Origin of the sequence: Colwellia sp. BRX9-1 (assembly GCF_014077195.1) — a bacterium.
Taxonomy (GTDB): Bacteria; Pseudomonadota; Gammaproteobacteria; order Enterobacterales; family Alteromonadaceae; genus Colwellia_A.
The window spans coordinates 1-56,395 of record NZ_JACGVM010000025.1 but is presented as its reverse complement, the minus strand read 5'-3'; the positions used below and the strand labels follow the sequence as shown (position 1 = coordinate 56,395).

The 56,395-nt window shown below is 37.3% G+C and carries 50 protein-coding genes, 1 tRNA gene and 1 pseudogene; 28 read left to right on the top strand and 24 right to left on the bottom strand.

Annotated features, from left to right (window positions below):
* Nucleotides 1-260 precede the first annotated feature (260 nt).
* Nucleotides 261-1,565 carry a DUF3667 domain-containing protein gene (locus H4J76_RS17670; RefSeq protein ID WP_182217565.1) on the bottom strand — a complete coding sequence of 435 codons (1,305 nt, stop codon included), beginning with the start codon at nt 1,563-1,565 and terminating at the stop codon, nt 261-263.
* Between the two features lie 243 nt (nt 1,566-1,808).
* Between H4J76_RS17670 and H4J76_RS17665 the strand changes: the two genes are divergently transcribed.
* Nucleotides 1,809-2,357: a YkvA family protein gene (locus H4J76_RS17665; RefSeq protein ID WP_182217566.1), complete on the top strand. Its 549-nt coding sequence runs from the start codon at nt 1,809-1,811 to the stop codon at nt 2,355-2,357.
* 758 nt (nt 2,358-3,115) lie between these two features.
* Here the strand turns inward: H4J76_RS17665 and H4J76_RS17660 are convergent.
* The 6 genes from H4J76_RS17660 to H4J76_RS17635 form a co-directional block, all read right to left on the bottom strand.
* Nucleotides 3,116-3,289, bottom strand: a complete 174-nt coding sequence (locus H4J76_RS17660) for a hypothetical protein (RefSeq protein WP_170246384.1) — start codon at nt 3,287-3,289, stop codon at nt 3,116-3,118.
* Entirely contained in the window at nt 3,286-4,560 is a 1,275-nt protein-coding gene (locus H4J76_RS17655; protein WP_182217568.1) for an AmpG family muropeptide MFS transporter, read from the bottom strand. Before H4J76_RS17655 ends, H4J76_RS17660 begins: the two co-directional genes overlap by 4 nt.
* A 110-nt stretch (nt 4,561-4,670) precedes the next feature.
* Nucleotides 4,671-5,000: a hypothetical protein gene (locus tag H4J76_RS17650; protein ID WP_182217569.1), complete on the bottom strand. Its 330-nt coding sequence runs from the start codon at nt 4,998-5,000 to the stop codon at nt 4,671-4,673.
* A 260-nt stretch (nt 5,001-5,260) separates the two neighbouring features.
* The gene (locus H4J76_RS17645) at nt 5,261-5,842 is read right to left on the bottom strand and encodes a peptidylprolyl isomerase (protein ID WP_182217571.1); all 582 of its coding nucleotides are present in this window, start codon (nt 5,840-5,842) and stop codon (nt 5,261-5,263) included.
* Between the two features lie 33 nt (nt 5,843-5,875).
* Nucleotides 5,876-6,472 (bottom strand): YajG family lipoprotein, encoded by a 597-nt coding sequence (locus H4J76_RS17640; protein ID WP_182217573.1) that lies wholly within the window; start codon nt 6,470-6,472, stop codon nt 5,876-5,878.
* Between the two features lie 16 nt (nt 6,473-6,488).
* Nucleotides 6,489-7,640 (bottom strand): methyltransferase, encoded by a 1,152-nt coding sequence (locus H4J76_RS17635; protein ID WP_182217575.1) that lies wholly within the window; start codon nt 7,638-7,640, stop codon nt 6,489-6,491.
* A gap of 253 nt (nt 7,641-7,893) precedes the next feature.
* On the opposite strand from H4J76_RS17635, the gene H4J76_RS17630 reads away from it, so the two are divergent.
* The 12 genes from H4J76_RS17630 (at nt 7,894) to H4J76_RS17575 (ending at nt 21,305) form a co-directional block, all read left to right on the top strand.
* Nucleotides 7,894-8,217 carry a BolA/IbaG family iron-sulfur metabolism protein gene (locus tag H4J76_RS17630; RefSeq protein WP_182217577.1) on the top strand — a complete coding sequence of 108 codons (324 nt, stop codon included), beginning with the start codon at nt 7,894-7,896 and terminating at the stop codon, nt 8,215-8,217.
* A 587-nt stretch (nt 8,218-8,804) separates the two neighbouring features.
* A complete protein-coding gene (fabV, locus tag H4J76_RS17625; RefSeq protein ID WP_182217578.1) occupies nt 8,805-9,995 on the top strand; it encodes an enoyl-ACP reductase FabV in 1,191 nt (396 codons plus the stop codon).
* Between the two features lie 387 nt (nt 9,996-10,382).
* The gene (locus H4J76_RS17620; protein WP_182217580.1) at nt 10,383-11,720 is read left to right on the top strand and encodes a Na(+)-translocating NADH-quinone reductase subunit A; all 1,338 of its coding nucleotides are present in this window, start codon (nt 10,383-10,385) and stop codon (nt 11,718-11,720) included.
* A gap of 2 nt (nt 11,721-11,722) precedes the next feature.
* The gene (locus H4J76_RS17615) at nt 11,723-12,934 is read left to right on the top strand and encodes an NADH:ubiquinone reductase (Na(+)-transporting) subunit B (protein ID WP_182217581.1); all 1,212 of its coding nucleotides are present in this window, start codon (nt 11,723-11,725) and stop codon (nt 12,932-12,934) included.
* A complete protein-coding gene (locus tag H4J76_RS17610; protein WP_182217583.1) occupies nt 12,927-13,709 on the top strand; it encodes a Na(+)-translocating NADH-quinone reductase subunit C in 783 nt (260 codons plus the stop codon). The genes H4J76_RS17615 and H4J76_RS17610 overlap by 8 nt, the downstream gene beginning before the upstream one ends.
* Nucleotides 13,709-14,332 carry an NADH:ubiquinone reductase (Na(+)-transporting) subunit D gene (locus H4J76_RS17605; RefSeq protein ID WP_146800034.1) on the top strand — a complete coding sequence of 208 codons (624 nt, stop codon included), beginning with the start codon at nt 13,709-13,711 and terminating at the stop codon, nt 14,330-14,332. Before H4J76_RS17610 ends, H4J76_RS17605 begins: the two co-directional genes overlap by 1 nt.
* A 4-nt stretch (nt 14,333-14,336) precedes the next feature.
* Nucleotides 14,337-14,960, top strand: a complete 624-nt coding sequence (gene nqrE / locus H4J76_RS17600) for an NADH:ubiquinone reductase (Na(+)-transporting) subunit E (RefSeq protein ID WP_182175777.1) — start codon at nt 14,337-14,339, stop codon at nt 14,958-14,960.
* Between the two features lie 72 nt (nt 14,961-15,032).
* Nucleotides 15,033-16,256: an NADH:ubiquinone reductase (Na(+)-transporting) subunit F gene (nqrF, locus tag H4J76_RS17595; RefSeq protein WP_070376018.1), complete on the top strand. Its 1,224-nt coding sequence runs from the start codon at nt 15,033-15,035 to the stop codon at nt 16,254-16,256.
* A gap of 231 nt (nt 16,257-16,487) precedes the next feature.
* The gene (locus H4J76_RS17590; RefSeq protein ID WP_182231029.1) at nt 16,488-17,522 is read left to right on the top strand and encodes an FAD:protein FMN transferase; all 1,035 of its coding nucleotides are present in this window, start codon (nt 16,488-16,490) and stop codon (nt 17,520-17,522) included.
* Between the two features lie 62 nt (nt 17,523-17,584).
* Nucleotides 17,585-17,806, top strand: a complete 222-nt coding sequence (gene nqrM, locus H4J76_RS17585) for a (Na+)-NQR maturation NqrM (RefSeq protein ID WP_070376020.1) — start codon at nt 17,585-17,587, stop codon at nt 17,804-17,806.
* A gap of 395 nt (nt 17,807-18,201) precedes the next feature.
* Complete coding sequence (locus H4J76_RS17580; protein ID WP_182222705.1) at nt 18,202-18,360, top strand: hypothetical protein; 159 nt, start codon at nt 18,202-18,204, stop codon at nt 18,358-18,360.
* Between the two features lie 476 nt (nt 18,361-18,836).
* Complete coding sequence (locus H4J76_RS17575) at nt 18,837-21,305, top strand: PilZ domain-containing protein (RefSeq protein WP_182231028.1); 2,469 nt, start codon at nt 18,837-18,839, stop codon at nt 21,303-21,305.
* A gap of 6 nt (nt 21,306-21,311) precedes the next feature.
* Here the strand turns inward: H4J76_RS17575 and serB are convergent, their stop codons facing one another.
* Nucleotides 21,312-22,370, bottom strand: a complete 1,059-nt coding sequence (gene serB, locus H4J76_RS17570; RefSeq protein WP_310734080.1) for a phosphoserine phosphatase SerB — start codon at nt 22,368-22,370, stop codon at nt 21,312-21,314.
* Nucleotides 22,371-22,475: 105 nt separating this feature from the next.
* On the opposite strand from serB, the gene H4J76_RS17565 reads away from it, so the two are divergent.
* On the top strand, nt 22,476-23,108 hold the full coding sequence (locus tag H4J76_RS17565) for an AhpA/YtjB family protein (RefSeq protein WP_182217587.1): 633 nt from the start codon (nt 22,476-22,478) through the stop codon (nt 23,106-23,108).
* 33 nt (nt 23,109-23,141) lie between these two features.
* On the opposite strand, the gene H4J76_RS17560 is transcribed toward H4J76_RS17565, so the two are convergent.
* The 4 genes from H4J76_RS17560 to prfC all read right to left on the bottom strand — a co-directional run bounded on the left by H4J76_RS17560 (nt 23,142) and on the right by prfC (nt 28,787).
* A complete protein-coding gene (locus tag H4J76_RS17560) occupies nt 23,142-23,960 on the bottom strand; it encodes a TatD family hydrolase (RefSeq protein WP_182231027.1) in 819 nt (272 codons plus the stop codon).
* A gap of 75 nt (nt 23,961-24,035) precedes the next feature.
* A complete protein-coding gene (locus H4J76_RS17555; protein WP_182231026.1) occupies nt 24,036-25,175 on the bottom strand; it encodes an HDOD domain-containing protein in 1,140 nt (379 codons plus the stop codon).
* 109 nt (nt 25,176-25,284) lie between these two features.
* A complete protein-coding gene (gene argS, locus H4J76_RS17550; RefSeq protein WP_182231025.1) occupies nt 25,285-27,039 on the bottom strand; it encodes an arginine--tRNA ligase in 1,755 nt (584 codons plus the stop codon).
* A 164-nt stretch (nt 27,040-27,203) separates the two neighbouring features.
* A complete protein-coding gene (gene prfC, locus H4J76_RS17545) occupies nt 27,204-28,787 on the bottom strand; it encodes a peptide chain release factor 3 (RefSeq protein ID WP_070376025.1) in 1,584 nt (527 codons plus the stop codon).
* 421 nt (nt 28,788-29,208) lie between these two features.
* Between prfC and napF the strand changes: the two genes are divergently transcribed.
* The 6 genes from napF to H4J76_RS17515 are packed head-to-tail and all read left to right on the top strand — an operon-like array spanning nt 29,209 to nt 33,812.
* Complete coding sequence (gene napF, locus H4J76_RS17540) at nt 29,209-29,748, top strand: ferredoxin-type protein NapF (protein ID WP_182217593.1); 540 nt, start codon at nt 29,209-29,211, stop codon at nt 29,746-29,748.
* Complete coding sequence (locus H4J76_RS17535) at nt 29,745-29,885, top strand: TIGR02808 family protein (protein WP_070376027.1); 141 nt, start codon at nt 29,745-29,747, stop codon at nt 29,883-29,885. Before napF ends, H4J76_RS17535 begins: the two co-directional genes overlap by 4 nt.
* A gap of 2 nt (nt 29,886-29,887) precedes the next feature.
* Nucleotides 29,888-30,193: a chaperone NapD gene (locus H4J76_RS17530; RefSeq protein WP_182217595.1), complete on the top strand. Its 306-nt coding sequence runs from the start codon at nt 29,888-29,890 to the stop codon at nt 30,191-30,193.
* Nucleotides 30,190-32,685: a nitrate reductase catalytic subunit NapA gene (gene napA / locus H4J76_RS17525; protein ID WP_182217597.1), complete on the top strand. Its 2,496-nt coding sequence runs from the start codon at nt 30,190-30,192 to the stop codon at nt 32,683-32,685. Before H4J76_RS17530 ends, napA begins: the two co-directional genes overlap by 4 nt.
* A gap of 41 nt (nt 32,686-32,726) precedes the next feature.
* Entirely contained in the window at nt 32,727-33,185 is a 459-nt protein-coding gene (locus H4J76_RS17520; RefSeq protein WP_182231024.1) for a nitrate reductase cytochrome c-type subunit, read from the top strand.
* A gap of 36 nt (nt 33,186-33,221) precedes the next feature.
* Nucleotides 33,222-33,812 (top strand): NapC/NirT family cytochrome c, encoded by a 591-nt coding sequence (locus tag H4J76_RS17515; RefSeq protein ID WP_182217601.1) that lies wholly within the window; start codon nt 33,222-33,224, stop codon nt 33,810-33,812.
* Nucleotides 33,813-34,010: 198 nt separating this feature from the next.
* Here the strand turns inward: H4J76_RS17515 and rimI are convergent, their stop codons facing one another.
* The 5 genes from rimI to aceK form a co-directional block, all read right to left on the bottom strand.
* Entirely contained in the window at nt 34,011-34,460 is a 450-nt protein-coding gene (gene rimI / locus H4J76_RS17510) for a ribosomal protein S18-alanine N-acetyltransferase (protein WP_182217602.1), read from the bottom strand.
* 1 nt (nt 34,461) lies between these two features.
* Nucleotides 34,462-34,812: a DNA polymerase III subunit psi gene (locus H4J76_RS17505; protein ID WP_182231023.1), complete on the bottom strand. Its 351-nt coding sequence runs from the start codon at nt 34,810-34,812 to the stop codon at nt 34,462-34,464.
* Between the two features lie 152 nt (nt 34,813-34,964).
* Nucleotides 34,965-38,129: an EAL domain-containing protein gene (locus tag H4J76_RS17500; RefSeq protein WP_182217606.1), complete on the bottom strand. Its 3,165-nt coding sequence runs from the start codon at nt 38,127-38,129 to the stop codon at nt 34,965-34,967.
* A 196-nt stretch (nt 38,130-38,325) separates the two neighbouring features.
* Nucleotides 38,326-38,402 (bottom strand) — tRNA-Trp (locus H4J76_RS17495).
* Between the two features lie 152 nt (nt 38,403-38,554).
* Nucleotides 38,555-40,288 carry a bifunctional isocitrate dehydrogenase kinase/phosphatase gene (gene aceK / locus H4J76_RS17490; RefSeq protein ID WP_182231022.1) on the bottom strand — a complete coding sequence of 578 codons (1,734 nt, stop codon included), beginning with the start codon at nt 40,286-40,288 and terminating at the stop codon, nt 38,555-38,557.
* Nucleotides 40,289-40,526: 238 nt separating this feature from the next.
* Here aceK and queA point away from each other — a divergent pair, with 238 nt between their 5' ends.
* The 5 genes from queA (at nt 40,527) to secF (ending at nt 46,126) form a co-directional block, all read left to right on the top strand.
* Nucleotides 40,527-41,579, top strand: coding sequence for a tRNA preQ1(34) S-adenosylmethionine ribosyltransferase-isomerase QueA (queA, locus tag H4J76_RS17485; protein WP_182218313.1), 1,053 nt, complete (start codon nt 40,527-40,529; stop codon nt 41,577-41,579).
* Nucleotides 41,580-41,705: 126 nt separating this feature from the next.
* Nucleotides 41,706-42,821: a tRNA guanosine(34) transglycosylase Tgt gene (gene tgt, locus H4J76_RS17480; protein ID WP_182171367.1), complete on the top strand. Its 1,116-nt coding sequence runs from the start codon at nt 41,706-41,708 to the stop codon at nt 42,819-42,821.
* A gap of 58 nt (nt 42,822-42,879) precedes the next feature.
* Nucleotides 42,880-43,215, top strand: coding sequence for a preprotein translocase subunit YajC (gene yajC, locus H4J76_RS17475; RefSeq protein WP_182171028.1), 336 nt, complete (start codon nt 42,880-42,882; stop codon nt 43,213-43,215).
* Nucleotides 43,216-43,317: 102 nt separating this feature from the next.
* Nucleotides 43,318-45,165, top strand: a complete 1,848-nt coding sequence (gene secD / locus H4J76_RS17470) for a protein translocase subunit SecD (protein ID WP_182231021.1) — start codon at nt 43,318-43,320, stop codon at nt 45,163-45,165.
* Between the two features lie 13 nt (nt 45,166-45,178).
* Nucleotides 45,179-46,126, top strand: a complete 948-nt coding sequence (gene secF / locus H4J76_RS17465; RefSeq protein ID WP_070376037.1) for a protein translocase subunit SecF — start codon at nt 45,179-45,181, stop codon at nt 46,124-46,126.
* Nucleotides 46,127-46,447: 321 nt separating this feature from the next.
* On the opposite strand, the gene H4J76_RS17460 is transcribed toward secF, so the two are convergent.
* Complete coding sequence (locus tag H4J76_RS17460; RefSeq protein WP_182231020.1) at nt 46,448-47,647, bottom strand: HD-GYP domain-containing protein; 1,200 nt, start codon at nt 47,645-47,647, stop codon at nt 46,448-46,450.
* Nucleotides 47,648-47,786: 139 nt separating this feature from the next.
* On the opposite strand from H4J76_RS17460, the gene H4J76_RS17455 reads away from it, so the two are divergent.
* Nucleotides 47,787-48,158, top strand: a complete 372-nt coding sequence (locus tag H4J76_RS17455; protein WP_070376038.1) for a DUF2750 domain-containing protein — start codon at nt 47,787-47,789, stop codon at nt 48,156-48,158.
* A gap of 52 nt (nt 48,159-48,210) precedes the next feature.
* Here H4J76_RS17455 and H4J76_RS17450 read toward each other — a convergent pair whose 3' ends face one another.
* The 5 genes from H4J76_RS17450 to can form a co-directional block, all read right to left on the bottom strand.
* Complete coding sequence (locus tag H4J76_RS17450; RefSeq protein ID WP_182218318.1) at nt 48,211-48,861, bottom strand: sulfotransferase; 651 nt, start codon at nt 48,859-48,861, stop codon at nt 48,211-48,213.
* A 7-nt stretch (nt 48,862-48,868) separates the two neighbouring features.
* Entirely contained in the window at nt 48,869-50,467 is a 1,599-nt protein-coding gene (locus tag H4J76_RS17445; protein ID WP_259364945.1) for a PH domain-containing protein, read from the bottom strand.
* Nucleotides 50,460-51,023, bottom strand: a complete 564-nt coding sequence (locus H4J76_RS17440) for a PH domain-containing protein (protein WP_182231019.1) — start codon at nt 51,021-51,023, stop codon at nt 50,460-50,462. The genes H4J76_RS17445 and H4J76_RS17440 overlap by 8 nt, the downstream gene beginning before the upstream one ends.
* A 138-nt stretch (nt 51,024-51,161) precedes the next feature.
* Complete coding sequence (gene cobA / locus H4J76_RS17435; RefSeq protein ID WP_182231018.1) at nt 51,162-51,968, bottom strand: uroporphyrinogen-III C-methyltransferase; 807 nt, start codon at nt 51,966-51,968, stop codon at nt 51,162-51,164.
* Nucleotides 51,969-51,971: 3 nt separating this feature from the next.
* Nucleotides 51,972-52,571 carry a carbonate dehydratase gene (gene can / locus H4J76_RS17430; protein ID WP_070376043.1) on the bottom strand — a complete coding sequence of 200 codons (600 nt, stop codon included), beginning with the start codon at nt 52,569-52,571 and terminating at the stop codon, nt 51,972-51,974.
* A gap of 662 nt (nt 52,572-53,233) precedes the next feature.
* Between can and H4J76_RS17425 the strand changes: the two genes are divergently transcribed.
* Nucleotides 53,234-54,400, top strand: coding sequence for a methyl-accepting chemotaxis protein (locus H4J76_RS17425; RefSeq protein ID WP_182218333.1), 1,167 nt, complete (start codon nt 53,234-53,236; stop codon nt 54,398-54,400).
* Between the two features lie 435 nt (nt 54,401-54,835).
* Here H4J76_RS17425 and H4J76_RS17420 read toward each other — a convergent pair whose 3' ends face one another.
* On the bottom strand, nt 54,836-55,612 hold the full coding sequence (locus H4J76_RS17420; protein WP_182231017.1) for a hypothetical protein: 777 nt from the start codon (nt 55,610-55,612) through the stop codon (nt 54,836-54,838).
* Between the two features lie 303 nt (nt 55,613-55,915).
* Here H4J76_RS17420 and H4J76_RS17415 point away from each other — a divergent pair.
* Nucleotides 55,916-56,395, top strand: a pseudogene (locus H4J76_RS17415) (transposase); the annotation flags it as partial.

Here is a 56,395-nt window from a genome sequence, read left to right as displayed (position 1 = left end):
CAGGATGACGGATGTGGTATCAGGATGACGGATGTGGTATCAGGATGACTGAGGCTTATCCCTTTACCGTCATGCTGAATTTATTTCAGTATCTGCTTTTGTGTTGTTAACGACGAGATCCTGAAACAAGTTCAGGATGACGGGTGAGTTATCAGGATGACGTAGGTGGTATCAGGATGACGACGGATACGGTATCTGGTTGACGGAATCCAGATCAGCATAACGGGCTTGTATCAGGGCAGGGTAACTGAAACTGTTAGTTAAATATCTGTTAAGCCCCAAACGAAGGCAATTACACCTGTGAAGCCAATAAGTATCATATAGGCGGTGCCGATAAACGAATATTTGATAAAGGTCAAAAAATAACCCTGTTTATAGACGCGCTTTTGCATGATAAATAAATATATCGGGATCCAAATTAATAAGGCTTTACTGGCAAATTCAATCGAGCCAGTAAGTAAAGGGAGGACTGTTTCACTATAGCCAGCAAACACATCTAGTAACTCTACCAACAATATAGTAAAGAAAATAAAACTATGGCTGTGCAAGGCAACCGTTAAATGTTCCATATACAGTCGTTTGGAAAATATAAACATTATTTTTAATAAAACAGCAAAAAGAGGTAGTAAAACAAACATTAATTGCGGTAATTTTCCAATAACTTCTTGCACTAATGGCGTTGCATCAGAGCGGAAGGCATTTTCTGCTTTCTTGATCAAAGACTTTGTAAACACATTAAGGCTTTTATTATTCTCGTCACTCAAGAAATCAAAAGACAAGGTACCATCGGCATTATTGCCTATGGTCGTAGAAGTTTTTTCTACATTATCTAGTTCCTCACCATTTTTAAATTTTGCAATATTTGAGGTTAATAAATCATAACGTTCTTTTTTATTCCCGCTAAGTGCTTGTCCATCTTTAAATTGTCTTAATTCTAAATCGACAAGTGTTTTGGTCATATCAATTAACCGTTTATTTTTTTCAATACTGTAATCTTTATTAATATCGGTTAAATAGGTCTCAAATTTTGCGATACTTTTTGTTGTTTCTGACAAATCAACGGTATTATCTGGTGAGCCATCAATGGCTTTAAGCTTGTTTTTTTCAAGTAAAACAAGCTGATCTTTGATTTGAGTGATTGATGTCTGATTGTCGCTTACCGCGAGAAGAGTATTACTGTCTGAGAGCACAAAAAATTTTAAGGTAATAAAAAAGACAATACTCACAAAAAGGTATAAACGTAGCGGAGGCACGTAATGCACGCGTTTTCCGGCAATATACTCATTAGTTAAAAAACCAGGACGAGCAACTAATGGCAATATAGTTCGGGCGGCACGAGAATCAAAACTAAAAATATCATCAAGAAGGTGTAATATCACCACCCAAAAATATTTCAATGTTGATTCTGCTTGTTGACCACACTGACCACAAAAAGGACCGTTGAGTGGCTGATGACAATTATCACAATTGTTATTTGCTGAACTTCTCATGGTATCAGGCTGTTCAGAGACTGATGGCGTGATATCAAGATCACTATTTTTTTTAACTAACTCGGTATTTTGCATAAAAGTTTCAGAATAAATACAAACAATAGAACAAAATCATAGCATTATGTTTATAAAAGTGTGAATGAAAAGTTATAAATATTTACAAATTAATTGAGTTAACTGCGTGCTGTTTGTATAACTATCTGCTAAATTTACTCTAATAAGAAAAATAGGGTTGAATGTACTATGTTTACTATTATGCAAAAAAGTAAATAATAAACAAAGTGTAGTAATAGAAAAGCCAAATACAGGAGAATTATAATGGCGTTTGAAGTTAAATTTGAATTAACAGAGTCAGACTTAGACCACTTCCGTGATGTAATGCGTAAAGCACAATCAGGAGCTGCAAAACTTAGTGAAGCAGTTATTTTAAGTAACGCTAAGAGTATTAGCCAAGATATTAAAGGAAGTGTTCCAGAATTTGTCAGCGAGCGCATTAAAAAACTAGAAACTTTAGTGGCGATGATAGAAGACTCTGAATGGAAAATTCCAGCAGAAGAGCGCAGTGATGTGCTAAGTGCATTGGCCTATTTTAGTGATCCAGAAGATTTAGTACCTGACCATATTCCTGTATTAGGCTTTTTAGACGACGCCATCATGATTGAATTAGTTGCCGAAGAACTGAAAGACGATATTGAAGCGTTTCTAGAGTTTTGTGCTTATCGTAGCCGAGAAGAAGGTCGTAGTGGTGATGCTACAGTGACTCGTGAAGAGTGGCTAGATTCTAAACGTCGCGAACTTCATAGTCGTATGAGAAACCGACGCTCTACTCGTCGTAGCGGTCGCTCATCATTTCGTTCAGTTTTTTAAACACTACTTTAAAAACATTGAATTCTAAAAGCTTACTCATTTTTTGAGTAAGCTTTTTTTATGTGTTGTTAACGAGGAGATCCTGAAACAAGTTCAGGATGACGGGTGTGGTATCAGGATGAAGGAGGGGGTATCAGAATGACTGAGGCTTATCCCTTTGCCGTCATGCTGAATTTATTTCAGTATCTGCTTTTGTGTTGTTAACGACGAGATCCTGAAACAAGTTCAGGATGACGGAGTTGTTATCAGGATGACGGAGGTGTTATCAAAAGGACTGAGGCTTATCCCTTTACCGTCATGCTGAATTTATTTCAGTATCTGCTTTTGTGTTGTCAACGATGAGATCCTGAAACAAGTTCAGGATGACGGAGGTGGTATTAGGATGACGGAGTTGTTATCAGGATGATGGGTGTGTTATTAGGATGACGAAGGTGTTATCCGAATGACTGAGGTTTATCCCTTTGCCGTCATGCTGAATTTATTTCAGTATCTGCTTTTGTGTTGTTAACGACGAGATCCTGAAACAAGTTCAGGATGACGGAGGTGGTATCAGGATGACGGAGGTGTTATCAGGATGACTGAGGCTTATCCCTTTTCCGTCATACTGAATTCATTTCAGTATCTGCTTTTGTGTTGTTAACGACGAGTCCTGAAACAAATTCAGGTTGATGGATGAGTTATCAGAATGACTGAGGCGGTATCTGGTTGACTGAGGTGGTCTCATAACGATGGATTTGGTATCAGGATATCAGCAGTCGTCATCCGTGAGTAACGTATATCATTACCACTAAAAATCCAATGAGTACGGTATTTAAAGCAATAATATAAGCAAAACCTTTCACACCTTCTTTTACACTAAAGCCTTTAGCATCTAGATATCGCCACCAAAAAAGGCACATGATAATAGGGAGTAGAAAGAACAGTTTAATCATATTAATTCCTCGGTTTTATTTTTTGTTTCGAAAGGGACTTTTTCGCTCCAAGGAGCAACTTTAAATAACATAAGCATTCCTGGGATCGCGAGGAAAGTACAAAGAAAGTAGAACGATGTCCAACCTATTTGCTCTACAATAAGGCCAGTTGTTGCATTGGCAAAGGTTCTAGGCAAAGCGGTTAGCGCCGTAAAGAGTGCAAATTGCGTTGCAGCAAAAGCGGGGTTGGTTGTTCTTGCTATAAAGGCAGTAAATGCAGCTGTACCTAAACCAACACCTAAGTATTCAAAGCCCATCGCAAAAGCTAGAGCGTAAGTATTATGACCTATTTCTGCTAAAGCGGCAAAGCCTAATATGCTGATGATTTGCACAAAGCCAAACAACCATAATGCCTTATTTATACTGAGCTTTATCATTACAATGCCGCCAACAGCAAGCCCGATAGTCATCGCAATAAGCGACGCTGTTTTAGCAACCACACCAATTTCTGTTTTAGTAAAGCCTAAGTCTATAAAAAAGGGAGTTTGCAGGGCTGTAGCCATACTGTCGCCTAATTTGTATAAAAATAAAAAAATGAGAATTTGTAAGGCACTTTTAAAACCTTTTCGTGAAATAAAATCTCTAAAAGGCAATACAACAGCATCATGTAATGTTTTAGGAGCAAGATGTTCGCTTTTACTCTCTTTAATACATAAGGTCAGTAAAATACCGATGAGCATAAACGCAGCAACAATAAGAAAAACTGATTGCCAGCTGATATGGTCAGCCAATATAAAAGCTAACGAGCCCGGCACTAAGCCAGATAGACGATAAGCCTGTACATGGATAGAATTACCTAAGCCCAGTTCGTGTTCTTGCAATAACTCCCTGCGATAAGCATCAAGAACAATATCTTGGCTTGCACTAAAAAAAGCAACAGCAGCGGCAAGATAAGCGACAGACCAAATATTTATAGTAGGGTCTATAAAACCAAAACCAGCGATAGAGAAGAGTAATAAAACTTGCGTAGCGAACATCCAACTTCGACGTCGACCTAACATCGGAAAAGAATACCTGTCCATCAATGGCGACCAAATAAACTTCCAAACATAAGGAATGCCAATTAATGAGAATAAACCTATCTCAACTAGACTTACTCCTTCTGATCTTAACCAACCAGGTACCAGTTGATATAAAATAAATAACGGCAAGCCCGAAGTGAATCCGGTGAAGATACAAATCAACATTCTTTTATTGAGAATAGCTTCTTTGAATGTTTGTTGAGTGGTCATGCAATTGCCTACAAAAATCTTAGTAGGCATAGGCTATCAAAATGTTATTGAAAACAGAAGTTTATTCTTGAGTTCTGTGACCAAGTGTCGAGGATTTTACTAACGTTAGCCTAAGGTAACGGACGCCAGCCAATACAGTCAATAGGATAACTGCCAGTACCTGTGAAGAAATCTAAACAGGTCGTTATTTCACTTTTAAAATACAAATCATGGCTCAGTGATTGTGCTCCATGTAAACTCATCTCATGGACTAAGTGCCAAAAAACGCGCTCTTTTGCACTACTCGGCATTTCATCATTTACCTTGAGCAATGTCCATTCCTCCATGGTATCAAGGATGAATGTGTCGAGTTCGGTATAATGCAATGATTGGTTAATCACAGCTTTAATATAGTAAGCTATTTGTTGTGTTTTTTCGTTGATAAACGGCTCAATTATCATGGCATCCTCAGTTCACTTTCGTATTTAAATCATTCAAGTAGGAAAGTAGCTACCACTTTATTGAAATGGTGAAAATAGTTGTTATTGTTTATTTACTACCTTATATATCGTAGATTAAAAACAGTTTGTCAAAGGTGTAGGCAATTTAATTTTCATTTAATTGTAAGAACGTACAAAAAAGAATGTTTATTATGGCATTATTATAGTCAGAAATATTGACTCCTGACTATAATTTACAGCTGAAATTTTATTGGATAAATTTATTCTTCTGGTAATAAAGTGGCTTTAATTAAGGTAATAGGTTCTACGGGCACATCGTCCCAGCCCATCGCATCGCTATAGTGTGTTTTAGCTAAATTCATAGCATCAACAACTGCCTGACCTTCAATAATGGCGCCGAATACGGTATATCCCCAGCGACGGCCTGGATCTAAACTTTTATTGTCAGCCATATTAAAAAAGAATTGACGATTTGCGGTGTGTGGGCGATTTTCTTTTGCCATAGCAATAGTGCCACGTTCATTTTTTAAACCATTACCTGATTCATTAACAATATTTCCAGTGACTTTTTTAAAATTGAAGTCCTCATCATAGCCACCGCCTTGTACGATAAAGTCTGAGACAATACGATGAAAAATCGTATTGTTGTATTCACCTTTAACCACATACATTAAAAAATTATCAACAGTTAATGGCGCACGAATGCGGTCTAATTCAACAATGATGACTCCTTTTGATGTTTCTAATTTCACTTTTGGAAATAAGTTATTAGGATCAATGGCAATATTATTCGCTGATAGAGTGCCAGATAAAAATATAAGTAAAAAAAATAAACCTTTCATTATCATTTCTTCTTTTAAAGGAGCTGTTAAAAATTACTTTATAAAACGCTGAATTTCAATGTTATTAATAACTTGAGATAATAACTGAGTAAGTTGTTGACTAAAGTCTCGCTCTAATACCGCAATATCTGCGCCCAATGGGCCTTCACTAGTTCCGCGAACTTTAAAGGTGTTGCTCAACGTTTGTGAGCCATTGTTTACAGTTACGCGGATCACAAGTTCATTGTTAACTTGATATTTCATCATTTCTTGTTGCACGCTGCTCAAGCCATTATCAATAATTATTTCAATTGCATTACCCGCTTGAGCGTTAATGTCTAAGCCCTGTTTTTTAAATTCAGCGGCTAACGCTTCCTCAACAATACGGTTTAATGGTTGCTGACTAGAATAAACCTCTGCTGCTTCATCTTTTCTTAATACTTGCACAACATGCTGGGCACTTCGCAAATCAGTGACCGTTAAACTCGCTTGTTTATTTTGATAAGCACTTTGGCTAGATGCACCATTATTTATGCTTAAATCTGGAGCAATAACCACGTAAGTGGGTTTGTTGGCACAAGCCGTCAGTACAAGCAGTAAAGTTGTTGCGGCTAATGTTTTAATTTTATTGTTAATGAATATATTTTTCATGATCTGATTAACTCCATTATTTTATTGATGAAAGCGTGACAAATTTATCATTGCTGGCAATGAGTTTTTCATTACCAAAAAGTCGTTTAAGTTTAATATGGTATCCGAGTTGCCGATTACCAATAATGCGTAACTCACCACCGTTCTTTAATGCTCTATGGCTATCGCGAAACATCTGCCAAGCGATATGGTCTGTGGTTGCATTTTGCTGGTGAAAAGGAGGGTTACACAAAATCAAATCAACACTATTAGGCTCCATATCGGCTAAGCAGTCATTTATCATGAACTGACACTGTTCGAGTTGCTCTGGTAAGTTTTTACTGATATTAGTCTTAGCAGAATCAACAGCCATATAAGATTCATCAACAAAAGTAACTAATGCCTGGGGTTGCTCTGCCAGTACGGCTAAACCAATCACACCATTGCCGCAGCCTAAGTCAATAACACGACTACCTGCTTTGACTTCAGGAAGGTGCTTAATAAAGTGGCGAGCACCAATATCAAGTTTTTCACGAGCATAAACCCCTGAATGATTACTGATAATAAAAGCGCTATCTTCTAACGGCCAAACTGTTGGAAAAGGTGAAGATAAAACTTGCTTGTTATCAAGTTGAGAGAATACTAAACGTGCTTTCTTTACCGCTAAAGACGTTTTTGTTGTCCCTAAATATTTTTCAAATAATTTTAACGTCGAGCTATGGATATCTTTGGCTTTATCGCTAGCAATAAAAATAAGCTCTTGATTATATTTAGCTTTAATCGATAAAAGTTGATCGATCATTAATGACTTACTTTTAGGTATCTTGTACAACACCACGGTAATATTATCGGGTAGGTCATCCAAACTCGTTATTTGGCTAATATTGTCAAGCGACAAACCGTTTTGCTCAATATTATATTTTAACCCTTGGTGGCTTATCCAAGAATCGGAAACCGTAGTCACATTTGACTGAGTAAAGTTAGCGGTAATAGCGCCAAAGCTATCATTGAAAATTAGTAAGTTGTGCTGGCTATCCGCTAAACTTTGCTCATTAACATAATTAATTAAATACTCGTCGGCTGAATCCCAAGCAACTAGTGCACGGTTAACTTGACCAACGGGGTAGCGATCTAAAAAAAGGTTCTTGTCATAAACGCCATCTGCGTTAACAATAAAAGGGCTGATCATAATAAAGAGGTTCGATTTTCACCTAGAAGAATGTCAGCTATTGTGACAAAATATAGGGAATTGAGCCAGTGATAGTTGCCTCGAGCGCTTAAAAACTATTTTATAAATAAATGAATTTTTTTTTATCAATAATGGCAACTGTTTACTCGCCATTAATGCCAATGAAACGACTATAGCCATCCAGACTGATGGCATATTGTCTGTAACAAACTAAAATTACTCCACTACAGAAAAACACATCAGGGATTTAATAATGACCATTGAAGCTGTAATAGAACAAAAACTTCTTTCCGCATTTTCTCCAATACATCTCGATGTTATTAATGAAAGCCATCAGCATAATGTTGCACCGGGCAGTGAATCTCATTTTAAAGTGATTATTGTTACCGACGACTTTATCGGAGAGCGCTTAATTAAACGTCACCGAGCCATTAATTCGTTGCTTTCAACAGAGCTTGCCGAAAAAATACATGCGTTAGCGCTTCATACTTATACTAAAGATGAGTGGGACAAGTATTATGCAGATAATACACCTTTGTCGCCTAAATGCTTAGGCGGTGGTAAAAAAACAGCGTAACTTTTGCAAATAAATGGGGTAAAACGCTAGCTAACCATGATTCGCGATTTTACCCCTAATTTATTCTACCCTCATAATTGTATTCACTTTTCGTGAAATACCTGTTATTTACTCTTATCATTATCTATGTAAAATGAATAATATTTGGCAACAGCTATGTTACTTAATGGGTTAATTTAGCTAACAAGGTTATTGATGGGTCACCGATAACCCGAAACAATCATTTCAGGATTATTATGACTGATGGTGTGATTTACTTTGCTCATTGTGGTGTTGCGATTTAACTTTAATGTTGGTGGGATGCGGTACAATATTTTGCATTGTACTTCCATGCTAGGGTCATTATGTTAGGCGCTGTTTATACGTTAAAAGCTGATGGCCGGGTTTAGGCAGATGTTTTTTATTAAAATAGCTAGCGGCTTTAATCCTTTATTTTGAGGTAAATGTTTACTGGTCATACCTCGTATTCTTTTTAGTAGCGTAAACTATGCGACAATTTTTAAATTTATGTCGCAATAAATATTGAATAATTACTAAATTGCCGAGTCGTTTGGCGATAAAAATAGTATTAATTAAAAGGTCTTCTTATGGTTATTAAACCTAAAATTCGTGGTTTTATTTGTACAAATGCACACCCAGCGGGCTGTGAAGCTCATGTCAATGAGCAGATTTCTTATGTAAAATCTCATCAACAGGCTAATGCCAAGCCAAAAAATGTTTTGGTTATTGGTTCATCTACTGGTTATGGCTTATCGTCACGTATAACCGCCGCATTTGGTAATAATGCTAAAACATTAGGTATTTTCTTTGAGAAACCGCCCACTGAAAAGAAAACAGCCAGTGCAGGTTGGTACAATACTTCGGCGTTTCAAAAGGCTGCTGAACAAGAGGGGCTTTGGTCTAAAAATATTAATGGTGATGCGTTTTCACATGAAATTAAAGCAAAGGCTATTGAAACAATTAAAGCTGAATTAGGTGAAATTGATCTAATCGTTTACTCACTTGCTTCGCCTCGTCGAACTGATCCAGATACCGGTGAAGTTTATTCATCGACGCTTAAACCTATTGGTCAAAGTGTAACCACTAAAAACCTAAATACCTCAAAGCGTGTTATTGATGAAATTTCTGTTGAAGCAGCAAATGAAGCTGAGATACAAGGTACCATTGATGTAATGGGAGGCGCTGACTGGGAACTATGGATTAAGGCATTGAATGAGGCTGGCGTTCTTTCAGAAGGATTTAAATCAGTAGCTTATACCTATATTGGTAAAGAATTAACTTGGCCAATATACGGAAAAGCGACCATAGGTAAAGCGAAAGAAGATTTAGACCGTGCTGCATCGGCAATTAACAAAGCTACTGCTAACCTTAAGGGCGAAGCCCATGTTACCTCATTAAATGCGGTCGTTACGCAGGCGAGTTCAGCAATACCTATCATGCCACTTTATATTTCAGCAATGTTTAAGGTGATGAAGGCAGATGGCACTTATGAAGGGTGTATCGAACAAATTCAGAACCTATTTGTTGATAACATCTACAGTGAAACACCTCGCTTAGATGATAAAAATCGTTACCGTCAAAATCATAAAGAGCTTGAAGATAGCGTTCAAAAGCGCGTGACAGACATTTGGAATACCGTTGATTCTGATAATATTGATGAGTTAACTGACTATGTTGGCTATCATCAAGAGTTTTTAAAGTTATTTGGCTTTAGTGTTGCAGGTGTTGATTACGAAGCTGATGTCGATACAATGGCAGAAATTAAGCATCTTTTATAACGATTAACTTTCATTATTTACGATTAGCATCAATAATAAAAAGCCGACATAAAATGTCGGTTTTTTTAGGTCTGACAAAATTTTTGGCTGATAAATGAGCGAAATCAATAATATTCAACTAATTTGTAATTTAAGTAACTGAGATCGTAGATAGCCTTAGAGTTTTTGTGTTAAAATCGCGCTAGAAATTTTAACTTAGAGCCAGTGGGTCTTTTTTATTCTTAAGCAACTTCCTTTGTTGCCAAGAAAGAAGTACTTACTGAAATACACTGAAATCGATAATTTGCTTTACCTAAATAATATTGATTACAAGTCATCGTAAAATAGTTTGTTTAGGTAAGTAGATGATTGGTTTTGATACTCCCATCAAAAGTAGTGCATGTGTTTATGATTACAATAAAAAAAGGTCTGGATGTTCCTGTCGTTGGTTCTCCCCAGCAGGTAATCCATGATGGCAACGCCATCAAAACCGTTGCAGCATTAGGTGAAGAGTTTGTGGGTATGCGACCAACCATGTTTGTTAAAGTGGATGATCGTGTTAAAAAAGGTCAGATTCTTTTTGAAGATAAAAAGAACCCTGGCGTTAAATTCACAGCTCATGCTGCCGGTGTTGTTAAAGAAATCAACCGTGGTGAAAAACGTGTTTTGCAATCAGTCGTTATTAAAATTGACGGCGATGAGCAAATTACATTTCCTTCATACACAGCGAATGAACTTAACTCAATAAAACGTCAAGATGTTGTTGATAACCTTGTTAATTCAGGTTTGTGGACAGCATTGCGTACACGTCCATTTAGTAAAGTTCCTGCCGTTGATTCAACGCCAACCGCCATTTTTGTTAGTGCAATGGATACTAATCCGCTAGCCGCTAACCCTGAAGTGATTATTAATGAACAAAGTGAAGCCTTTAAAAATGGCTTAACAATACTTACTCGTTTAACGAGTGGTGAAGTGTTTGTTAGTAAAGCGCCGGGTGCTAATATTCCCGTCGAAGCTAATGTGCAAGTTAACGAATTTGCAGGAAAACATCCTGCTGGTTTAGTTGGCACACACATGCACTTTTTAAAGCCGGTTAGTGCAGAGAAGTCTTCATGGAACTTAGGCTATCAAGACGTGATTGCTTTTGGACAGTTATTTACTACTGGTGAATTAAATAACACCCGTATTATTTCACTTGCTGGTCCTGCTGCTAAGAACCCTCGTTTAGTGCGTACTATTTTAGGTGCAAATACTGACGAATTAATCGCTGGTGAATTTGCCGACGGTGAATTACGTATTATATCGGGCTCTTTACTTTCAGGAGCAAAAGCAAAAGGTGTTCACGCTTATTTAGGTCGTTACCATGTGCAAATTTCGTTGATTTTAGAAGGTCGCGAGAAAGAGTTTATTGGTTACATGTATCCTGGACCTAATAAATTCTCGGTAACACGTGCATATATGTCTCATTTCTTCCCAAAGAAATTATTCAATATGACCACAACAACTAACGGTAGTCCTCGTGCCATGGTGCCAATTGGTAACTTTGAACGTGTGATGCCATTAGATATTCTCCCAACAATGTTATTGCGTGATTTATGTGCCGGTGATACCGACAGCGCGCAGCAACTTGGTGCTTTAGAGCTTGATGAAGAAGATTTAGCCTTGTGTACATTTGTTTGCCCTGGCAAAACAGATTACGGCGTTATTCTTCGTGAATGCCTAACCACAATAGAGAAGGAAGGTTAGACATGGGCTTGAAAAAGTTTATTGAAGATATTGAACCGCAATTTGAAAAAGGCGGTAAGCTAGAAACGTGGTACGCTTTGTATGAAGCTGTAGCCACCGGTTTATTTACTCCTGGTCAAGTGAACAAAGGTGCTACTCACGTTCGTGACAGTATTGACTTAAAACGCATCATGATAACGGTATGGTTAGCTGTTTTTCCTGCTATGTTTTTTGGTATGTACAACATTGGTTTTCAAGCAGCTGATGCCTTAGCTGCTGGTTATGCTTTACCTGATACTTGGCAAGTAGGCTTGTTCGAATTCCTTGGAGGTAGCTTATCTGCTGACTCGAGTGTCTTCGGTATGATGCTTTATGGAGCAATGTTCTTCTTACCTATTTATGCGACTACCTTTATTGTTGGTGGCTTTTGGGAAGTTCTCTTTGCTTCAGTACGCAAGCATGAAGTTAACGAAGGTTTCTTTGTTAGTTCAATCTTGTTTGCCTTGATCTTACCTGCAACAATTCCATTATGGCAAGTTGCTATTGGTATTACTTTCGGTATTGTTATTGCTAAAGAAATCTTTGGTGGTACAGGTAAAAACTTCTTGAACCCTGCGCTAGCGGGTCGTGCATTTCTGTTTTTTGCTTATCCAGGTGAATTATCAGGTGATGCTGTTTGGGTTGCTATTGATGGTTACTCAGGTGCGACACCATTAAGTGCAGCAGCAGCAGCCATTCCAGGATCGGTTGATTTTGCAATCAATACTAACTGGTGGAATGCATTCTTGGGCTTTATCCCAGGTTCTATGGGTGAAGTATCAACAGCTGCTATTTTCCTAGGTGGTGCATACATTCTGTATAAAGGTATTGCTTCGTGGCGTATTGTTTTAAGTGTTTTCGCCGGAATGGTGTTCACTTCATTACTGTTTAACAGTATTGGTAGCGATACTAACGCAATGTTTGCTATGCCATGGTACTGGCATTTAGTCACAGGTGGTTTTGCTTTTGGTATGATGTTTATGGCTACTGACCCTGTCACTATGTCTTTTACTAATACGGGTAAATACTGGTTTGGTGCATTAGTTGGTGTAATGGTTGTACTCATACGTGTAGTTAACCCGGCATACCCTGAAGGAATTATGTTAGCTATTTTATTCGCTAATTTATTCGCCCCTCTTTTCGACTATTTTGTTGTTCAAGGGAATATCAAACGGAGGCTCGCTCGTAATGTCTAGTAATAAAGAAACTCCAATTAAAACAATCGGCTTTGTGTTTTTAGTTTGTCTGGTTTGTGCTGCGTTAGTCTCTGTTGCTGCGATTAGCTTAAAACCGTTACAACAAGCTAATAAACTACTTGATAAGCAAACTAAAATTCTTGAAGCTTCCGGCTTATTAGAAAAAGCAGGTACTGATATTGTTGGTACTTACAACAAGTATGTTGTTGCTAAAATGATTGACCTAGATTCAGGGAAAATTATTGAAGGTAACACCGATATATTTGACGAACGTGCAGACGCTCGTGATGCTGCTAAAAGCTCAAAGCTTACTAACGATACCGCAGGTATTAATCGCCGTGCTAACCGCGCTGTTGTTTACTTAGTTAATAACGAGCAAGGTCAGCTAAATACTTTAGTTTTACCTATTGTTGGTTCAGGGCTGTGGGACTTAATGTACGGTTATATTGGTTTAGCGCCAGATTTAAATACCGTTCGTAGTCTTATTTATTCTGACTTAAAGGAAACTCCGGGTTTAGGCGCTGAAGTACTTAACCCTAAGTGGAAAGCTTTATGGCCAGGTAAGAAAATTTACAATGATAGCGATGAAGTGGCTATTAAAGTGATTAAAGGTGGTGCTAAAGCCGGTGATGTTCACGGCGTTGACGCATTGTCAGGCGCTACATTAACCAGTAATGGCGTGCAAAACACCTTACATTTTTGGTTAGGTGAGCAAGGTTATGGACCTTTTATTACTAAATACCGCAGTGTTGCTAGCGAAGGAGAGATGAACTAATGTCTTCAGATACTAAAAAAGTACTATTTGGACCTATTGTAGATAACAACCCTATCGCTTTACAGGTACTAGGTGTTTGTTCTGCTCTAGCGGTAACCAGTTCAATGGCAAACGCTTTGGTTATGACCATAGCGGTAATGCTAGTTACTGGCTTTTCTAACTTTTTTATCTCACTTGTGCGTAATCATATTCCATCAAGTGTGCGTATTATTGTGCAAATGGCGATTATAGCGTCATTAGTAATTGTGGTTGACCAAGTATTAAAAGCCTTCTCTTATCAGTTGTCGAAAGAGTTGTCAGTTTTCATTGGTTTGATCATTACTAACTGTATTGTAATGGGCCGTGCAGAAGCCTTTGCTATGAAAGAAAAGCCGGGTGTTAGCTTTTTAGATGGTATTGGTAACGGTTTAGGTTACGGCGCAGTTTTGATGATTGTTGCTTTTTTCCGTGAATTATTTGGTTTTGGTGAGATCTTTGGTATTGAAGTGTTTAAATTAGTTCAAAACGATGGTTGGTACCAAGGTAATGGCTTATTAGTCTTACCATTTAGTTCATTCTTCATTATTGGTTTAATCATCTGGGCTGTACGCCAGTGGAAACCAGAACAAGTAGAGAAGGATTAGCCCCATGGAACATTATTTAAGTATTTTTATTAAAACCATATTTATTGAGAATATGGCGTTAAGCTTCTTCTTGGGTATGTGTACTTTCTTAGCTGTGTCTAAGAAAGTAAGTACAGCCATTGGTCTAGGTGTTGCGGTTGTGGTGGTATTAGGTTTAGCTGTTCCAGCTAACCAAATTATTTATCAAGCTATTTTAGCGCCAGGTGCTTTAGACAGCATGATGGGAATTACTGAACAGAAAGATTCAATTGATTTAAGCTTTTTATCATTTATTACCTTTATCGGTGTTATTGCTGCTTTAGTACAAATTTTGGAAATGATTTTAGATAAATATTTTCCTGCTTTGTATCAAGCCTTAGGTATATTTTTACCTTTAATCACTGTTAACTGTGCAATTTTTGGTGCGGTTTCTTTCATGGTAGCGAAAAACTTAACTTTGGGTGAAAGTGTTGTTTACGGCATTGGCTCTGGTGTTGGTTGGATGTTAGCTATTGTGCTATTGGCTGCCATACGTGAAAAGATGAAATATTCTGACGTACCAGACGGTTTGAAAGGTTTAGGTATCACGTTTATCTCCGCTGGATTGATGGCTTTTGGCTTTCTTTCTTTTGGTGGTATTTCACTTTAAAAAATATCGGTCTAAGTCACTTATTACCAAAATAATTTGAACTTAGGCCCTAGATAATTTAAGGAAAAGTCGATGGAAATCATTCTCGGCATATCGATGTTTACCGCGATAGTGCTAGCATTAGTTTTAGTTATTTTGTTTGCTAAATCTAAGTTAGTCTCTTCAGGTGACGTAACAATTAGTATAAATGGTGACCCAAATAAATCAGTAGTAACCGCTGCTGGTGGCAAGCTTCTTGGCGCTTTAGCAGATCAAGGGATTTTTATTCCTTCTGCTTGTGGTGGTGGTGGTACTTGTGGTCAATGTCGTGTTGACGTGCATTCAGGTGGTGGCGATATTTTACCAACTGAAACGGGTCATATCACTAAGCGTGAAGCTAAAACAGGTTGTCGTTTAGCCTGTCAGGTTGCTGTTAAGCAAGACATGGTTATTGAAGTAGAAGATGAAATCTTCGGTGTTCAACAATGGGAATGTGAAGTTATCTCTAATGATAACCAAGCAACTTTCATTAAAGAACTTAAACTTCAAATACCCAATGGGGAATCTGTTCCGTTTAAAGCCGGTGGTTATATACAGATAGAAGCTCCAGCTCATCATGTGAAATATAGTGATTTTGATATTGATGATCAGTACAAAGGCGATTGGAACCATTTTGGCTTTTTTGATGTTGAATCAAAAGTTAATGAACCAACGTTACGTGCTTACTCAATGGCTAATTATCCAGAGGAAGAAGGCATTATTATGCTTAACGTGCGTATTGCTACGCCTCCTCCAGGACGTTTACATTTACCAGCAGGTAAAATGTCATCATATATCTTTAGCCTTAAGCCTGGCGATAAAGTCACTATTTCTGGTCCGTTTGGTGAGTTTTTTGCTAAAGAAACAGATAATGAAATGGTGTTTATCGGTGGTGGTGCTGGTATGGCGCCAATGCGTTCGCACATCTTTGATCAACTTAAACGTTTACAGTCTAAACGTAAAATGTCGTTCTGGTATGGCGCTCGCTCTAAACGTGAAATGTTCTATGAAGATGATTACAATGGTTTAGCCGCTGATAATGATAACTTCAAATGGCATGTTGCGTTATCAGACCCACAAGCTGAAGATAACTGGGAAGGCATGACAGGTTTTATTCATAATGTACTTTATGAAAACTACTTAAAAGATCATGAAGCACCAGAAGATTGTGAGTACTACATGTGTGGTCCTCCAATGATGAATGCTGCCGTTATTCATATGCTTAAAGATTTAGGCGTAGAAGACGAGAACATCATGCTAGATGACTTCGGCGGCTAATCGTTTATTTTAACTTGCCTATTGGCTTTATTTCGTCGTCGGCTGTGCTCATTGACTAACATCAACTCCGCGCAGCCTTCTCGAACTAAAGGCAATATACAGCGTTTAAATTAACCATTTACTCAATGAATGAAAGCTTCAAATAAAAGACGACTTTGGTCGTCTTTTATTATTTATATAAGACGTTTTCGCTAGACGTTTTACCTAAATAATAAATTTATAGGTATCAAAATGATTAAAGTAAAAGTATTGATGATCAGTTTTATGCTGGTGTTTTTTGCCGGTTGCTTTCCAAGTAGTGATTTAAATAAGCAAGAAGTCTTGTTGCAAGGTCGTACTATGGGGACTACGTATAATATTAAAGTGGTCATCGAGAATAATGCGATTGATACTAAACAAGTCCACACAGGCATTGATGCACTATTGGTGCAATTAAATCAAGAAATGTCGACCTATATCGTTGACTCTGAATTATCACGATTTAACACATCGACATCACTTACGCCTGTTGCAATATCTGTTGGGTTACAACGCGTTATTAAAGAAGCGATTCGCTTGGGGCAATTAAGTGAAGGCAATCTTGATATTACTGTCGGGCCTTTAGTCAACCTTTGGGGATTTGGCCCAGAATATCGGCCAAATACTATACCAACGGCGGAGGATTTACTGTTAGCGCGCCAACAAATAGGTTTGTCAAAGCTGGTGTTAGACGGGAATAAACTTTCTAAAAAAACGGCTAGCCTTTATGTTGATTTATCAACCATTGCCAAAGGTTATGGGGTCGATTTAGTCGCAGAATATTTAGAAGAAAAAGGCATTGATAATTACCTAATAGAAATTGGTGGAGAAATGCGTTTAAAAGGTTTTAAACACACCGGTGAACTTTGGCATGTCGCGATAGAGAAGCCTATTCAGGATGCAAGTGGTGAGCATCGCTCTGTTTATCAAGTGATCATTCCAAAAGACAATGCAGTGGCAACATCAGGCGATTACCGTAATTATCACCAAGCCAAAGATGGTCAACGTTTTTCACATATTATTGATCCAGCGACGGGCAAACCCATCAATCATAAGTTAGTCTCAGTAACGGTCATTCATCCGTCTTCTATGACCGCAGACGGTCTGTCTACCGCGATGATGGTTATGGGTGAAGTAAAAGCCATCGACTTTGCAGAGAAAAATGGTATAGCTGCTTACATTATTGCTAAGACAGAGCATGGCTTTGTTGAGCAAAGCACGGTAAAATTCATGCAGTATTTAAAGTAACTGGTTAAAGCGAGTTACTGTTTATTCATCTTAATAGATAAAGAAAATAAGTAGGTTAGTTTATGATGATATTTATGATCACTTTAGGTTTTTTCCTTGTAGTTGTTGTTGCTATGTCGGTTGGCTATATCTTTCAACAAAAGTCGTTAGCAGGCAGTTGCGGCGGATTAGCAACAGTGGGTATTGATAAGTCGTGTAATTGCGATAACCCTTGTGAGAAACGCCAAGAGCGCGAACGTATTGCTGCGGCTAAAGAGCAGATGATTGATATTAAAATTATCTAGCTGAGTAACACTTTTATTTTAGCTTGAGAAACATAATCAGTATCTGCTAACTGTGGATACTGTTTAACACTAATGATTTTAATAAAATTGGTTATTAATTTACAACACCAATAACTTGCTAAGCCACACTTAACTTATTCATAATAAGAATTACCATCCCCTCCAATGCTACATTTCGCCTACGATTAAAAATTATATGATTAACAAGCTCGATAGCATACTTGCAGGTATGCGCAGTTAATAAACGACTACAAGTATCGACAAAGCTTACCTGAATATTCATCTTCTAAGTCATTGTTACCCAGGTGATGAGCGCTTTTGCAGTACTCAACTATAAACTTAGATAAGCATTACTATATAGGTTAAATCACTGCGTAATTTAGGTGATAGCTAGCATGTGTAAACGTCTTAAAGAAGTGCTTAGTTATTACTTAGTCGCGATTATGATGGGTGTAACACTAAGTGCAAGATTGTTGAAAAGTGGTAAATCATTGAAGTCCGCAGATGTGTCTATGCGCGTTATTGTTATTAGAAATTTACAGCGAACTGTTTAATACCATCGCTTAATCATCATAGGATAGAATTAGGCGACTTAGATAAAAATCGTCTTCTCTTACTAGGCGCGATAGTGTCAAATGTTTGTACTTTTTAATTCTTGCCGATTTTTTTTGATAAATACGGAAAATTGTTATTGTGTTCGGCTTACCTAGCCAAATTAAATTCACCTCTATTCTTGTATCCTACATCGTTGATTTACTGTTCAAGCCCGCGTATACACTGGATCCTACTAACTATACTTATAGATGTTAGTTTATTTTTTCATCACCACTTCCCTTACTGGGCATAATTTTTGCTTTATTATTTTTATATAAGCTATTATCTAGATAACACATTATTTTTAATGATATTTCTTACTGATGTTATTTCATTACAAATTAATTTATAGTAGATTTACTACATAGAAAGTAAATGATTATTTCTTTCAATTCATTGCATATCACAAGTGTTACTAAAAGAAATTAAAGCAGATATGACTACAGATTTTTTAAAGTACCAAAAGATAATTGAACAGTTTCGTGGGAAGGTTTTAAAGAACGATTTTGAAACAAATTTTTCTGCGATGACTCAACATATCCCCAAAACAGAGCGCTTTTTGCTTAAAATGGAGCTCAAGCGTTTAGCTGTTGCATGTACGCGTCTAATCGATTTGCGTGGTCATGTTGATGGTGAATGTCGATCTTTTGAGCATGATGGACGCGTTCACTATCTTGATGATATTGCGATTAAAGTTTATCAAGAAAATATAGGTTTTTATCAGGGATATACTTTTGGTGTTTACGAAGCAGTAATGAACACTGAAAATAACTTTCGGGTTATATATCAAAAAGAAAAAAGTAACATGGGTAAACCGGTACAAGTTGAGACGACTAAAGCCAGTAAGACCTTTGAAAAAACGCAGTACCCAGCAAGTTTGTTTACTTTTGGTCCGTATCATAATCGTAGTGAAGAGCGAATGAATTTCGCTATTACCTTAGACATACTGCTTGAAAACGATAAAAATGAATACGAGTGTACGAGTTCAGATATCAGTGTTGAAGGGTGTAAGTTTCGCTTTAATTTCAAAAATACAATTACGGTTGGACAACATATAAGTATTCGGTTTCGAGGTCTCGAAGACGAATTTCAATTTGGTAAAGAAAAAAGTTTTAATTTTGAAGTTAAAAACATACAAAAAATTGATAAAACTCAGTTAATTGGCTGTCAGAGAGTTTACTCGAAAGATAAACGCGTTGACGGTTTTCAAACTTTTCTTCAGGGCTTCATCCAAGGCAATAAACGCCGTTATAAAGTTAACCTAGACAATACTATTCATGCTATTCAATCACGTAGCTTTGAGCAATATAGTTTACCTAAATTAAATGAATTACCGATTTTTGTAGAAGATAACAAAGGCGATCTTTTACCTAGATACGCGCTCACCTGTCATAATAACCAAGCCACTTTTCAATATTGGCAAGATGAAAATCGCCACTCAACCTTATACTGTCTGATAACACCTGAACGCTTGCTCAGAATGAGAAAAGCCCATGCTTTAGGTAAGTCATTATTAGTCTATAGTTTCGTGCACAAAAGCCAAGGTAAATCATTTTTTTATACGGCAGATGTGGAGCAATTAAATAATGATAGTGATTTTAAGGTACAATTTTTAGGATTTGCTGCGTCAAAGCCGAGCTTTGCTATTACTCAACTATCGATTATGGACGTTGATATTGATAAAGCGCATTCGCCGTTAACGTTATCGAATACGCTAACAAAAAAGAATGAATACTTAAATCTCCCTATCCCTAGTGATGCAATAGAAACCCTTCATAATCTGCAAAGTATCGTGGTCGCTAGTGATGTAACCAACCCAGCATCAACTAAGCAGTATCAACAACTATCATTTGAAAACATTGATACAATTCGGTTAAAAAACTTTGGTCATAAACGACTTACATCACCGCTATTGATGGATGAAGTGGGCATTAATTATAAAAATCAACGACAAGAGTCAAGATTTAAATATGTTACTCCTGTTGAACTTGAAATTGCAGGTGTTCGTTGCTCAGGTAAATCGCATGATTTTTCCATTTTAGGTTTAAAACTAGAACTTGATAAACCCTCGGTATTAAACAAAGGAGACGTTGTCTATTTAACTTTTCCTGGCTTGCAAAAAATTACCTCTGCCTTTGATTTAAAAGGTTTGCCTTATGAAGTTATGCGAGTTAATAAAAAGAAAAACATACTTAACTTACGGGTTTATGTTGAAAAGCATCAACACATGGGAAGAGCATTTTTTAAAGCATTAATTACAAAAAATCGTGACAAGTTAACGCCAGATGAATATGCCTTAATGATACCTGGCCTTGCTAAGGCATTAAGAAATATTTACAGTAGAAGTTTAACTATTCCGACATTAATGGTACAAACCAGTGGCAGTCGCTATAAGTTAGAAGCTATCGTTTGTGGTACTGTTAAAGATAAGTTATTGCCGGTTATGAAACAGTTAAGTGATTCTCCATCACAGTATAACCTATACCCATTACTCAATAATTTACAAGCAACTAGTACCTTAACCTTACCATTGAAGAAAATGCAAACCGATGATACTCCGGTGCTTGAAACATTATATATTGCTGTAAATTTAGATAATGAAATCATTGATCAAGCGGTTACGACCAAAACATCAAGCGAATTAGAGTCGCCGATGTTGCAGCGAATGTTTATATCGCGGGCATTAAATCGTGGTTTATTCTTTTGCGTACAGGTTAGATTATCTCGAACAGATGACCCCGATATGGACCATCTTAATCCAGAATTAAGCTACATCAGTTCCTATGCTATTCACCGTGGTAAACAAATAGAGCAAGATATTTGGAGTGTTGCTGGCGTTATGCAGTTTCTTGATATTACTCAAGAAACTTTAGTTCGTCATGAGCTATTAAGTAACGTTATTTAAAGGGCCCTACGCAAGCCAATGTAAAAGACAATCAAGACCATCGGCATTAATGGCAGTGTCTGCCTTGGCTAAAACTAGTGGCTTAGCATGAAATGCTACGCCCAAATGTGCAGCGGCCATCATGACTAAATCATTGGCACCATCACCCATAGCGACGGTTTGCTCCTTAGCTAAGTGATATTTCTTTTGTAAAGCGACTAAACAATCAGCTTTTGCTTGTGCATCAACAACATCTCCTAAAACTTTACCCGTTAACTTGCCATCAATAATTTCTAAGGTATTAGCGTGGGCGGCATCAAGTGTCAGTAAATCTTTTAAGTGATCGGCAAAGTAAGTAAAGCCACCTGAGGCAATCGCAACTTTCCAACCATGGGATTTTAATGTACTAACAAGTATCTCTAAACCAGCCATTAACGGGATATTCTTAGCAACCTCAGCCAAGATGTTTTCTGAGGAACCTTTTAAGGTGGCGACCCGTTGATGCAAGCTTTGTGCGAAATCAAGTTCACCAAGCATAGTAAGTTCAGTAACGGCTGCCACTTGTTCTCCAACACCGGCAAGTATTGCGATCTCATCGATACATTCAATCTCTATGGTCGTGGAGTCCATATCCATAACCAAAATACCTGGTTCTGATAATTTTGGCGCGTTTTCAATCAGTGCGGCTTCGATTTTATTGCTGAGGGTAAAGTTGACTAAGCTTTCTCTTGCAGTTTTTAAGTTTGCACAAGTAACGCTAAAGCGATAGCTAGTAAGATTATTCCTTAGATTGATAGCATTTACCGCCCAAATTGATAGTTGGCATTGACTGATTAAATTACTGAGCATACTAAGACTAATTTCACTGAAAACTACAAGCTCTAAGGCTGTTTTAGCGTGTATCTTCTCGGCTAAACACGTTTGACCACCTTGTTGTTGGGTAAGGCGCTGATCAACGCACCAGTCACTACCTTCGAAAGTGGTAAAGCAAGGTAAACATTTTTCTGATGTTGTTGAAGAAATAAACTCAGCCAAAGTAAGTTGTTGAATATGCTCAAGGGAAAAACGTTTAATAGCAATGGACACAGTACCGCCTTTTATGTGAATGTTAGTTTTAGCGATTATTTTCAATGAATAATGCTATAGTATAAAAATGAACGTAATGATAAATTTTATACATTTGTAGTGCTTATGACACAAATAGAACAGCCTTTATACCCTAAATTATCATCCATTTATAATAAAATTATGCAATTAGCTATAGCGATTGTCTTTATTGTCGTGCTAATGAATCTATGGATATACAGCCAGACACAAAATAAGCAAACTATCGATCAACATTTTTATGATGTTGGTCAGCAGTATTTGCAACAAGCTTCAGCAGGTTTATCTGTATTAATCACCGAGGTTAACACGAAAGAGAGTCGACAATTACTGCAAAACTACGTTGATGAATTGCAACTGGCTGAGGTAATAAAAGAAATTCATCTCTATGATTTATCAGGGCAATTAATTATTAGCAGTCAAAATGCAAAAAGCGTCAAAGCTCTTTTTGGGCTGTCTGAATATAAATTAAATAAGAGTGAATTCGCCGTGCCTTTCGTTAGTGAAATCCGTAAAGAAAGATTAATTGGCTACGTTCGCTTAACCCTAGACAAAAACTATTTAACCACTAAGTTATTAAAAAATAATGATCAACAGTTTACGCTGTTACGTTTAATGATGATAATCGCTGGCGTCGTTGGCTTTCTGCTTACCAGAGGTCTCAACCGGTTTAGTCGTCAGGGATTTAGATTAGTCGATAAAGATAAAAGGCTGACTTAAGTCGGCATCATTGATGGAGCTAGTTAATCCGTTTCATCGCTGAGCCAACTGAAAGAGGGTTGAAATATTATCTTCAATTTTTTCGGCTATTTCTTCTTTGCTCTCTTGGCGCAATTCGGCTAATCTTTCAAAAACATCAATAACACGCAGAGGTGAGTTATCTTCGCCTTGAAAACCATTTAGCGGCATCGAAGGTGCATCTGTTTCTAATACTAGGCTACTCAAAGGTAAGCGCTTAATGGCTTTTATTGTTTTCTCCGCTCTAGGGTAGGTGATTGTGCCACCGATGCCTAACTTAAATCCCAAATCTATATATTGGCAAGCCTGCTGGTAGCTTCCTGAAAAAGCATGAATAATACCTCCTCGGGAAACTTTTATTTGTTTTAACAGTGTGATCGTTTCGTTGTGCGTGCGCCGGTGATGAACAATAATCGGCAGTTGATGCTGCTGTGCAAGGTTAAGTTGGAATTCAAAAAATAACATTTGTTGGTTAATATTATCTTGCTGCTTTGCGATAACGCCATCAAGCCCAGCTTCGCCAATTGCAATTATTTGCGTTTTATTCTCTAATATTTTTTGCGCTAAGTCATCGAGATTTTTTTGCGCTAATCCCTCTAAAAACCAAGGATGAATACCTAAGCAGGCAAAAACATTGCAACCACTCAAAGGTTGGTTTTTATTATGGTGGGCTAAGGCTAAAACATTTTGCCAGTTATCTGGTCTAACCGCAGGAACAATAATTTGATGAATACTTTCTTTTGCACATTGCTCAAGCAGTAAATTTGTTGAAGCACTACCTTTATGGGTAAAAGCTTTGAAATCTAAATGACAGTGGCTATCGGTAAATTTCATAAATTAATCGACTTTACTTGAAGTGTAAATAATGGATGTGTGAAGTTATAGCTTATCTAAAGTTTAGCTTGGTGATTACTGCCTTAGCTTTGCTGCTCTTTTTTCCAAAGCGCCAAGCACATTTTCTAATTTAAAATGCTCGATAAATTTTGGCTCGGGTTGTTGCTCTCTTAATAATATATCGGCTAGATAAACGGCTTGTGCGATACCAAATGATTTTTTTAAGAGCTTCTCCGGCTGATGATGCATAACTACCGCCTCAATTAAATGATAAGAAAAGCTCCACAGGTGCAGGAGATAGCCACCAACATGGTTATGATCTGTGCCAAATATTTTTTGCTCTAAGGCATTATTGTTGGCATTTTTAAGCCGATACTGAAAATATGTTTTTGTAAGTGTTGGGTCCATCTCAAATAGTACAATTTTACCAATGTCGTGCAATAAACCCGCAAGTAGAGCATCTCGCTTAAGTTCCACTTTCACCATTGAAGCGGCCAAGCGGGCCGTTGATAAACAGTGTAGTTGTTCTTTGATCAATGAAAAGTCAGCAATGTCGGGTTCATAAGAAAAAAGTTCAGCCGTCATAACAATACAGCAGAGTGTTTCTAGTCCCATACGTGTTATTGCTTCGCTAATGTCGTTGATTGGCTTGCCTTGGTTCATAAAGGAACTATTGGAAAACTGCAATACTTTAGCGGCTAATGCTGGGTCTTGAGAAATTATCTCTGATATTTTTCCTGAATCGGTATTACTTTCTTCTAAAATTGCATTGAGTTGTAAATAGACTTTGGGTGGGCTTGGTAATGTTTTAACTTTGGCAACTGCCTTGATAATATGATCTTTGGTGATCGCTTTATTATCATCGCCAAGGGCTGTGATGGTTCGATGAATATTTTCAACGTTAAGCGGCAGTGCGTAAGTGTAATGGCAATTATTAGCGGCTTGACCATTAAGCTGGCTCTGTGCAATGTTATCATTAGTAATTGCTATTCGTATCATAGCAGGATGTTTAAGTGCTATGGCTTTAAGAAGATCTAAGCCACTTATTTGTCCTAAATCCAATACGCTAATAATAGCGTCAAATTTATATTTCTTTAAGGCTTTCAGGGCATGTTTGCCGTTATCAACATAAGCGGTTTGGCAAGGACCATTATAAAATGCCTGCTTTAATGGCAAGAGTTTTTGGTCTGTATTATCAACGATTAGCACTTTCATTTATTGACACTTCCTACCTTAATGCTTGCTCTATGCTGAAACTATTTCAATTTTTTGGCATTGCCCCTTGAGTAAACAAGGGCTAATGCCATATGTGCTTTTATGCAGACTACATGCGTTCCATAACGTCAATGCCAAGAATATCTAAGCCTTGTTTTAAGGTTTTCGAGATACTTAAACAAAGTGCTAAGCGAGACTGTTTTACATCTTGGTCAATACCCTCTTTGAGAATAGGGCAAGCTTCGTAGAAGCTCATGTATAAGCTCGCTAACTCATATAAATAATTACACAATAGGTTAGGCATAGATTCGCTAATGACCGCATCTAGCACTTCTTCAAGCTGGAGTAATTTTAACGCTAAGGCTTTTTCTTGTGGTTCAATAATGGTGATATCAGCGCTAAAGTTTACTTGTTCAATTTTTGCCTTGCTGAAAATACTTTGAACACGTGAATAAGCATACTGCAAGTAAGGAGCCGTAGCGCCTTCAAAACTCAACATGGTTTTCCAGTTAAAAATATAGTCGCTGGTTCTATTCTTAGATAAATCAGCAAATTTAACCGCGCCAATACCTACTTTTACTGCAATTTCATTTAGCTTATCTTCAGGATAATCTGGATTTTTTTCTTTAATGACCGCTTTTGCACGAACAATGGCTTCATCAAGTAATTCTGCTAATTTTATAGTACCGCCAGTTCTTGTTTTAAATGGCTTACCATCGTCACCCATCATCATACCAAACGGGCAGTGATCATAACCAACATGCTCTGGCAGTAACCCTGCTTTACGCGCTACAATTTCTACTTGTTTAAAATGTAAGCTTTGACGGGCATCGGTAAAAATAATGATACGGTCGGCTTTTAGTTCATTGCTACGGTAGCGACAAGCAGATAAATCTGTGGTCGCATATAAATAGCCGCCACCGGTTTTTTGGATGATAAAAACGGGGGCATCACCGTCTTTATTCGCCATTTCATTAATGAAAACCACTTTTGCGCCTTCGCTAACTTCAGCAATACCCTTAGTCATTAATTCATCAACAACCTTGGGTAAATCTTCGTTATACGCACTTTCGCCCATGATATCGTTGCGGGTTAAAGTAACATTAAGTTTTTGATAAATATCTTCACTGTGGGCAATAGATATATCAATGAATAATTTCCATAAGACTAAACAATCTTTGTCGCCACCTTGCAGTTTTACCACATAATCACGAGCACGGTCAGCAAAGCCTTCTTCGTTATCAAAACGTACTTTCGCTTCGCGGTAAAAGTTTTCTAAATCAGAAAGTGCAGTTTCAGCAACTTCGTTGGCATTGAGTTTATCGCTTAAATGCGCCAATAACATGCCAAATTGTGTGCCCCAGTCACCCATGTGATTCTGGCGGATGACTTTGTCACCACGAAACTCTAATGCACGCACTACTGCATCACCGATAATGGTTGAACGTAAGTGGCCAACATGCATTTCTTTGGCAAGGTTTGGCGCTGAATAATCAACGATAACCGTTTGTTTTTTGTCTTCTTCAGTGGCACCACGTTGGGTTACACCTAATTTTTCATCATCAGTCATTTTAGCGAGTTGAGCGGCTAACCATGATTTGTCTAAATGAATATTAATAAACCCCGGTCCGGCTAATTCTATATGGTCAGCAATACCAGCTAAATCTAAGTGGTTAACAACGGTGGTCGCTAATTCGCGTGGGTTCATTTTCAGTTTTTTAGCTGCACCCATAACACCATTTGCTTGGTAGTCACCAAAATTAGGGCGACTTGACAGGCTTACCGCTGGGTTAGTGCCTTCAGGCAATCCAGCCAAAACCATGGCCGCAGATACTTTTTCACTTAGTAATTGCTTAATATTCATTTTGATCTCTGTTTTCTTTTAATAGAAATTATTTGCTCATTTTTTGCAAGTATATGGCATTTTAGCAAAGCGTTTGTTACTTTTTATTGGTGAGTTTAGTTTACTAAATAAGCCAATAAAAAGTATCGAACAACGCGGGTAAAATACCTACTACGCAGAAAAACTTAGTGTTCTCGGGTCTTGTGGAACTGAATGTCAGGATGACGCTCTTGTGCCAAATTCAAATTCACCATAGTTGGAGCAATATACGTTAAGTTATTACCACCATCTAGTGCTAAATTGTCATAAGCTTTTTTGCTAAATTGCTCTAGTGTTCTTTCATTATCACAAGTACACCAGCGCGCAGTTGCTACACTTATCGGTTCGTATATAGCGTCAACTTTATATTCAGTTTTTAAACGTTGTACAACGACTTCAAACTGCAATACACCGACCGCGCCAACTATCATCTCGTTTGAGTTGAAAGGTCTGAATACTTGCACAGCACCTTCTTCTGAAAGTTGTATTAAACCTTTTTGTAATTGTTTAGCTTTTAATGGATCACGTAAACGAATACGACGAAACATTTCAGGGGCAAAGTTTGGAATACCACTAAATTTCATCATTTCGCCTGAAGTAAAGGTATCACCGATTTGAATACTACCGTGGTTATGTAAACCGATAATATCGCCGGCATATGCTTCTTCTACATGTGCACGGTCTCCAGCCATAAACGTTACGGCATCGGCAATTTTTACATCTTTGTTAATACGTACTTGACGCATTTTCATGCCTTTTTCGTATTTACCTGAGCAAATACGCATAAAAGCAATACGGTCACGGTGTTTTGGATCCATGTTCGCTTGAATTTTAAAAACAAAGCCAGTGAATTTTTCTTCTTGAGCGGTTACTTCTCTAACATCAGTTAAACGAGGTAAAGGTTTTGGTGCCCATTTAGTTAAACCATTAAGCATATGGTCAACACCAAAATTACCTAAAGCCGTACCAAAGAATACTGGCGTTAGTTCACCTTTTAAAAACTCTTCCAAATTAAATTCATGTGATGCACCCGCAACCAGTTCTAATTCTTCACGTAAATCGTCAGCATAAGTTCCAATGACCTTATCTAACTCTGGGTTATCAAGCCCTTTGATAATTCTTTCTTCTTGGATCATATGGCCAAGTCCTGACTTATATAAAAATATTTCGTCAGTTAAAATGTTATAGACACCTTTAAATTCCTTACCCATACCAATAGGCCAAGTAATAGGGGCACATTTTATTTTCAGCACATCTTCCACTTCATCCATAACTTCCATCGGGTCACGAACATCACGATCCATTTTATTCATAAAAGTAATGATGGGCGTATCACGTAAACGCGTTACTTCCATTAACTTAACAGTTCGTGCCTCAACACCTTTAGCTACGTCGATAACCATTAAACATGAATCAACCGCGGTGAGTGTTCTGTAGGTATCTTCTGAAAAGTCCTCGTGACCAGGTGTGTCCAGTAAATTAACTAAACAACCGTTATAAGGAAATTGCATTACAGAGGTCGTGATAGAAATACCACGCTCTTTCTCCATTTCCATCCAGTCAGACTTTGCATGCTGGCCTGATTTCTTACCTTTTACCGTGCCGGCTCGTTGTAAAGCCTGACCAAAAAGTAATACTTTTTCAGTGATGGTGGTTTTACCCGCATCAGGATGAGAGATAATTGCGAAAGTACGTCTTAGATTGACTTCATTAGCCTGTAGCGTTGTCATGTTTTAAAAGTTCTCTTTGGTGTACATGCTGATGCACATAAAATGCTTTTTTTAAATACTGAAAGGACATATGAACAATCCTAAATTTTGCGCGCATTGTACCATAAATATAAATAGCCGCATTAGGGGACTGTCTTTAAATGATTATTTTTAGCAAGAATCCTAGACATTAACACTTTTTATTTTGTTATTTGATTAAGTGGCAAGTGATCGTGCAGATAATAATTATTTGATTGGTTATTTTTAAGGTTGAGATTCAATAATAAATTCAATACACCCTGGCTTTTTCTGAATTTAATGAAGACATCAATAGTCATATTATTTGAAAGTCTTGATCAAAATCAATATCTCACTTTCGAGTATAAGATAAATTACGCTTGGGTAGAAAGTCTGAAATATGATGTGAAAATAACGAGATAGCATGGTTGATTTAGCTAGAAGAAACTTTTTTAAAGCAAAAAAATTAACAACCGCTTCGGCAATCAGATTGCCTTGGGTGCTCAATGAAGCCACTTTTATTGATGGCTGCACACAATGTGGTGACTGTTTAACGTCTTGTCCTGAAAATATCATTCAAAAAGGTGATGGCGGTTTTCCTGAAGTTAACTTTTTAAAAGGAGAGTGTACTTTTTGTCAAGCGTGCGTTGAAAGTTGTCAGCAGCCACTTTTTGTCGAGCGTGCACTTGCTCCAGAAATTAATGCTTGGGATTTAGATATCTCCATAAAGGGCGATTGCTTAGCGGTTAACGATGTGTTTTGCCAAAGTTGTCAAGATAGCTGTGAGACAGAAGCTATATCTTTTAAATATATAAATTCATCAGTACCACAACCCCAGATAAAACTTAGTGACTGCACAAATTGTGGGGCCTGTGTTGCTATTTGCCCGCAATCATCTATTGAATTAACACCAAAAAATTCTGTGGGTGAGCAACCCACACATACTAATAGGAGAGTTATATGAGCGCTCTTGAACAAATGATTTGGAATATCTTAGGATATTCATCGATGCCTGTTATTTTTTTAGCTGGTTTTGCCGGTACCGCTTTAGTCGCTATCGCACTTTTAAAAATGTTAGGTATTAAGCCTGCTGGGGAATAATCGTGATCAATCTACTAGAAGAAAAACCTATTAATATTGCTGGTGTGCTTTTTGTTGCTCAGCCAAGTAATACCGCCAAAGTGGCCGAAGAACTGGGCGGATTTCCTGGCGCTGAAGTGCATGAGATTGCTGATAACGGCTCTATGGTGGTTACCATAGAAGAAAATGATTTAAACAGAGGTGAAAAAGGCAAAGGCCTTATTAACACCATTACAGATATGAGTAATTTACCGGGTGTGATCTCTTCATCATTGATTTTTCATCATAATGATTATGGGCTACCACAACATCAGGGGATAAAGGTATGACATTAACAAGACGTGATTTTATAAAAGCGAACGCCATTGCAGCAACAGCTGTCGCCGCAGGTATCGCCGTGCCATCTTCAGCTTCAAACTTGCTGACTAAATCGTCGGATACTACCATTAAATGGGATAAAGCCCCTTGTCGTTTTTGTGGCACAGGTTGTAGTGTGCTTGTTGGAACACAAGAAGGAAAAGTGGTGGCGACTCAAGGTGACCCTCAAGCAGAAGTTAACAAAGGTCTTAACTGTATTAAAGGTTACTTTTTATCCAAAATCATGTACGGGAAAGACCGATTAACTCAACCGTTATTACGGATGAAAGATGGTGTTTATGCCAAAGAAGGTGAGTTTACACCGGTAAGCTGGGATACCGCCTTTGATGTTATGGCTGAAAAATTTAAAGCCGCTTTAAAGAAAAAAGGCCCGACCTCTGTTGGTATGTTTGGTTCGGGTCAGTGGACTGTTTGGGAAGGTTATGCTGCTTCAAAACTAATGAAAGCGGGCTTTTTAACCAACAACCTTGATCCTAATGCTCGTCATTGTATGGCGTCAGCTGTGGGTGGTTTTATGCGTACCTTTGGTATCGACGAACCTATGGGTTGTTATGATGATTTAGAGCACGCCGATGCATTTGTACTTTGGGGTTCTAATATGGCGGAAATGCATCCTATTTTATGGTCGCGTTTAGCTGACCGTCGTTTAAGTCATCCTCATGTAAAAGTAAACGTATTATCAACGTATAAGCATCGAAGTTTTGAACTTGCTGATAACGGTATGATTTTTACACCACAAACAGATTTAGCGATATTAAACTTTATTGCTAATTATATTATTCAAAATAACGCCGTTAACGAAGATTTCATGAAAAAGCATGTCAATATTCGTGAAGGTGTTACTGATATTGGTTATGGTTTACGTCCTACTCATCCATTACAAAAAGCGGCTAAAAATCCTGACAGTGGCGCATCTAAACCGATGAGCTTCGATGACTTTGCTAAATTTGTTAGCACTTATAGTATTGAATATACATCAAAACTTTCGGGTGTTTCTGAAGATAAATTATTAACGCTGGCTAAACTTTATGCGGATCCTAAAGTTAAAGTGACTTCGTTTTGGACGATGGGTTTCAATCAACATACTCGTGGTGTTTGGGCAAATAACCTCATGTACAACGTGCATTTATTAACGGGTAAAATATCTGAACCGGGTAACAGCCCGTTTTCATTAACCGGACAGCCGTCAGCCTGTGGAACCGCGCGTGAAGTAGGAACTTTCTCACATAGATTACCTGCCGATCTCGTTGTTAAAAATCCTAAGCATAGAGCGATAGCTGAAAAAATATGGAAATTACCTGAAGGTACTATCCCACCAAAACCTGGTTATCACGCAGTTCTGCAAAATCGTATGCTTAAAGATGGAGAATTAAATGCGTATTGGGTTATGTGTAATAACAACATGCAAGCCGGACCAAATATTAATGAAGAAGGGATCCCTGGCTATCGTAATCCAGAAAATTTCATCGTCGTTTCAGACCCTTACCCAACGGTAACGGCACAGGCGGCTGATTTGATTTTACCTACTGCTATGTGGGTAGAAAAAGAGGGAGCGTACGGCAATGCAGAGCGCCGTACACAGTTTTGGCATCAACAAGTGAATGCGCCAGGTGAAGCGCGTTCAGATTTATGGCAAATAGTTGAATTTTCTAAACGTTTTAAAATTGAAGAAGTATGGCCTGAAGAATTACTTGCCAAGAATCCTGAATACCGTGGCAAAACTATGTTTGACGTGCTTTATGCAAACGGTAACGTAGATAAATTCCCAATGAGTGAATCCAAAGGTGATACTAACTTTGAAGGTGATTATTTTGGCTTCTATATTCAAAAAGGTTTATTTGAAGAATATGCGACCTTTGGTCGAGGACATGGTCATGATTTAGCCCCCTTTGATCGCTATCACGAAGAGCGTGGCCTCAGATGGCCGGTTGTTAATGGTAAAGAAACTAAGTGGCGTTTTCGTGAGGGGCACGACCCTTATGTAGAGAAAGGCAGTGAAGTGCAGTTTTATGGCCATAAAGATAAAAAAGCCAATATATTTGCCTTACCCTACGAACCAGCGGCAGAGTCACCTGATGAAGAATTCGACTTATGGCTGAGTACCGGTCGTGTTCTTGAACATTGGCATTCAGGCTCTATGACTGCGCGTGTACCTGAACTTCATAAAGCATTTCCTGATGCGGTGTTATTTATCCACCCTGACGATGCTAAAGCAAGAGGTTTACGCCGTGGTGATGAGGTTTTGATTGAATCTCGTCGAGGTGAAGTAAAATCTCGTGTTGAAACTCGTGGCCGTAATAGACCCCCGAAAGGTTTAGTTTTTATGCCTTGGTTTGATGCAAAACAATTGGTTAATAAGTTAACCCTAGATGCTACCGATCCTTTGTCTAAACAAACTGACTTCAAAAAATGTGCGGTAAAAGTGAAAAAAGTCACTGTTTAGCACTAATTAAATTTACTTAATCTACCGGGTAGAGGTAAAAAATGAAAATATTATCAATAATAATGATAACAGCCAGTTTAGCCATGGCATTAAGCGTACAAGCTTATCAAGAAGTAACGTCAGGCGGTTTAGAGACTATTCGTGGCATAGCTAAAATTAATGAAACCAAAAGTGCAGAAGCGCTTAAACGTGTCATTAAAGATAAAAACCCTATTCAGCGTAATTATGTGCATCAACCACCTGTTGTGCCTCATCAAACACGTGGTTATCGGGTCAATAAAGACAGTAATAAATGTTTAACTTGTCATGGTTGGAAATATGCGAGAGAAACCGGCGCAACCAAAATAAGTTTAACGCACTTTGAAACACGTGACGGTAAAACACTGTCAGATGTTTCTCCGCGTCGCTACTTTTGTTCTCAATGCCATGTTACACAAGCTGATGCACCTGAGTTAGTTGATAATCTTTTTAAACCCGTTGAATCGTTAGGTAATGATTAAATAATGGTTTATCTAAACGTAATTTAGGGGATTAACATGACCAAAAAATCAAAAATAAAAAGCTTACTTTCGTATTTAAAGTCGCCAAGCAGTGCCGCCTTATGGTTTATTTTAGCTATCGGCTTTGCTGGCGGTGTTATCTTTTGGGGGGGATTTAATACCGCCCTTGAAGTGACCAATACCGAAGAGTTCTGCATTAGTTGTCATGAAATGGAAGATAATGTTTATGAAGAATACAAAGAAACTATTCATTACTCTAACCGTTCTGGCGTTCGTGCTACTTGTCCTGACTGCCATGTTCCCAAAAAATGGACTCATAAAATCGTTCGTAAAATTGCGGCGAGTAAAGAAGTTTGGGGTATGCTTACTGGCTTGATCGACACAAGAGAAAAGTTTCAAGATCATCGCCGTGAATTGGCAGAACGTGAATGGAAACGCATGAAAGAGAATGATTCACTGGAATGTCGTAATTGCCATAACTTTGAGTACATGGACTTTTCAGAACAAGGTAATCGCAGTGTTAAAATGCACTCAAGTGCACTGGCTTCTGGCGAAAAAACCTGTATAGATTGTCATAAGGGTATCGCCCATGAATTACCAGACATGAAAGGTGTTGAAAATTGGTAGTTTATTTACTTGTGTGAATAGTTTAAACGCTTATTCGTGAAACCGTGATATGTAAAAGCCTCTTTAATTGTCATGATTAAAGAGGCTTTATTTTGTTTCGTGTATGATGGTTTTAACTCTTGTCGCTCTTATTGTTGAAGCAGCTTTTTTACTGAACCCTATTAACTGGAATCTAATTTATGTCTGCTTTATTAGGTATTAGAGCACTTTTTTCATGACTATAGCGTCTTCATAACCGAAACCAGAGGCACTTGGGTAGTAACCTGTTCTTCTGCCAGTTTCAATAAAACCACTGTTGATATACATCATTTGAGCACTGATGTTCTTTGCTCGAACTTCTAACCAAATAACTGTATTGTTAAGTTGTTTTGATTGCATAAAAAAGTGTTCTAGTAATGCTTTACCATAACCCTTGCCCTGCAGTGTTGGTAATACACAAACATCCATTAACGTTGCTTCACCAGCGACATGCTCGCCAATATAAAACCCCACTAACTCATTATCCACTTGTAAGTAATGACCAAAATATCGCGCGCCAATACAGCTGTTAAAGGTTTTTTCACTCCATGGGTGAGAGTGACAAGCATTCTCTATAGGGATTAATAAGTCTACGTCGTTACTTGATATTTTATGATAGCTAAAAGTCATGTTATTGAATTTCTTGTAGTTTTTGCCAAAGTGTTTGTTTTAATAGCGGAGAGTTTTTCAAAACGTTAATCGACGGGGTAACCAGGTGATGCTTTGTTAGTGATATATCAGTCTGTTCACTAAATTGCCAGGTTAATAAACCTATCGATAAGGCATTATTATTGCAACTTACTTCACCAATAGAGCAACCTAAAGAATGCAGGATGTCGGTAAATATATGAGTATCGACTAATGTAGCAAGTTCAATGTCTAGATAAAGAGGGTGGTCGCTATTGTTCGCTTTTTCGCTATTTTTTAACTGCCAAAGTTCAATACCCATAGCCTGCAAGTGCGAAAACTGTCTTTTAGTCATGGTCATAAATTAAGGTGATAAAGCATAGCGTAAGTAAGAAGCACATAATGACAGAATTTTCACTTAATACCAAATATACCCGTTATTATTGGTGGTGTATTAATCCTGTGACTCTCAATTAATCGCAAATTAAAAGATAAAGCCATTGTACTTTATAGCGTTTTGATTTGAGTCATGACTAGTTGCTCTAACTCTTTAAAACTAATGGCTTTACTGAAATAATAACCTTGATACTCCTGACAGTTTAATTGTTGGAGAAACGCTAAATGCTCACTTAATTCCACGCCTTCTGCGATAACACTTAAATTTAAATTATTAGCTAAGTTAATAATAGAGCGAACAATACTTTGATCGATTGAAGATTCATGCATTCCCATAATAAACGAACGGTCAATCTTGAGAATGTCGATAGGAAATTGTTTTAAGTAACTTAAAGAAGAAAAACCTGTACCAAAATCATCTAATGAAAGCTTAAAGCCAAGTGCCTTAAGCTGTTGCATGGTTAAAATAGCGATATCTATTTTATCCAGTAACATGCCTTCAGTAATTTCAATTTTTATCCTGGCGGGAGAGATGCCATATTGGTTTAGTTTCGCTTTTAAAAGTGCAATAAGGGCTGCTGAATCAGAAAACATTTTTGCTGATAAATTAATGGCAATAGGTCCAAAGTCTAACGCTTGTTTTTGCCATAAAGCAACTTGAGCGAAGACCTTATTTATTGCGATTTTATCAAGTTGGTCTATTAGACCAAGCTTTTCAGAAAAGGGAATAAAACTGTCAGGGTAAATAATATTACCGTCCGCTTCAACCCACCGGATTAAGGCCTCTGCACCCGAAATCAAGCCAGATTTAGTATCAACAAAGGGTTGATAATAAAATTCAAAGGTCTCATTTTTTATTGCTGTGAGTAGCCTTTGTTCTTGCGCTAATTGTTCTGCAACTTCACTGTTCATGCGCTGTTCAAAAAATTGATAATTATTCTTTTTTTGAGCTTTAATATCAAAGATTGCTAACGCTGCTTTTCTTAATAGCTCCTGAGGAACATCAGCATCTTCAGGGTATCGAGTAATGCCAATGCTTGCTGTAACAGGCAACTGGTGGTCATCAAATACATATGCAGTGTCAAAACAAGACAGTATTTTCCGTGCAACAGCGATAGCACCATAATTAGGGTCAGAAAGCTCAACTAAAATACAAAATTCAGCACCATTAATACGTGCAATAACGTCTTTTGGGTATAATACCGTACTTAAACGATCGGCAATTTCACGGATAACTTCATCACCGGCACTATGGCCATAAGTGTCATTAATTTTTTTGAAACTATTTACATCGAGTAATAGTACGGTTGGTGATTTTTGAGAGCGCTGAGAGTTCAAAGAAGATTGGACAATCAATTCATGCAACAGGGTTCTATTCGGCAATTCGGTTAAATCATCGTGGGTAGCAAGCTTACTTAATTGCTGTTGTATTTTTACTTTTTCAGTAATGTCTCTAAAAACACCAAGATAATGCATAATTTCATTATTATCGTTTGTTATCGCTTCAATCTCTAATTCTAAACTATAAATTTCACCGGTAGATTTTTGATCAAAAAGCTCCCCTAACCAACTACCATGCACCATAGCCTGAGTGCGTAATTTTTCAGATAAATCAGCAGGCTGGCCATTTATTTCTGCAAAAACTACCTTTTGACCTATTACTTCAGATTTATGCTTGTGGGTATGTGTCACGTAAGCATTGTTTACTACTTCAATTTCGAAGTCTTTATTGGTTATCCATACCGCATCAGCCGTATTCTTAAAAGCAATAGACAATAACGTCAACTGTTCTTCATTGGCTCTGATTTCATTATTGTGGCGTGTTAAACGTACTTTTTCTTTTCGTATATAATGACGATTTACCGTAAGTAATAAAATGATTAAGGAAAATAGACTAATAACAATGGTCACAACACTTTGATTTTTTGCTGACTGTAGCTCTAATGTTTGTAATTGATTTTCTGCTTGTAATAAGTTGATCTTTTTCTGTTTTACTTCTGCTTTATATTGATTTTGTAGGACCCTGATTGATTTTTGCTGTGCTTCGTCATTAAGTTTATTAATTAACAGGATATGTTTTTCATAAAAATTAAAGGCTTGTTGCCATTTTTCCTGCGCTTGATAAGCTTTGCTGATGCGTTTATAAGTCTCTGCTTCAAGTTGTTGAAGTTTGGTCTCCTGATAGTAAAGTAATGCGCGATTATAAATGGCTAACGCTCGAAGAGGCTCTCCCTGCAGTAGATAGATATCGCCAATAAAGCCTTCCGCACTAATTTGTGATTTTTTATTCTTGGTTGCTGCAGTTAATTGCAACGCTTCTTCTAATTGCTTTTTTGCTAATGTTAATTCATTAATTGTAATGTAGGCATCGGCGAGACCAATAATGGCGCCTAATGTCTCTTTAGGAAAATATTTACTGTCAGGATGATTAATCGCTTTTTTATAGGATACGATTGCATTCTCAAACTGTTTGAGATCAGTATAATAAATACCTTGATTTGAAATGTTAATGATGTAAAGCGCACTGTCGTTAAGCTGTTGTGATATCTCTATAGGTCTCTCTAAATATTTTAAGGCCGCATGAAAATCTTTTTGTGCCCAGCTAATTAGGGATAAATTATTAAGCGCCGCCGCGACACCTTTTAAAGCCTGCAAGTCTTCATATAAACGCAAACTAGTAATAAAATACTGTTGTGCTTGGTCATAGTCGCCAATTGAGAAATACGAAATACCAGTTAAATTATTAATTTCAGCAACATCTCGGTTGGTCAGGTAGACATCATCATTTAAAATACTGTTATTTTTTTTTATTATTACGTTGTTCATCTGATTAAATAACGCCAAGGAAATTTTTAATGCTGGCAGATGTTGTTGATCATTTTGTAACTCAAACAGCTGATTTTTTTTTAATAGAAGATTTAACGCGAGTAAGGATTTTTTTGAAATGATTTGCTTAAGGTTTTTTTTATAGTGATCTAGCCATCGTTGAGCATTAACAGTATCTCCTTGAAGGATAGCATTGTAATGCAACTGATTAATAATTAGTGCTTCAAAGCGCTTGTTTTCAAACGGCGTTACTTGTTCAAGCAGTTTAGTATAGCTATTTTCTTTTTCCTGAAATGAAATCGACGGATTATTACGGATAGACTGATAATCGGTGTCTAAATTTACTTCGCTGGTTATTTCTGTAGCAACAGCGCTAAATATTATAAAATATAAAGAAAAAAATAATAAAGAGGGTGATTTTATTTGGGGCACAGTATTAAAAAGTGTCAAATTATTCCAGTCAGATATTATTAGAAGCAATAAATATATTATAGGTTATATTTTTATTTCTTCACCTAAATATAAATTATACTTTAATAAGTATAACGACCGCTCTTATTTAGATATGACTGAGTTGCGATTAGGTTAACGATGATTTATAAAGAGAAGCTTATTGATCATAGCTAGAAATAGCTAAGAAAAGAATTGGCAGGGGTGGAGAGATTCGAACTCCCAACCGTCGGTTTTGGAGACCGCTGTTCTACCAATTGGAACTACACCCCTGCAACGGATTCGAATTATACGCAAGCAATAGCAAAGGTAAAGCGCTAAAGTCAAAAAAAATGAAATAAATGACTGTTTGCTTAAAATAACAACATTGCGTTTGTTTTAAACTCAATTATTGTCAGGTAAAGCAAACAATCACAGATACAATATTAATTATTACAAAAACGTAGTGCCTCTGGGTAGGGGAATACATCTTCAAATTTACCCGTAGCCACACTTTTTTGGCATTGTTGCCAAAAATTGGCTTCTAACAAATCGGCATGATGTAATAAAAAAGCATTGCGGTATTTCTTATTTGCCAGCGCAAAAGTCGCAATTTCCTCTGGAAACATGTCGCCAGGTGCTACCGAGTACCAAGGTTCTGCTGCATAAATTTGTTCCTCGGTAATCGCTTCTGGTTTCACCCTAAAGTTAACTTCATCCATATAGGTTATTTCATCATAATCGTAAAATATGACTCGTCCGTGTCGGGTTACGCCAAAGTTTTTGAGTAACATGTCGCCGGGGAAAATATTGGCAGCAATTAACTGTTTGATCGCGCTGCCATAGCCATACATTGCTTCTTCAATTTCCTCATCACTTGCTTTAGCTAAATATAAATTGAGCGGTGTCATACGACGCTCAATATATAAATGTTTGATGATAATTAATTCATCTTCAAAACGAATAATAGATTGAGCAACATTGAGCAGCTCTGTTAATAATTCTTCACTAAAACGGTCTTTGGGAAAAGCAACTTCAGAGTATTCCATGGTGTCAGCCATTCGTCCAACTCGGTCATGTAATTTAACTAAGCGATATTTCCCTTTAACTTCTTGCTTAGTCATGGTCTTACTCGGGGCAAATTTATCTTTTATAATTTTAAAAACATAAGGGTAAGAGGGTAAGGTAAATACTGACATCACCATACCTTTAATACCTGCAGCTAATTCAAATTTGTCATCACTTGCGTCGAGGTGATTGAGAAAATCGCGATAAAACTGTGTTTTACCTTGTTTATGAAAACCAATGGCTGAATATAAATCGGCTAAGGTTTTATGAGGTATTAAGCGTTTTAAAAATTGCACTAAAGCAAAGGGGTGCTGACAGTCGACAAAAAAGTAAGCGCGGGCAAAACCGAAAACTACCGCCATATTTGCCCCTTCGGTTAACAAAGCATCTATGTATAATCCTGCTGCTTTTCCTTCTTTTTCATTATTAACAATAGGGACAATAAAAGGTGTTTCACCGCCAGGAGAAATAACGCGACCAATAATATAAGCCCCTTTGTTACGATAGAATATAAAATCAAGAATATCGAACTTCAATTCGCTAAGTTTATATCGTGTTTTATGTGCTTGAACGCGAAAAGACTTTATAAGACTTTTCATGTCTCTTTCTAAGTTAACAAAGGGAATGTTGAAGTTGGCATTATTCATAATAGCCGCAATAGTTTGCTCTAGGCCTAACTCACTTGGCAAATAGCGCGTGTATATAACCGGACTGGCAATGTTTTCTATTTTTTCAACGGTACTTTTTACAAAAATAAAAGCATTGTGGTAGTACTTACGTTCAAATAAATGACAAAAGATAGAGTTATAAAAACTCTCTGCTAGCTCTGGTTGATGGTGTTCTTTTAATAAATCGACGTAACTTACCTTAACGTTTTGCCATAAAAGCTCGTCAAGATTCGAGACAAAAAAATCTTTTTTAATGGTCTCAAGTGTTTCTTCAACACGTTTATCATAAAAGTCTGTTCTACTTTTTGCTGCATCTTGAACCGCTTGCCATTGGCAGAGTTCAAAGCGTTTTTTTGCGGATTGAGTAATTTCACTAAAAAGATAGATATGTCGCTCAAAGCCATTCAGGATGGTTTTAGCGAGAGCAAAAGCAATATTGTTCATGATATTTTCAACTATAAATTTATCGATAATCTCAGCATACGGTAAATTGTCAAAAAGGGGAGATAAAGTTTCCAATATGATGATTATAAACAAGGTAAATACAGAGCTGTTTTATATTTAAGGTCTCTTGACCCTTTATTGCCACTGTATCGGCGTTATTACTTGCTATTGTTGGCGCTGAACACTAAAATTACGCGTTTTTTATTCTCTTAAAATAGATATTCTAATTGGTATTTACATGCGCGTAGCTGACTTTTCTTTTGATTTACCCGAAGAACTTATTGCCCGATATCCGAAAGCGGATCGTACCTCAAGTCGTTTAATGTCTGTTAACGGTAATAGTGGTGAAATCCTTGATCTTGGATTTACCGACATTATTGAACAACTTAATGCTGGTGATCTACTTATCTTCAATAATACCCGCGTAATACCCGCACGTATGTTTGGACAAAAAGAAAGTGGTGGGAAAATTGAAGTTTTGGTTGAAAGGATCCTCGACGAAAAACGTTTTCTTGCTCATATTCGTGCCAGTAAGTCACCAAAAGTGGGTAACAAACTTATTCTAGAAGGCAAAGTCTCTGCGACTATGCTTGGTCGCCATGGTGCTCTATTTGAATTAGAAATACAGGGTGAACAATCAGTTTTATCTGTGCTTGAAGAAATTGGCCATATGCCATTACCTCCGTACATAGACCGTCCTGATGAAGACAGCGATCGTGAAAGATATCAAACTGTTTATAATGAAAAACCTGGTGCGGTTGCTGCACCTACCGCAGGTTTACATTTTGATGAAAATTTATTAGAAAAAATAAAAGCTAAGGGTGTCGATCTCGCTTTTATTACCTTACACGTTGGCGCGGGTACTTTTCAGCCAGTAAAAGTCGATGAAATAGCCGACCATATTATGCATGCTGAGTATGTTGAAGTATCTGACGAAGTTGTTCAACAGATAGCCCTTACAAAAGCGAATGGCGGTCGCGTTATCGCAGTTGGTACAACATCGGTACGTTCTATAGAAAGTGCCGCTAAGGTGGCTAAAGATAAAGCTTTACCGCTTAGCGCTTTTTATGGTGACACTGATATCTTTATTACCCCAGGATATGAATTTCAAGTGATTGATGCCTTAATCACTAATTTTCATTTATCAGAGTCAACACTGTTAATGCTCGTTAGCGCCTTCTCGGGTTACGAACACATGATGTCTGCATATCAACATGCAGTGCATGAAAAATATCGTTTTTTCAGTTATGGCGATGCGATGTTTTTAACGAAAAAAGATTACAATATTTAAGATGACATACAAAGCGTTTAATAATTTATAATAAACAACCGCTAGCCTGTTTCGCTAGAGGGTTTGGAGAAAGTCTATATGACAGATAAAACAGTAGCACCAGTGACTAAACCAGTAAAAAGCAAGATGAAGTATCAATTAATCAATACTGACGGTAAAGCACGTCGAGGCCGTTTAACGTTTGATCGCGGTACAGTAGAAACGCCAGCGTTTATGCCAGTAGGGACTTATGGCACGGTTAAAGGCATGAAAATGGAAGATGTTGAGGCAACAGGCGCTGAAATTATTCTAGGCAACACTTTTCATCTTATGCTACGTCCTGGTACTGAAATTGTTGAACAGTTTGGCGGTTTACATAATTTTATTAATTGGCAAAAACCAATTCTTACTGACTCTGGTGGTTTTCAGGTGTTCAGTTTAGGTAAAATGCGTAAGATTACCGAAGAAGGGGTTAAGTTTAGTTCTCCTATTAACGGTGATAAAATAATGCTGACCCCTGAACGTTCAATGGAAGTTCAGCGCAGTTTAGATGCCGATGTTGTGATGATTTTTGATGAGTGTACGCCATATCCTGCATCACATGAAGAATCAAAAAGTTCGATGGAATTATCACTACGCTGGGCACAGCGTTCTAAAGTTGCTCATGGCGATAATCAATCAGCTTTGTTTGGTATTGTACAAGGTGGCATGTATGAAGACTTACGTGAAGTTTCTGTTAAAGGTTTAAAAGACATCGAGTTTGATGGTTATGCGATCGGTGGTTTATCAGTAGGTGAACCCAAAGAAGATATGATCCGCATTCTTGATCACACCACCCCCTTGATCCCTGAGAATAAACCCCGATATCTTATGGGTGTTGGAAAGCCTGAGGACTTGGTTGAAGGTGTGCGTCGTGGTATTGATATGTTTGATTGTGTTATGCCAACACGTAATGCCCGAAATGGTCATCTATTTGTGACTAACGGCGTTATTAAAATCCGTAATGCCAGCCACAAAACAGATACAGGGCCATTAGACAGCGAATGTGACTGTTATACCTGTAAAAATTATTCACGCGCTTATTTGCATCATTTAGATAAGTGTAATGAAATTCTAGGCTCACAATTAAATACCTTACATAACTTACATTTTTATCAACGTGTTATGAAAGGATTGCGTGCGGCTATAGAGCAAGGTAAGTTAGACGACTTCGTGAGCGAGTTTTATGCGTTACGCGGATTACCCGTTCCAGAACTAAAATAGCTATTTACACAAATTAAAAGAATTATCCATTTATTAACAATAAAAATCAGAGGAAATTATGAGTTTATTTATCAGTGAAGCACACGCAGCAACCGGCGCACCAGCAGGTGCCGATGGCACATCAATGTTGATCATGCTAGCCGTTTTTGGTTTAGTTTTTTACTTTATGATTTACCGCCCACAAGCTAAGCGTGTAAAAGAGCATAAAGGCCTAATGTCAGCATTATCAAAAGGCGATGAAGTTTTAACACAAGGCGGCATCGTCGGTAAAATTGTGAAAGTTTCAGACGAAAAAGATTATATCGTAGTAAGTGTTGCTGAAGGTACTGAAGTTGTTCTTCAAAAAGCAGCAATCAATGCGGTATTACCTAAAGGCACAATGAAGTCATTGTAATTCGTAGTGGGTTAGTTATTTGCTTAGCTTCTTGCTAAACAAGTTTAGCATTATGACTAACCTGCAATGATTTAAAAGAACGTTAATAAAAAGGATGAACTTGTGCTAAACAAATACCCCTTATGGAAAACACTGATGGTGCTATTTATAGTCGCTTTTGGTGCTTTATATGCTTTACCTAATTTATACCCTGAAGACCCTGCCGTGCAGGTTTCAGGTTTACGTGGCGTTGAAGCCAATGCTGGAACGCTTGATAGCGTAAAGAGCGATTTGACTGCAGATAATATTTCATTCTCAAGTATTGTGCTTGAAAATGGCCAATTACTTGTCCGTTTTAGTGATACCGAGCAACAACTTCGTGCCCGTGATTTGCTTGAGGAAAGTTTAGGCGATAAATTTTCGGTGGCGTTAAATCTTACGCCGGCAACACCTGCATGGTTAGCAAGTGTTGGTGGTACACCGATGAAGTTAGGTTTAGATTTAAGTGGTGGTGTTAGCTTTCTAATGGAAGTGAACATGAGTGAAGCGATAGTTAAAGCGCAAGACGCCTTAGTTGATGACTTTCGTACTGATTTACGTGGCGAAAAAATTCGTTACCGCAGTGTCAAAAAATCGAACGACTCCATCAATGTTCAGTTTCGTAATGCGGAAGACTTAACTACAGCACATGACTTTTTGAAAAAACGCTACCGTGACTTTTTAATGTCAGAAAATGCGGATAATTTAACTTTGTCTGCAAAAATGACCGATGAAAAAATTAAAGAAGTTCGCGAATATGCCTTGCAACAAAACATTACCATTATTCGTAATCGTGTTAATGAATTGGGTGTCTCTGAGCCGCTTGTGCAACGCCAAGGCAAAAAACACATCATCATTGAATTACCCGGCGTGCAAGATACAGCTAAAGCAAAAGAAATTTTAAATGCAACGGCAACTATCGAATTTAGACTCGTTGATACCGACGGTGATTTAAGTGCTGCACTCAATGGCCGAGTGCCAGCAAGCTCTAAGTTATTATATGAACGTGACGGCAAACCTGTTTTATTGAAAAAACGTGTGATGCTAACCGGTGATCATATTGTTGATGCAGGCTCAAGCTTTGACGAATATAGCCGTCCACAAGTAAATATTTCGCTTGATTCTGCCGGCGGTGGAAAAATGTCCAATGGGACTAAAAGTAATATCGGTAAGCCAATGGCGACCGTATTTATTGAATATAAACCCACTGACCGTAAAGATGCTGAAGGGAATACTATTTTTGAAAAAATAGAAGAAGTTATCTCAGTAGCAACCATTCAAGCACGTTTAGGTAAAACCTTCCGCATTACTGGTGCGGGTAGCCAAAGTGAAGCACATAATTTAGCATTATTGTTACGTGCTGGAGCACTTGTAGCACCTATTCAAATTGTTGAAGAGCGAACGGTTGGACCTACATTAGGTGCTGAAAATGTTAGGCTTGGTTTTGAAGCTATTTTAATGGGCTTTGGCTTAGTGTTTATTTTTATGATTATTTATTACCGTGCTTTTGGTGTGGTAGCAAATCTAGCACTTGGTGCTAACTTAATCTTAATTGTTGGGGTAATGTCGTTAATTCCTGGGGCAACATTAACGTTACCCGGTATGGCAGGTATTGTACTAACAGTTGGTATGGCAGTAGATGCCAACGTACTTATATTCGAACGTATACGAGAAGAAATACGTGAAGGTAAGTCGATTCAACAATCTATTCACCAAGGATATGAGGCAGCATTTTCAACCATTATTGATGCCAATATTACCACGCTTATTGCGGCACTTATTTTGTATGCTATTGGTACAGGTCCGATTAAGGGTTTTGCGATAACGTTATCTATCGGTATTCTTACCTCAATGTTTACAGCGGTTGTTGGTACACGAACCGTAGTTAATGCTGTTTGGGGCGGAAAACGTCTCGACAAACTTTCAATATAGGGCGTAGATATTTATGCAAATTTTACAATTAAAAGAAACTGTCGCCTTTATGAGTTACCGCAAGGGAGCATTGATGTTTAGTGTTTTATTGATGCTTGCTTCTGTATTTTCTTTAATGACCAATAAATTAAACTTTGGCCTAGATTTTACGGGTGGAACATTAATTGAGGTGGGTTTTGAAAAAGCGGCTGATTTAAACAAAATTCGTGCGGTAATGGACAGTAATGGCTATCCAGATGCGGTTGTGCAGTTATATGGTACTAGCCGTGATGTGGTTATTCGTTTAGCAGAGCGCGAAGGTTTAAACGTTGAAATGCTCGGTAATGAAGTACTTAGTGCCTTACAAGAAGGCACAGGGCAAACCATGGAAATGCGCCGTATTGAATTTGTTGGTGGCAGCGTCGGCGATGAATTAGCAGAGCAGGGCGGATTAGCGATGTTAACTGCGCTAATTTGTATTCTCGTTTACGTAGCATTCCGCTTTGAATGGCGTTTCGCTTTAGGTTCGGTGTTTGCTTTATTTCATGATGTATTGTTAACACTGGGCTTGTTCTCAGTATTAAAACTTGAGTTTGACCTGACGGTGCTTGCAGCGATATTGGCGGTTATAGGTTACTCACTCAATGATACGATTGTTGTGTCTGACCGTATTCGTGAAAACTTTCGTAAATTACGTGAAGGCGGGCCAGCAGATATTATCAATATTTCGTTAACACAAACCTTAAGTCGTACTTTTATAACGTCAATAACCACGTTATTAGTATTAGCTGCACTGTTTTTTAGAGGTGGTGAGCTTATTCATGGTTTCGCAACCGCGTTATTGTTTGGGGTCTTTGTTGGTACTTATTCATCTATTTATGTAGCAAGCTCTGTTGCACTCGCTTTTGGTATTTCTAAAGAAGACTTGATACCAGAAGTGATTGATAAAGAAGGCGCAGATCAAGAAGAGATGACGCCTTAACGTATCAATCAGATAATAAAAGTTGTTAACTAAAAGCCGAGTATTCTTACTCGGCTTTTTATTGTCTTATCAAGAAGATTAACTGATTAGCACCGTTTAAAAGGGCTTATTAATAACTATTAAGATGATATTTGAAATAAAATTGTGCTAATTTTCAATTTTATTAGTGTATGGTATTTACATTAAATAGTTTATTAGTATAATTACTCTAGTTCTTAAGGGCTATGCTCTTACCAAACTTTTGTTATTCCCTTACAAATGTTTTTATGCCGCGTAACTTACGCGGCTTTTTTTTGCCTAAAAAAGGACATTTAAGGTACGTTAGGCTTTATTGGCAATGTCGTGTATCACTTTAGCAATGTTAATATTATAGTCTTCAGCTCGGGCCGAGCCAACGATGGTAATAGTGACAAGTGAAAGGTCGCAATCTTTTGAATTAATATAATTTTGGAGTTTTAAGCTATAAAAAATTTTTACTTTAGGTTTTAGCGGGTCAGCTCTGTTGCCTTCAACTACAATGGCTATTTTATCATTTGATAGTTTAACCAGTGAGCCCACCGGATGGACACCTAAATATTTAATAAACTGTTGAACAAGTTGCTGATCAAACTTGCCTTTTTCTGCTAATAAATAACGTAACGCGTTAATGGGTTGTTGACCTTTTTTATAAGCTTTATCACCTGTTACAGCGTCATAAACATCAATAATTGCAGTAATACGAGCAAGTTTAGAAAGTTTTTCTTTTTTTAAACCCCTCGGGTAGCCAGAACCATCTAATCGTTCATGGTGATTAATCAACATATCCATAATAATAGGATCATTAAAGCCATCTTTTTTACAAAGCTGATGTCCCCATGCAAGGTGCTTTTTAACAATATCCATTTCATTAACTGTCAGTTTATCTGGTTTTTCAATGATCCCTTTGGGTATTTTTGCAACACCAATATCATGTAATAAAGCGCCTAATGTCATTTTTTCAGCGGTTTCTTTATTTAAGCCAAGGAAAAGTGCAAAGCCGCATACTAAGATGGCGCAGTTAGTGGCATGCTCCCATTGATAGGTAGAGTGATGGCGAATACGCGTTAAAATAGTTATGGCATATTGATTACGAATAACCGAGTTGGTTATCTCTGAGGCGAGCAAACTGATTGCCTGTGGTGATAGATTTTTTTGACTTTTCGCTTGATCGAACAAATCCTGAATTTTTTTATTACTATCATCATAGATTTCACACGAACGTGAAAATTCTTCATTTAATGAGCACGGTAAAATCACTGACTCTGCAGTTGATAGTTTCTCTTCTTTAGCTGTTAAATTTTTATTTTGTTCCTTATCAGACTCAAGTTTGATAATAACTTGAGTAACGCCTTGTTTTTTTAAAGACATTATTGTGCTTTGAGAGTTAACTCTGCCTTGGTTTTTTACTTTTGTTTTGCTGTGTTTAAGCATTACGGTGGTAACGAACATACCAATTTCTAATTCATCAATGCTTAATGTCTTCAATCTAACTTCTTCAGTCATATAGTATTTTTATTATTATTGTTCCATATTCATTCATACTTGCTTATTTTTTATACTTTTACAATAAATTGTTATATTAGCAAATGAGATGGTGTGAGATAATTAAAGACTGCTCATTAATTAATTGATACCAATAATCATGAATTCAACAATCTTAAGCACCTTTTTAGTCGACGTTAAAAACAACCAATCGTTCTGGGCACTGCAAGAAAAGTCAGCAGAAGATTGGGTGGTACTTGACTCTATTAATTTTGAAAACACTGAAGTTATGCCATTATGGTCAAGCCAAGAACTCGCTCAGAAGCATTGTGTTGATGAATGGCAGGAATATGTACCGACTAAAATAACTTTAAGTGACTGGTTGGAATTTTGGTTAGAAGACCTTAGTGAAGACGGCGTTATTGTTGGTATTAATTGGCAAGAAGAAACTAGTGATACAGATGATAATACATATGTTGAGTTAGATTTAGCCGAGTTTAGTCAAGCACTCGCTGAAATTGAAGCTTTGTAACGTTTAGAAAAAGCAGTATGTTGACTTTATTATAGAGCTCAACGTGCTGTTGTTATTCGCCTGATACATCTAAATAAGTTAGTAAACTTATTCGACCATTCTTGGTCGACGCTATTTTATTTTTATTGATTAAATCTTTCCAGGCGGTCACTTTGCCACCCGTATTGAGCCGCTCAAAGCTTGCCGACTCATTTCCTTGCGCTAAAGATAAAAAGTTGAGTAATTTCTGATAACTGTCTGACTCGCTAACATCTATAGTCAGTAAGTCTTGTGGGCGAGCAATAAAATATTGCCCAACCTCACTCTTATGCCGCTGGTAGCATAATGATAAAAAATTATCATCTTCAATATTATCTGACGTAAAAGGTGAAAATGTACTCTGGTAACAGCGTTTAATGATCGTATTAAAACCACCATCATCTCGGGTGACATTGATATACATTCGTTGAAGTAATTGCTTAATCGACGGTAACCATTTTTGTGACTCACGGGACAAATAGATAAATTTACTGTTAGGGTAAAATGTATCTAGACGTTTAAAATCAGCAAAAATGGGCGTATCGGCGATCACTTGTGCATGATCAAAAGTTTTTTGCGTATAAGCTGTGTGTGCGACGGTATAGCCGAGTTCAAGCATAGCGGCACAAATACTGGTGGTGCCGGTGCGAGGTAAGCCGATAATGAATATTTTAGTGCTGTTCATCTCTTAGTTACATCCAAGATTTGCGGCTGCTTTCTACTTGGTAAAGTGCATTATCAAGTAATTGGTAGGCAAACTCTTGTTTGATAAAAGGAATATCTTGAGCGCCTGCCGCTAATACTATGCTTACTGAACTGAGTTGGTGGCGCTTTTGAAACCAACTTTGTTTAAACTGAACTTGTTGAGTTTTAAAAATAGGAAAACAGTAATAGTCGACGCCAAAATAACCTTTACGGATATAAATAAAATCTTCATCTTTAGCATAGCCCCAACGAAACCAACGCATAAAAATTAACAAACCAACAAATAAATAACCCGGAATTATAGCCATTAATAAATTAGTTTTATCAACAGTGATGAAAAAGACTAACAGTGAAATAAATATCGGGGTGAGAATATAGCCAAGATTACGCAAAAGAAAGCGTTTACTAATGCTTTGATAATCAACAGTCATCATTTTATTAGTTGGGTATACGTTGTTAACCAACGCCAAACATTCGCTAGGATTAATTGATGGAACAATAATACGATTATTTTCTGCACTCGCTTGATACTGATTTAAAGCACTATTGCTTTGCTCAAATTTAAGGTTAATTCGTTTGAGTATCACATCAAGCCAATCTTGTTGACGAACTACCATTTGCAGGCGGGATAACCGCATGATCACTTCATACTTGGTTAACAGACCACTACGGCGAATATAACGATCGTCGACTTTACTTAAGGTGAACTGGTAAAAAGTAATAATAGAACCGGCGATAGAAAATAAGGTAAAAGGTAATAAAATAATAAAAGTTAAGGTCAGTGCGTATAAACCAACTTGCCACATGGGTTTATCAGCAAACGTTAAGAATTTTTCAAGGTCGATACCTAAGCCATTAAAAAATTCAACAATATAGCGACCAAAATCATCAAAAAATGGTGCTAAGCCACCGAGGAAAATCCAGATTCTGTTGTTAGTTAAGCCATGAATAATAAGGTCTGTAATACTACGTGTGTTTAAAATAGTTTCGTTGTTTTGATCCTTAGATGCTAAGTCATTAACTGTTTCGGTCTCGGCATCGGCGACTGTTGAACTTGCTATTTTATGCTGAGCTAAAATTTCTACTTTAAGTTGTTCGGCAAAGTCTACTTTTAAAGCGACGACTTTAGCTTCTTGCATAGCGGAGCCTGCAGTATCAAGCTGGAGGCAGGTAAAACCGAATAGTCGATAATACAACGGCTGCTCTAGTTTTACGTTTTGAATTTTAGCAAAGGGTAAATTAACGTATTTCTTTGAAATTACGCCAGAGCGTATTTCAATATGATCCTGATATAATCGATACTGAAAGAAGTAGAAACTTAAAAAGGTCGAGATCATAATAATGGCGAGTATGGCTAAACCTATTGGTAGCCACAAATGGGGATGTGCAATAAAATTATCGTAACCTAAATATAATGCGGGTAAAAAAACGACGATATTACTTAAAAATCCCATCACAAATTTTGCTAAAAAATACATAATAGCGATAGGTGATATACGCTGCCAGTCTTTGGTGTTTTGTTTCGAGCCAAGAGGGGGAATTGTTACTTCTCCGTCGCTCTCTAGCGTCGGTGTTGATTTATCCATGATGGTTAACATCTTTGTGATCAAGAATAAATTGGCGAATGCTCTCTGCTTTCTCTAACGGTAAACCTGGGATTTCAAAAGTGTGCAGTGCACCACCAGCGCTGAAAACTTGCAGTTTAGCCAAACCTATTTTTCGGTCAATAGGACCACGCTTTAGCTCTACATGTTGAATACGTAGCATGGGTTGGCTAACAGTTTTGAGAAAAATAACGCCACTTTGATAACTAAGATCTTGTTGGCGAAGTGCGTAAAACTTTCTTTTATCAGCAACTATAGTGTAAAGGGTACTCATAAAGCCAACCAGTGCTATTATCCAAATAACATAACTTAGAAAGTTACTTACTGCAGTAGTTAAGGTAATAAAGTGTTGTAGCTGAACGATGAATAAAATACTTATAATAAACAGGGTGAGAAATAAGGAGATATAGCGGTTACTTTTTGCATAAAGCGGCGATAACATTTCAAATTTTAGAGAGTCTAATCTTGGTAAATCGTTACTCGTTAAACCTGTGTTTGAAAAGTTAACCGTTCCTGGGATATTCTCGGTGCCCTGCATAATCGCTATTCCTATTATTTTTATTATCAAAAGAGTGGGTAATTGTTATTATAATTATTAATATAAACCGAACAATATGATTAATATTGGCGCAGTGCGGAGCTTGATTTTCTTAAAAGATTTTTTGGGTGTTTAGTATTATTCTGGTGATAAATAACCTAAATTCATCAAGCGCTTCTCATCAAAGGTGTTAATAACATCACCAATAATGACTAATGTTGGTGGTTTTATATCATGTAATTCAACTAAGTGGTTCAATCCCGCTAACGTACCACGGTAAACTTGTTGTTCTGGATTTGTTCCTTTATAAATCAATGCTGCGGGTGTTGAAGCTTTACGACCCGCCTTGATTAGTTGCTCACTGATAATGGGTAAGCTTTTGATCCCCATATAAAAGACAACGGTTTGTTTATTATCGTTAAGTGTGTGCCATGGCAGTGATAATTCACCATTGTCTTGGACGTTACCAGTAATAAAGGTGCAACTTTGTGCAACTTGTCTATGTGTTAAAGGAATACCTACATAGCTTGTACAAGCAGAGGCCGCGGTCATTCCTGGTACAATATGACAAGCGATGCCATTTTTTAAGGTATATTGTGCTTCTTCACCTCCTCGACCAAAAACAAAAGGATCGCCGCCTTTTAAGCGTAAAACTTTTTTGTTTTGTTTAGCATAATCAACTAATAACTGATTAATTTTTTCTTGGGGTACTCTGTGTTCTGCTTGTTTTTTACCGACATAAATTCGCTGACAATTTTCGGGTAATAACGCTAATATTTCAGCACTTACTAATCGGTCATAAATGGCGACTTCAGCTTGTTTAATAAAACGAAAAGCTTGTATGGTTAATAAATCAGGATCGCCAGGACCCGCGCCAACTAAAGCGACTTCGCCACAAGCAAAAGGTTGTTTACTGTTAGGTGAGTCAGGCATTATTAAGGTCATTGGTTATTTACCATTAGAAGAAACGTTTAAGTTCTTCAAAATACCGTCGTGTATATTATAGACAAAGCCGTGTACGGTGACATCTTGATTGGCATTCCAGGCACTGACTAATGTGGTTGTATGACAAACATTGGCTACCTGCTCAATCACATTGAGTTCACAAAGTAAGTTGACCTTTGTTTGCTGGTCTTCAACGGCATCAAGGCGCTCTTTGTGAAAACGATAAACATCTTTAATATGCCCTAACCAATTATCGATTAGCCCATGACGCTTATTATCAATTGATGCTGTAATACCGCCACAGCCATAGTGACCACATACTATTATATGTTTAACTTTTAGGTTTTCTACAGCAAATTGAATAACAGAAAGGCAATTTAAATCGGTATGGATAACTTGATTAGCAATATTACGATGAACAAACACTTCGCCTGGAGACATACCGAGCAATTCATTGGCTGGTACTCTTGAGTCAGAGCAACCTATCCATAAATATTCCGGTTTTTGTTGTTCTGACAAGCGTTTAAAAAAATCGGGGTCTGCTTTTTTTATCTTTTCAGCCCACTGCTGATTATTGTCGAACAAATGTTGAATTGAAGTCACGGAATGCCTTGTTAAATAATCTATTCATTGATTTTATGAGAATACACCAAAAAGTGAAAGATAAATGTGATATCAATTATTTATGATGTATATCCATTTAGTTGGGCACTTAGCCATAACTGCCGATATTATGAAAACTTAACTAGGCAGAGTCATCTCAACCTTATGTGAGCGACAATTTTAGCAATACAAAAACTAAAGCAGTTGTACTAAAAAGAAAAACAATCAAAGTAGCTGAGTTTGGTGTGCTGACTAAGAAGAAATCAACTTATCTATTAGCTAAAAAAGGGCGATTTAGGTGAATTTAAGCAAAGCAAATAGCCAATACTTTTAATCATGTCGTTATAAAGGGAAAATTAAATGGTTTATGTCCCAATAAAAATAAAGTTTGGCTTTGATTTTAGCTAAACTATTTATTGTCTTTCTCTTTTTATTTATCCGCCAGCACCTATCATTATATTATAAGTGCTGGCGGTTAACGTTGAATGTTCGACAATCAATTGTTACTTGGTATCGTTAAAATAACAGCTGATTTTTGTCGAATGGTATAAATTAGTAAATATTATTAGCAAAACTGCTAAATAATAGGTAATTTATAAGGAAATAAAGACAAGTAGCTTTAATCTCAGCTATTTTTTTTAAACTAACATCATGGATACTCTATGTTTACTCGCTTAAGCGTGAAATTACTTATACCGACTGCTGTTTTTGGATTATTAGCTGTATTATTTATTTTGCTATTTACAGATGAGTTAAGTAAGTCGTCTGTTATCGGTATATTGTCTCTATTAGTGATTGCCCAATTAATATCAGGTTATATATTTACTCAAAGTCAGCTGTCTTCTCGATTAACAAAGTTACTTCATTACTTAACACTTGTGGTGAGTACCAAGCAGGCGCCTCCTGGCCCATTAGTTGATGAAGGTAATGATGAACTCGCTCAAGTCACCAATGAGCTTAGTGCTTTTATTGGAGACTTATCCGATGTGCTTGCTGAATTGCGAACCGAGTCTGAATCGTTAAAAGAGGGGTCATTTTTACTGGCCACACAAATGACTGATTCAGTGAGAGCCGTTGATGATTCTGCCCGTCAAATAGAACTTATGGCTCACTCTATTGATGAAGTCGCGTCAACGTCTAGTATACTTTCAGAGAGTGCTTCACAGGTAAGTGAGACGACTAATCAAGTTATTGACATTTTATCGCAAGGTACAACTTCTTCAAATACCAGTCAGCAAACCATTGAAGCTTTTTCTAAAGAAGTTACCGAAATGGCGACAGACTTAGCGCTACTGCAAACAGAGTGTTCAAATATCGGTTCTGTTCTGGATGTTATTCGTGGCATTGCCGACCAAACAAACTTACTCGCATTAAATGCAGCGATAGAAGCAGCGCGAGCAGGTGAGCAAGGTCGCGGTTTCGCAGTTGTTGCCGATGAAGTAAGAGCACTTGCGCATAGAACACAAGAAGCAACGGTTGAAATTCATTCAATGGTTGAAGGTCTGCAAGAGAAATCAACGAATGCTGTAACGGCGATTTCGCGTGGTCAAGCATTGACGCAAGACAGTTTAACGCATTCAGCCGAAGTGGTTGAAGCGTTAGAGCAAATAGGTCGAGTCTTTAAAGAGGTTAATGCCTTAACCTCTCAAATTGCTAGTGGCACTGAACAGCAACAGCAATCAACTGCAGCGGTTAATACCAATATGGCTGAAGTTGCCTCTTTGAGTCGAGATATCACTAATGGCTTAAGTTCTGTTGCCCAGCATGCAGAGCAACAGCAAAAGGTATCTGTTGATGTTGCTACGACCCTAAATAGGATTTGTGTTTAGAAACTAGCATGTAAAAGCACAGAGAGTAACGTTATATCATAAGCCCATTTAAACATGGGCTTTTTTATGTTCAGGATGTACGGTGATGATTTTTGCGAAACATCATAAGGTGTGACGATGCCTATAGCAGCAAGACCATTCAATGGCATCATGGCATTATTACTTTCGTGTATGTCGATACCGAGTGAAGCTCCACAGACGTAGTATAATGTTTGATATTGGCATCATTTATGACAGTTGACTTTTAATAGGTGATAAACAGATTATCTTGTTTTTTAGAAATTGCATTTTAGTGAAAACCTCTGATCTTCAGCCAGCAATACTAATAATCACTTTATGTACATTATAGTTAGTCATTCATTAATTTCTAAGTCCGCTTTAGGATCATTGCTGCCGTTAATATTTCAATTTTAGAGACTAAATAATGTGGTAGCGCTAAAAGCGCCAAGTTCCATCTATATCTAACAAGCCGAAATTATTACCATCAACTCTTATCCATGATATACCGTATTTAATCGCAGTTGTGTGTGAAAACCAATAGTGATGTGCCAATGAAATAGTGAGTAAGGTCTCATTATTCCAGTCATCAGAAAAATCAGAATAAACTACACCAGCTTTATAAGCGTTATGTTTAGCAATGTAAAAGGTGGTAAATATTTTTGCCGTAATTCGTTCTTCGTTATGCGAAATTGAAGAAGCAATGTCCAAACCTTTCCCTCCATTAATGCTTGTATATCTAGCTTTAATAGCAATTAAAGTATCGCTGTCATATTGAGAGTTATTGGATTCGACATAATCATCAATGATATCCGTATATTCACTATTTTCAGAGTAGTTATGGATACCAATCCCTAACGTCAATTGTTGGCTAACCGCATAGTTCAGAACAAGGTCAGTGAGTAATTCATCTTCTTCATATTTGCTCGTCTTTAATGCCCCATTACGGTCAGTATAACTGTCTTTATGTGTTTTGTGTTGGTAGCTAAAATCTGCTTCTAAACTCCAACGTTGACTAAAATATAACTTGCCAGCTAAGTTAGGATTAGAGTTAAGAGCATTCAAATCAACTTTTAACCAACTGTTCCTACCTAAATGGGATTGCAAATCGTAAGGCTGTTCATTATCGGCAACAGGAGAAAAATAGTATTTATAACGGGCACCGACAATCGGAAATTCAGACCAATCTCCATCTATAAATGAAAGACTAGCCAAATTGATAACACCGTATTGTAATTCATGTTTAATTGTTTTTTTTTCTGACTCTGCGAAAGCTGGTACTGATAATAAAACGGATGACAGGAAGATTAAATGAGATGTTTTAATAATAAATCCTTTTAGTATTAATGAGTTGCCAAGTAATCTTACTTTATGTTGATTATTTTAGTCAACTTTTTTTCTTTCGAATTATGCTCTTGTTCTGACTAAAAAATATTATTAAGCCACCCATAATAACTTGTTTGTTTTTTCAACAATAAACTACACTTAAATTACCCTCTTATAAGTGTGGTGATTGTTATGCCTAAGCCTCGTTCACAACAAATCAGTTTATCTGATACGCCGTATTATCATATTTGCAGTCAAACCGTTCGCAAAGCCTTTTTATGTGGTGTTGATAAAGAAACCGGTGTCAGTTATGAGCACAGGCGTCATTGGATTGAACAGCGCATTTTTAAATTATCTCAGGTCTTTGCTATTGATATATGTGCTCATGCTGTCATGAATAATCACTTACATTTAGTCCTTCATGTTGATAGTGAACAAGCTAACAACTGGACGACGCTAGAGGTACTGTCCCGTTGGCATAAGTTGTTTAAAGGCACCCTGTTGACTCGTCAATTTCAACAAGAGCAATCATTAACTACATTAACCCCATTCGAAATGGAAATGGTTGAAGAAACAGCACAGGTCTATAAACAGCGCTTAATCGATATCAGTTGGTTTATGCGGGCATTAAACGAGCCTATTGCTCGACAAGCCAATAAAGAAGATAAATGC

Excerpts from the sequence above, each read along its gene's own strand:
- H4J76_RS17460 (WP_182231020.1), bottom strand. The coding sequence starts at position 47,647 with ATGACTGAAGAAGTTAGATTGAAGACATTAAGCATTGATGAATTAGAA.
- H4J76_RS17515 (WP_182217601.1), top strand. The coding sequence starts at position 33,222 with ATGACCAAAAAATCAAAAATAAAAAGCTTACTTTCGTATTTAAAGTCG.
- argS (WP_182231025.1), bottom strand. The coding sequence starts at position 27,039 with ATGAATATTAAGCAATTACTAAGTGAAAAAGTATCTGCGGCCATGGTT.
- H4J76_RS17445 (WP_259364945.1), bottom strand. The coding sequence starts at position 50,467 with ATGGATAAATCAACACCGACGCTAGAGAGCGACGGAGAAGTAACAATT.
- cobA (WP_182231018.1), bottom strand. The coding sequence starts at position 51,968 with ATGACCTTAATAATGCCTGACTCACCTAACAGTAAACAACCTTTTGCT.
- nqrM (WP_070376020.1), top strand. The coding sequence starts at position 17,585 with ATGATGATATTTATGATCACTTTAGGTTTTTTCCTTGTAGTTGTTGTT.
- H4J76_RS17425 (WP_182218333.1), top strand. The coding sequence starts at position 53,234 with ATGTTTACTCGCTTAAGCGTGAAATTACTTATACCGACTGCTGTTTTT.
- H4J76_RS17670 (WP_182217565.1), bottom strand. The coding sequence starts at position 1,565 with ATGCAAAATACCGAGTTAGTTAAAAAAAATAGTGATCTTGATATCACG.
- fabV (WP_182217578.1), top strand. The coding sequence starts at position 8,805 with ATGGTTATTAAACCTAAAATTCGTGGTTTTATTTGTACAAATGCACAC.
- H4J76_RS17610 (WP_182217583.1), top strand. The coding sequence starts at position 12,927 with ATGTCTAGTAATAAAGAAACTCCAATTAAAACAATCGGCTTTGTGTTT.
- H4J76_RS17645 (WP_182217571.1), bottom strand. The coding sequence starts at position 5,842 with ATGAAAGGTTTATTTTTTTTACTTATATTTTTATCTGGCACTCTATCA.
- H4J76_RS17605 (WP_146800034.1), top strand. The coding sequence starts at position 13,709 with ATGTCTTCAGATACTAAAAAAGTACTATTTGGACCTATTGTAGATAAC.
- H4J76_RS17455 (WP_070376038.1), top strand. The coding sequence starts at position 47,787 with ATGAATTCAACAATCTTAAGCACCTTTTTAGTCGACGTTAAAAACAAC.
- H4J76_RS17630 (WP_182217577.1), top strand. The coding sequence starts at position 7,894 with ATGACCATTGAAGCTGTAATAGAACAAAAACTTCTTTCCGCATTTTCT.
- yajC (WP_182171028.1), top strand. The coding sequence starts at position 42,880 with ATGAGTTTATTTATCAGTGAAGCACACGCAGCAACCGGCGCACCAGCA.
- rimI (WP_182217602.1), bottom strand. The coding sequence starts at position 34,460 with ATGACTTTTAGCTATCATAAAATATCAAGTAACGACGTAGACTTATTA.
- H4J76_RS17665 (WP_182217566.1), top strand. The coding sequence starts at position 1,809 with ATGGCGTTTGAAGTTAAATTTGAATTAACAGAGTCAGACTTAGACCAC.
- queA (WP_182218313.1), top strand. The coding sequence starts at position 40,527 with ATGCGCGTAGCTGACTTTTCTTTTGATTTACCCGAAGAACTTATTGCC.
- H4J76_RS17450 (WP_182218318.1), bottom strand. The coding sequence starts at position 48,861 with ATGAACAGCACTAAAATATTCATTATCGGCTTACCTCGCACCGGCACC.
- H4J76_RS17635 (WP_182217575.1), bottom strand. The coding sequence starts at position 7,640 with ATGATCAGCCCTTTTATTGTTAACGCAGATGGCGTTTATGACAAGAAC.
- napA (WP_182217597.1), top strand. The coding sequence starts at position 30,190 with ATGACATTAACAAGACGTGATTTTATAAAAGCGAACGCCATTGCAGCA.
- H4J76_RS17620 (WP_182217580.1), top strand. The coding sequence starts at position 10,383 with ATGATTACAATAAAAAAAGGTCTGGATGTTCCTGTCGTTGGTTCTCCC.
- H4J76_RS17560 (WP_182231027.1), bottom strand. The coding sequence starts at position 23,960 with ATGAAATTTACCGATAGCCACTGTCATTTAGATTTCAAAGCTTTTACC.
- tgt (WP_182171367.1), top strand. The coding sequence starts at position 41,706 with ATGAAGTATCAATTAATCAATACTGACGGTAAAGCACGTCGAGGCCGT.
- H4J76_RS17575 (WP_182231028.1), top strand. The coding sequence starts at position 18,837 with ATGACTACAGATTTTTTAAAGTACCAAAAGATAATTGAACAGTTTCGT.
- H4J76_RS17615 (WP_182217581.1), top strand. The coding sequence starts at position 11,723 with ATGGGCTTGAAAAAGTTTATTGAAGATATTGAACCGCAATTTGAAAAA.
- secF (WP_070376037.1), top strand. The coding sequence starts at position 45,179 with ATGCAAATTTTACAATTAAAAGAAACTGTCGCCTTTATGAGTTACCGC.
- napF (WP_182217593.1), top strand. The coding sequence starts at position 29,209 with ATGGTTGATTTAGCTAGAAGAAACTTTTTTAAAGCAAAAAAATTAACA.
- H4J76_RS17640 (WP_182217573.1), bottom strand. The coding sequence starts at position 6,472 with ATGAAAAATATATTCATTAACAATAAAATTAAAACATTAGCCGCAACA.
- H4J76_RS17650 (WP_182217569.1), bottom strand. The coding sequence starts at position 5,000 with ATGATAATTGAGCCGTTTATCAACGAAAAAACACAACAAATAGCTTAC.
- nqrE (WP_182175777.1), top strand. The coding sequence starts at position 14,337 with ATGGAACATTATTTAAGTATTTTTATTAAAACCATATTTATTGAGAAT.
- H4J76_RS17660 (WP_170246384.1), bottom strand. The coding sequence starts at position 3,289 with ATGATTAAACTGTTCTTTCTACTCCCTATTATCATGTGCCTTTTTTGG.
- H4J76_RS17505 (WP_182231023.1), bottom strand. The coding sequence starts at position 34,812 with ATGACTAAAAGACAGTTTTCGCACTTGCAGGCTATGGGTATTGAACTT.
- H4J76_RS17590 (WP_182231029.1), top strand. The coding sequence starts at position 16,488 with ATGATTAAAGTAAAAGTATTGATGATCAGTTTTATGCTGGTGTTTTTT.
- H4J76_RS17440 (WP_182231019.1), bottom strand. The coding sequence starts at position 51,023 with ATGCAGGGCACCGAGAATATCCCAGGAACGGTTAACTTTTCAAACACA.
- H4J76_RS17580 (WP_182222705.1), top strand. The coding sequence starts at position 18,202 with ATGTGTAAACGTCTTAAAGAAGTGCTTAGTTATTACTTAGTCGCGATT.
- prfC (WP_070376025.1), bottom strand. The coding sequence starts at position 28,787 with ATGACAACGCTACAGGCTAATGAAGTCAATCTAAGACGTACTTTCGCA.
- aceK (WP_182231022.1), bottom strand. The coding sequence starts at position 40,288 with ATGAACAATATTGCTTTTGCTCTCGCTAAAACCATCCTGAATGGCTTT.
- H4J76_RS17520 (WP_182231024.1), top strand. The coding sequence starts at position 32,727 with ATGAAAATATTATCAATAATAATGATAACAGCCAGTTTAGCCATGGCA.
- nqrF (WP_070376018.1), top strand. The coding sequence starts at position 15,033 with ATGGAAATCATTCTCGGCATATCGATGTTTACCGCGATAGTGCTAGCA.
- H4J76_RS17535 (WP_070376027.1), top strand. The coding sequence starts at position 29,745 with ATGAGCGCTCTTGAACAAATGATTTGGAATATCTTAGGATATTCATCG.
- H4J76_RS17555 (WP_182231026.1), bottom strand. The coding sequence starts at position 25,175 with ATGAAAGTGCTAATCGTTGATAATACAGACCAAAAACTCTTGCCATTA.
- H4J76_RS17655 (WP_182217568.1), bottom strand. The coding sequence starts at position 4,560 with ATGACCACTCAACAAACATTCAAAGAAGCTATTCTCAATAAAAGAATG.
- H4J76_RS17565 (WP_182217587.1), top strand. The coding sequence starts at position 22,476 with ATGACACAAATAGAACAGCCTTTATACCCTAAATTATCATCCATTTAT.